Annotated in this window: 43 protein-coding genes; 23 read left to right on the plus strand and 20 right to left on the minus strand. The window is 51.9% G+C overall.

Annotated elements, in window-relative coordinates; all coding sequences use genetic code 11:
- The 3 genes from ABD028_RS15155 to ABD028_RS15165 form a co-directional block, all read left to right on the plus strand.
- Positions 1-974: ABC transporter permease (locus ABD028_RS15155; protein ID WP_343846024.1), on the plus strand; the 974-nt coding region annotated here is incomplete at its 5' end.
- A gap of 10 nt (positions 975-984) precedes the next feature.
- Positions 985-1482 (plus strand): hypothetical protein, encoded by a 498-nt coding sequence (locus ABD028_RS15160; protein WP_343846025.1) that lies wholly within the window; start codon positions 985-987, stop codon positions 1480-1482.
- A gap of 37 nt (positions 1483-1519) precedes the next feature.
- The gene (locus tag ABD028_RS15165) at positions 1520-1906 is read left to right on the plus strand and encodes a glutaredoxin family protein (RefSeq protein ID WP_343846026.1); all 387 of its coding nucleotides are present in this window, start codon (positions 1520-1522) and stop codon (positions 1904-1906) included.
- 69 nt (positions 1907-1975) lie between these two features.
- Here the strand turns inward: ABD028_RS15165 and hemL are convergent, their stop codons facing one another.
- Together hemL and ABD028_RS15175 are read right to left on the minus strand one after the other, a co-directional pair.
- Entirely contained in the window at positions 1976-3256 is a 1281-nt protein-coding gene (gene hemL, locus ABD028_RS15170) for a glutamate-1-semialdehyde 2,1-aminomutase (protein ID WP_343846027.1), read from the minus strand.
- A gap of 24 nt (positions 3257-3280) precedes the next feature.
- Positions 3281-4297, minus strand: coding sequence for an aspartate carbamoyltransferase (locus ABD028_RS15175; protein ID WP_343846029.1), 1017 nt, complete (start codon positions 4295-4297; stop codon positions 3281-3283).
- Between the two features lie 305 nt (positions 4298-4602).
- On the opposite strand from ABD028_RS15175, the gene ABD028_RS15180 reads away from it, so the two are divergent.
- Both ABD028_RS15180 and ABD028_RS15185 read left to right on the plus strand, forming a co-directional pair.
- Positions 4603-5307 (plus strand): AAA family ATPase, encoded by a 705-nt coding sequence (locus tag ABD028_RS15180; protein WP_102794827.1) that lies wholly within the window; start codon positions 4603-4605, stop codon positions 5305-5307.
- Positions 5261-5578: a ribbon-helix-helix protein, CopG family gene (locus ABD028_RS15185; RefSeq protein ID WP_102794210.1), complete on the plus strand. Its 318-nt coding sequence runs from the start codon at positions 5261-5263 to the stop codon at positions 5576-5578. Before ABD028_RS15180 ends, ABD028_RS15185 begins: the two co-directional genes overlap by 47 nt.
- Before the next feature lie 171 nt (positions 5579-5749).
- Here the strand turns inward: ABD028_RS15185 and hemJ are convergent, their stop codons facing one another.
- Positions 5750-6181 (minus strand): protoporphyrinogen oxidase HemJ, encoded by a 432-nt coding sequence (hemJ, locus tag ABD028_RS15190; RefSeq protein WP_343846090.1) that lies wholly within the window; start codon positions 6179-6181, stop codon positions 5750-5752.
- On the minus strand, positions 6178-7860 hold the full coding sequence (locus ABD028_RS15195) for a chloride channel protein (RefSeq protein ID WP_343846031.1): 1683 nt from the start codon (positions 7858-7860) through the stop codon (positions 6178-6180). The genes hemJ and ABD028_RS15195 overlap by 4 nt, the downstream gene beginning before the upstream one ends.
- Positions 7861-7956: 96 nt before the next feature.
- On the opposite strand from ABD028_RS15195, the gene ABD028_RS15200 reads away from it, so the two are divergent.
- The 4 genes from ABD028_RS15200 to ABD028_RS15215 all read left to right on the plus strand — a co-directional run bounded on the left by ABD028_RS15200 (position 7957) and on the right by ABD028_RS15215 (position 11199).
- Entirely contained in the window at positions 7957-8676 is a 720-nt protein-coding gene (locus ABD028_RS15200; protein WP_343846032.1) for a DUF6776 family protein, read from the plus strand.
- A gap of 62 nt (positions 8677-8738) precedes the next feature.
- Positions 8739-9083: an iron-sulfur cluster insertion protein ErpA gene (erpA, locus tag ABD028_RS15205; protein WP_343846033.1), complete on the plus strand. Its 345-nt coding sequence runs from the start codon at positions 8739-8741 to the stop codon at positions 9081-9083.
- A 120-nt stretch (positions 9084-9203) separates the two neighbouring features.
- A complete protein-coding gene (locus ABD028_RS15210; protein WP_343846035.1) occupies positions 9204-10610 on the plus strand; it encodes a hypothetical protein in 1407 nt (468 codons plus the stop codon).
- Positions 10611-10623: 13 nt separating this feature from the next.
- Positions 10624-11199, plus strand: a complete 576-nt coding sequence (locus tag ABD028_RS15215) for a glutathione S-transferase family protein (protein WP_343846037.1) — start codon at positions 10624-10626, stop codon at positions 11197-11199.
- A gap of 14 nt (positions 11200-11213) precedes the next feature.
- Here the strand turns inward: ABD028_RS15215 and ABD028_RS15220 are convergent, their stop codons facing one another.
- Positions 11214-12572 carry a S41 family peptidase gene (locus ABD028_RS15220; RefSeq protein WP_343846039.1) on the minus strand — a complete coding sequence of 453 codons (1359 nt, stop codon included), beginning with the start codon at positions 12570-12572 and terminating at the stop codon, positions 11214-11216.
- 169 nt (positions 12573-12741) lie between these two features.
- On the opposite strand from ABD028_RS15220, the gene ABD028_RS15225 reads away from it, so the two are divergent.
- Positions 12742-14526 (plus strand): PLP-dependent transferase, encoded by a 1785-nt coding sequence (locus tag ABD028_RS15225; RefSeq protein WP_343846041.1) that lies wholly within the window; start codon positions 12742-12744, stop codon positions 14524-14526.
- Positions 14527-14752: 226 nt separating this feature from the next.
- On the plus strand, positions 14753-15172 hold the full coding sequence (locus ABD028_RS15230; RefSeq protein ID WP_343846043.1) for an SRPBCC family protein: 420 nt from the start codon (positions 14753-14755) through the stop codon (positions 15170-15172).
- A 59-nt stretch (positions 15173-15231) separates the two neighbouring features.
- Here the strand turns inward: ABD028_RS15230 and ABD028_RS15235 are convergent, their stop codons facing one another.
- Together ABD028_RS15235 and ABD028_RS15240 are read right to left on the minus strand one after the other, a co-directional pair.
- Positions 15232-15693 (minus strand): Lrp/AsnC family transcriptional regulator, encoded by a 462-nt coding sequence (locus tag ABD028_RS15235; protein WP_343846045.1) that lies wholly within the window; start codon positions 15691-15693, stop codon positions 15232-15234.
- Positions 15694-15706: 13 nt separating this feature from the next.
- Positions 15707-16993 carry a peptidoglycan DD-metalloendopeptidase family protein gene (locus ABD028_RS15240; protein ID WP_343846047.1) on the minus strand — a complete coding sequence of 429 codons (1287 nt, stop codon included), beginning with the start codon at positions 16991-16993 and terminating at the stop codon, positions 15707-15709.
- Between the two features lie 200 nt (positions 16994-17193).
- Between ABD028_RS15240 and tyrS the strand changes: the two genes are divergently transcribed.
- From tyrS to ABD028_RS15285, 9 genes are all read left to right on the plus strand, one after another.
- On the plus strand, positions 17194-18393 hold the full coding sequence (tyrS, locus tag ABD028_RS15245) for a tyrosine--tRNA ligase (RefSeq protein ID WP_343846049.1): 1200 nt from the start codon (positions 17194-17196) through the stop codon (positions 18391-18393).
- Positions 18394-18589: 196 nt separating this feature from the next.
- Entirely contained in the window at positions 18590-19117 is a 528-nt protein-coding gene (locus ABD028_RS15250; RefSeq protein WP_343846051.1) for a hypothetical protein, read from the plus strand.
- Positions 19101-20354, plus strand: coding sequence for a hypothetical protein (locus ABD028_RS15255; protein ID WP_343846053.1), 1254 nt, complete (start codon positions 19101-19103; stop codon positions 20352-20354). Before ABD028_RS15250 ends, ABD028_RS15255 begins: the two co-directional genes overlap by 17 nt.
- A 3-nt stretch (positions 20355-20357) precedes the next feature.
- Positions 20358-21767 carry a hypothetical protein gene (locus tag ABD028_RS15260; protein WP_343846055.1) on the plus strand — a complete coding sequence of 470 codons (1410 nt, stop codon included), beginning with the start codon at positions 20358-20360 and terminating at the stop codon, positions 21765-21767.
- Positions 21754-23748, plus strand: coding sequence for an SUMF1/EgtB/PvdO family nonheme iron enzyme (locus ABD028_RS15265; RefSeq protein WP_343846057.1), 1995 nt, complete (start codon positions 21754-21756; stop codon positions 23746-23748). Before ABD028_RS15260 ends, ABD028_RS15265 begins: the two co-directional genes overlap by 14 nt.
- Positions 23745-23867, plus strand: a complete 123-nt coding sequence (locus ABD028_RS15270) for a hypothetical protein (RefSeq protein ID WP_343846059.1) — start codon at positions 23745-23747, stop codon at positions 23865-23867. Before ABD028_RS15265 ends, ABD028_RS15270 begins: the two co-directional genes overlap by 4 nt.
- 1 nt (position 23868) lies before the next feature.
- Positions 23869-24636, plus strand: a complete 768-nt coding sequence (locus tag ABD028_RS15275; RefSeq protein WP_343846061.1) for a MotA/TolQ/ExbB proton channel family protein — start codon at positions 23869-23871, stop codon at positions 24634-24636.
- 9 nt (positions 24637-24645) lie between these two features.
- Complete coding sequence (locus tag ABD028_RS15280; protein ID WP_343846063.1) at positions 24646-25716, plus strand: VWA domain-containing protein; 1071 nt, start codon at positions 24646-24648, stop codon at positions 25714-25716.
- Positions 25713-26657, plus strand: coding sequence for a hypothetical protein (locus tag ABD028_RS15285; RefSeq protein WP_343846065.1), 945 nt, complete (start codon positions 25713-25715; stop codon positions 26655-26657). Before ABD028_RS15280 ends, ABD028_RS15285 begins: the two co-directional genes overlap by 4 nt.
- Positions 26658-26726: 69 nt before the next feature.
- Here the strand turns inward: ABD028_RS15285 and ABD028_RS15290 are convergent, their stop codons facing one another.
- From ABD028_RS15290 to ABD028_RS15340, 11 genes are all read right to left on the minus strand, one after another.
- Positions 26727-27542, minus strand: a complete 816-nt coding sequence (locus ABD028_RS15290; RefSeq protein ID WP_343846067.1) for a CsgG/HfaB family protein — start codon at positions 27540-27542, stop codon at positions 26727-26729.
- Positions 27543-27807: 265 nt separating this feature from the next.
- On the minus strand, positions 27808-29118 hold the full coding sequence (locus ABD028_RS15295; RefSeq protein ID WP_343846069.1) for a CsgG/HfaB family protein: 1311 nt from the start codon (positions 29116-29118) through the stop codon (positions 27808-27810).
- 119 nt (positions 29119-29237) lie between these two features.
- Positions 29238-30590, minus strand: coding sequence for an NAD(P)/FAD-dependent oxidoreductase (locus ABD028_RS15300; RefSeq protein ID WP_343846071.1), 1353 nt, complete (start codon positions 30588-30590; stop codon positions 29238-29240).
- Positions 30591-30819: 229 nt separating this feature from the next.
- Positions 30820-31392 carry a GNAT family N-acetyltransferase gene (locus ABD028_RS15305; RefSeq protein ID WP_343846072.1) on the minus strand — a complete coding sequence of 191 codons (573 nt, stop codon included), beginning with the start codon at positions 31390-31392 and terminating at the stop codon, positions 30820-30822.
- Positions 31389-31781 carry a DUF2721 domain-containing protein gene (locus tag ABD028_RS15310; RefSeq protein ID WP_102797313.1) on the minus strand — a complete coding sequence of 131 codons (393 nt, stop codon included), beginning with the start codon at positions 31779-31781 and terminating at the stop codon, positions 31389-31391. The genes ABD028_RS15305 and ABD028_RS15310 overlap by 4 nt, the downstream gene beginning before the upstream one ends.
- A 12-nt stretch (positions 31782-31793) precedes the next feature.
- Positions 31794-32216 (minus strand): hypothetical protein, encoded by a 423-nt coding sequence (locus tag ABD028_RS15315; RefSeq protein WP_343846074.1) that lies wholly within the window; start codon positions 32214-32216, stop codon positions 31794-31796.
- Positions 32213-32584, minus strand: a complete 372-nt coding sequence (locus ABD028_RS15320; protein WP_343846075.1) for a rhodanese-like domain-containing protein — start codon at positions 32582-32584, stop codon at positions 32213-32215. Before ABD028_RS15320 ends, ABD028_RS15315 begins: the two co-directional genes overlap by 4 nt.
- Positions 32585-32771: 187 nt before the next feature.
- On the minus strand, positions 32772-34157 hold the full coding sequence (gene ahcY, locus ABD028_RS15325) for an adenosylhomocysteinase (protein WP_343846077.1): 1386 nt from the start codon (positions 34155-34157) through the stop codon (positions 32772-32774).
- 83 nt (positions 34158-34240) lie between these two features.
- Positions 34241-35050, minus strand: coding sequence for a cobalamin-binding protein (locus ABD028_RS15330; protein ID WP_343846079.1), 810 nt, complete (start codon positions 35048-35050; stop codon positions 34241-34243).
- Positions 35047-35997, minus strand: a complete 951-nt coding sequence (locus tag ABD028_RS15335) for a cobalamin biosynthesis protein CobD/CbiB (protein WP_343846081.1) — start codon at positions 35995-35997, stop codon at positions 35047-35049. Before ABD028_RS15335 ends, ABD028_RS15330 begins: the two co-directional genes overlap by 4 nt.
- A gap of 6 nt (positions 35998-36003) precedes the next feature.
- Entirely contained in the window at positions 36004-36708 is a 705-nt protein-coding gene (locus tag ABD028_RS15340) for a 5'-methylthioadenosine/adenosylhomocysteine nucleosidase (RefSeq protein WP_102797308.1), read from the minus strand.
- A gap of 196 nt (positions 36709-36904) precedes the next feature.
- On the opposite strand from ABD028_RS15340, the gene ABD028_RS15345 reads away from it, so the two are divergent.
- Both ABD028_RS15345 and ABD028_RS15350 read left to right on the plus strand, forming a co-directional pair.
- Positions 36905-37321, plus strand: coding sequence for a GNAT family N-acetyltransferase (locus ABD028_RS15345; protein WP_343846083.1), 417 nt, complete (start codon positions 36905-36907; stop codon positions 37319-37321).
- A 227-nt stretch (positions 37322-37548) separates the two neighbouring features.
- Positions 37549-38754, plus strand: a complete 1206-nt coding sequence (locus ABD028_RS15350) for a serine hydrolase domain-containing protein (RefSeq protein ID WP_343846085.1) — start codon at positions 37549-37551, stop codon at positions 38752-38754.
- Between the two features lie 104 nt (positions 38755-38858).
- Here the strand turns inward: ABD028_RS15350 and ABD028_RS15355 are convergent, their stop codons facing one another.
- On the minus strand, positions 38859-41198 hold the full coding sequence (locus tag ABD028_RS15355) for a TonB-dependent receptor (RefSeq protein ID WP_343846086.1): 2340 nt from the start codon (positions 41196-41198) through the stop codon (positions 38859-38861).
- A 277-nt stretch (positions 41199-41475) separates the two neighbouring features.
- Complete coding sequence (locus ABD028_RS15360) at positions 41476-41940, minus strand: Lrp/AsnC family transcriptional regulator (RefSeq protein WP_102797333.1); 465 nt, start codon at positions 41938-41940, stop codon at positions 41476-41478.
- Between the two features lie 115 nt (positions 41941-42055).
- Between ABD028_RS15360 and ABD028_RS15365 the strand changes: the two genes are divergently transcribed.
- Entirely contained in the window at positions 42056-43024 is a 969-nt protein-coding gene (locus tag ABD028_RS15365) for a nucleoside recognition domain-containing protein (protein WP_343846088.1), read from the plus strand.
- The last annotated feature ends 494 nt before the right edge of the window (positions 43025-43518 follow it).

Raw genomic sequence — 43518 nt, forward strand, 5'->3', positions numbered from 1 at the left:
TGTTTGCCAATGACAATGCCCGCCTGCTGGTGGCGGAACTGGAAAACCAGCCTGGTATTCAGGCCGCCGCCATTAGCCAGCTCCCACCCTTTAAGGGTATCAGCTCCCATGTTGATTGGGTCACCCCCGAACATAAACCGGTCGGGGTTGGGCATAGCGGTGAAACCCTGACATCATTTTCTACCCCGGGTTTGTTTAAGCTGCTGGAAACGCCGATAGTGAAGGGCCAGGACCTGATTTGGGAGAACCCTTTTCAGGTGGTGGTAAACCGTACGCTGTGGGAGCAGTCGCTTGCCCAATATAGCCTGGGAGAGGCTAAATTATTGGTTCAGTTCGACGATGGCCAGTACCGGCCTTTTCAGGTGGTCGGGGTGGTGGAGGACAGCTATTTTCAGGGGCCGGATACGCCGCTGCAGCCCATGGTGTTTAGAACAATTTGGGCATTGTCGAGCTTGGAAAGCCTGATTATTCAGAGCCAACTGGAGGCTGCGCAGGTCAGAGAACTGGTGGTGCAGGCCATCAGCAAGGTGGAGGTGGGGTTAAAGGTTGATAAGGTCGAGAGTCTGGCCGAACTGGCCCGCCAGGAAAACGCCCCGCGCCTGGCGATCCTGGCCATAAGTTTAAGCAGCGCCCTGATTACCCTGCTGGCGGCGCTGGTGTTTACCTTTAACAGCACCGCCCAGATGGCACAAAAAGGTGCGCGCGAACTGGCTCTGCGCAGTTGCTTAGGAGCCCGTTCTGTTGGCCTGATAGGCCGGGAGCTGGGGGGCTTTTTACTGGTATTGGTGCCGGTCTTTGTGCTTTGCCTGCTGGCGATGCAGTTCGTTAAGCAATCAATGCAGGGGCAGTTGCCACTGTTGGTGCAGCCGCCGATGCTGTTGCTGGCGGCCGGGCTGTTTATTGTGCTGTCCTGTCTGGCGGTGGCCTGGCATATCCGGCGGCAACTGCAGCAAAACTGGTTGTATTTGAGTTAAGGAGAGAACGATGAAATTAAGACATGGATTATTTAGCTTGTTGTTGGTCGGACCAATGGCCTGGGCGCAGCCACAGATCAGTGAACTGGAATACGGTATGCTTTATTCATCGGGGTTCTCTCCGATATTTCCGCAGCTAATAGTGGTAAATCGCCTTGGCCAGGTTATTCATTACCACACTGAGAGAGATCCGGCACTAAAGCTCAGCTTGGTAAAAAATCAACCGGTGGATGAACAGGAAAAAATGCAGGCAGCATTGCCTAAGCTATTGCCGTCGGTGACGGATTTTAGTCAGACAGATTACACTTTTATTCTGATTACCCTGCATGAAAAAGTTGATAATTGTCAGTTATGCGAAGCTCATAAAACCATTAACCAAAAAGTTATCGCCAGTCTTGGCGATAAGACCGCGCAGGAATACCAAATCAAAGTGTATTTTCCGGAGATTCCCTCGCATTTAAGTAAAGAGGAAATTCTGGAACGCTACCCCTATGTGCAATTTCGCTAAGGACAACACTTAATTACCCAAAAAGGACGAAATCGCTATGGATAGAAAAACGCTGCTTGGTTATATCTTGTTGTTTGTTGTGGTATTTGCCGGTCACCACCTATATGGATATTGGCAAAATCTGGATAAAGGCATTTATACAGCCAAAGTCGGTGACTACAGCAGTTTTGGCATCAGCCGCACTCAACCTTTAATGGCCTTTACCGCCGATTGGTGCAGTGCCTGTGCGGCTCTGAAAGAATATCTGGCGACGCAAAATATTGCTTATACCAATGTGGATCTGGAACAAAACCCACAAGTCTGGCAAAAATTTAAGGATATGGGGATTCACGGTATTCCGGTGATTCTAATCGAGGATAAGCTGATTCAGGGCTTTAACCTGCAATTGCTACGTGAGCATTTGCCGCACACCAATACTCCTTGATGTCCTGTCAACGCCTCTAAAAATAAACAGGCCCGGCAAATCCGGGCCTGTTTATCGTTTTCCAGTGCTTTACAGTCTGGCCAGCACAATGTCTGCGGCGGCCAGGGTTTGTTCAATAATAACCTGATCGTGGGCGGCCGACACAAAGCCTGCTTCATAAGAGGCCGGGGCCAGATACACCCCTTCAGTCAGCATGGCGTGATAGAAGTGGTTAAACTGGGCCTGGTTACAGTTTATAGCCTGCTGGTAGTTGGTAACCCGCTCCACGTCGGTAAAAAACAGGCCGAACATGCTGCCGGCATAGTTAATACTCATGGGGATACCGTGCTTATCGGCAATAGCCTTAAAGCCCTTGGCCAGCTGCTCGGTGTTGTGGCTCAGTTGCTGATACAACCCGGCTTGCTGAATGGCGGTCAGTGACGCCAGACCTGCGGCCATTGCCACCGGATTACCGGATAAGGTACCGGCCTGGTATACCGGCCCGGTGGGGGCGATATGGCGCATAATTTCGGCTTTACCACCGAACGCGCCAACCGGCATACCTCCGCCTATTACCTTACCCAGACAGGTTAGATCCGGGGTAATCCCATAATGGGCCTGTGCACCACCCAGCGCAACCCGAAAGCCGGTCATCACTTCATCCAGAATCAGTATCGAACCATACTGATCGCAAATTTCCCGCAGGCCCTGCAAGAATCCTTCGACCGGCGGAATACAGTTCATATTGCCTGCCACGGGTTCAACAATAATACAGGCAATTTGCTCGCCTACTTCGGCAAAGGCCTGGCGTACACTGTCCAGATTATTGTATTCCACCGTCAGAGTATGCTGGGCAAAATCGGCGGGAATGCCGGGCGAGCTGGGTACACCCAGAGTGAGGGCGCCGGAACCGGCTTTAACCAGCAACGCATCGGCGTGGCCATGGTAACAGCCTTCGAATTTGAGGATTTTGTCGCGTCCGGTGTAGCCACGGGCCAGACGAATGGCACTCATGGTGGCTTCGGTGCCGGAATTAACCATACGTACCATTTCCATGGAAGGAACAAGCTGGCTGACCAGTTCCGCCATCAGCACTTCGGCTTCGGTAGGGGCACCAAAACTCAAACCTTTTTCTACCGCTTCCAATACCGCCTGGCGAATAGCTGGGTGGTTATGACCCAGAACCATTGGTCCCCAGGATTGCACATAATCAATATAACGTTTGCCGTCGGCATCAAATAAATAAGGACCGTCGGCCTTTTCAATAAAAAGCGGCGTGCCACCCACGGCCTTAAACGCACGTACCGGTGAATTAACGCCACCAGGAATATGCTGTTGGGCGCGCTCAAAAAGTTGTACGGATTTTTGCATCTGAAAGCCTGCTTAAGTTAAAGACTAAATGTTTTGTTTGTTGCTGTACCACTGCACATCGCAGTCGTACTTTTCCACGATATCCTCTACCCCTAAGGTTAGGGCAAACAGTGCCATACGGATCAATACGCCATTGTCCACCTGGCGGAAAATGGCCAGGTTGGGGTTCAGGTTCAGGTCATTGTCCAGTTCATTGGCATCGGCACGGGAATCCCTTGGCAGGGGGTGCATAATCACGGTTTTTGACTGAAAGTGGCGGGTATAAATATCCTGATTAAGGCGAAATTTACCCCGGTATTTATTGGCTTCATCCTTGGACGGAAAGCGTTCTTCCTGAATACGGGTCTGGTAGCAGATATCCGCATCCACACTGCCTTCCAGTTGTTCGGTGACCTTAAACTGGTGCCCGGCCCGTTCGATATCATCCAGAATGCACTGGGGCATGGCCAGTTCCTGTGGCGAAATCAAAGTGAAACGAATGTTCTTGTAAAGGCAGAGTAACTTTGAAAGAGAATGAACAGTCCGGCCATGTTTAAGATCGCCAATCATGGCGATATGCATGCCTTCGATACTGTCACCATGGAACTGCAGCTCTTTGGAAATAGTGTACAAATCCAGCAGTGCCTGGGTGGGGTGCTCATTAGAACCGTCGCCGCCGTTAATTACCGGCACCCGGCTGCCTTCGGCAAATTCTGCCACCGAGCCGGCATCCGGATGACGCATGGCGACAATATCGGAATAACTGGACAACACCCTGGCGGTGTCAAACAGGGATTCCCCCTTAGACAGGGCTGACGTGGCCATCCCGGCGGTTTCCCGCACTTCGCCGCCCAGCAGGTTAAAGGCCGTACCAAAGCTTACTCTGGTGCGGGTGCTTGCTTCAAAAAACAGGTTGCCCAGAATGGCGCCGTCCAGTACCCGGGTGCGCTTTTGACGGTGTGCGTATGGGCGCATGCGATCCGCCACCTGAAATATCTGCTGAATATTGTCGCGATTGAATTGGTTGACCGAAAGAATGTGCTGACCTTTGAACTGACTCATGGGGCGCTGCCGGCTGGATTGCAAGTAGGCGGATTTTAGCAAGGTAGGCGCGTTAACTCTATCCCGCCACACTGATGAAGGCGGATTTTATTGCCGCTGTCAGCCTAAGCGTAAGCAGGTGCTGGAGCATAGTGTTGCTGGAAGGTCGGTGGCCTAATGGTATAAAACTGCATTCCTAATCATCAGACGCCATGCCAGCCTCTGCTGGCCCCTTTTTAGCGGTTGGATTAAATTTAATCAGCAACAGAGCTGCATCTGTAAGGCAGGTGCAGTTCGCCAGAGTGGTGGTAGTAAGAGGTGGAATCATGATTATTTTGGTTGGTGGTGAAAAGGGCGGCAGTGGCAAGAGCTGCCTGGCGCAAAACATTGCCGTGTATCTGCGGACCGAGCGTAACGCAACAGTGCTGATGGTGGATTGCGACCCGCAACGCACCACATCTGATTGGATCCATGAACGTAACAACAATAAAAAAGACTTACCTGGCATTCAATGTGTGCAGTTATACGGCAAGATACGCAATGAACTGCTAAGTCTGCGTAACCACTATGATTTTGTCATTATCGACTGTGGTGGGCAGGACAATCTGGCACTGCGGTCATCCATGGCGGTGGCTGACCATATTCTGATCCCACTGCGACCCAAACGCCGCGATCTGAAAACCGTGCCGCATATGGAAGATATTGTCTCCACTTGCAAGATGGTGAATCCCAAGATGAATGTGTCTTTTGTGATCACTCAGTGTCCATCCTTACCTTCTTTGGCCAGCCGTATTATCGAAGCCAAGGAAGTGTGCCGTTCGTTTGAGATTCCGGTGCTGAATTCGGTAACCTTTAGTCGCAATATGTACGACGACAGCGAAGAACTGGGGATGTCAGTGATGGAAAATGAACCTCAAGGCAAGGCCGCCTGGGAAATTCGCAGCATAGTTGAAGAATTGTTTGCCCGCGGCAGAGGAGAATCCTATGACATTCGCCAGTTTGAAGAAAAAATCGCCGTCGGCCAGTCCTGAACAAGTCAGTGTTGATGATTTTATTGATGAGGCTAACCTCTATGCGATGGGGCTGTCGAAGGTGGTGCCGCTGCATCCTGCTGATCATCAGCAGGACGTGGCCGAACCCTTTAAAAGCCACTGTTTTACCCTGAGTATTCAGGCCAGGGAAAAGCTGGATCAGCTATGTGAAGCCACCGGCATCTCCCGCTCAAGGCTATTGCGGATTATGCTTAATGAGTTGCATCCAGAGCTGGATAAGGCCAGATATCTGGCCAGTCAGATTCGCTAGGGAGGGGGGAAGTGGTCAGTAATCCGTTGTCAGTTGGCAGAAATCAGTCGTTAGTTGGCAGAGCAGGGGCGACCTGAATTGCCAACTGTAAAGTAACCACGGATTTTGAAGCCATTGTTGTTGGGCTTAAGCCCAACCCACAGTGGGTCGGAATTTATTCCGACAGCCAGCTCAAAAGAAAGGCTTAACTACCGCCAGACAGACAATCGCCAGTAACACCAGCACCGGCGCTTCATTCAGAAAACGATAAAAGCGGCTGGAATGCCGGTTTTCGTCTCTGGCAAATTGTTTAAGCAGGCGGTACAGGTAGAAATGATAAGCGTAGATAAGGATAACCCCGACCAGCTTATAGTGCAGCCACATGGACGCGCGAAACCAGTCCCGGCCGTAGCTGAATATCAGACTCAGACCCAATACCAGGGTCAGCACCGCAAAAGGGGTAACAAACCACCATAGCTTGCGCTCCATAATTTTAAACTGATCTTTAACCGCCTGGTTGTCGGTTTGGGCGTGATAAACAAACAAGCGCGGCAGATAAAAAATACCTGCCATCCAGGCCACCATAAAGAAAATATGCAAGGCCTTTAGCCATAAGATCATCAGTACTGCTCCTTCATCAATTGTGCCCGCAGGCTGTTCCAGGTAATCACGCCGACAATATCCGCTGGGGTATCTTCATAGATATACACAGCACCATCGCGCCCGGCCTGTAATATCTCATACACCTCCGCCAGGGTGGCCTGAGACGGTACGCCCTCCATCACAAAGTATTTGAGTGGGTGGCTTTGTTCCGGGCTCAAACTGATATCAAACTGAACCAGGGAATACTGCATGCCAATTTCAAAATCCTGCGCCAGCACCAGCAAATCGGTTGGCTGCTTTTGCAGGTGGTCGAGCATCTGATGTTCCGGGCCATCCTGAAACAGTTTAAAGTCGCGCCGGGCTTCGGCCATCACGCCGGTTTTCTGCAGGTGTTCGCGAATAGACGAGGTGGTATAGCTAAGCTTCTGATAGTCCAACTGGCGGATAAAAATGGAGCGATTACCCAACAACTGAGTGGAGGTGACATAAGCAGGGACTATGACCAACATGGCTGGCAATATCACCTGTGGGGAGAATGACAGCTCCATTACCGCAGACAAGGCTGCCAGTGGCGCATGCAATACCGCACTGAGCAGCCCGGCCATGCCAAGCAAGGCAAAGGTGCCGGTGTATTGTGAAATATCTTCTATAAACAAGCCCAGTGGCAGCAGCATAATGGCACCGGTCAGTACGCCGATGCCGATTACCGGGCCGATAACACCACCAGGTATGCCCAAACCCAATGCTATCAGGGTCAGCAGAAACTTGGCGGCCAGAATGGCGAACAGCAGCATCAGGTTGTCCGGTGAACTGACCACAAATTGTATGGAACTCATACCTGAGCCCATGGCCTGCGGCATCAGGTAACCGACCAGGCCGGTCAGCAATCCTGCCAGTAACAGCCTGCTGGCCATATTTAATGGCCTGAACCAGCGGATCATATTCATCAGTTGATTGTTGAATAAGGTGGCCAGCGCGCCAAGCAGCACCCCTACCGGTATCAGGTACAAGTAAAACCAGTTGCTGAACTTGGTAAAATGCAGAAGCGCCAGTTCGCTGCTTTCACCAAATACCAGCCGGGTCAGCACCGAGCCGCAGGCCGCCGCCAGCATAACCGGAATAAAAATATGGATTTTGTATTCCCTGAGTACCACTTCCATCACAAAAATAACCGCTGCAAAGGGCGTGTTAAAGGACGCTGAAATACCGGCCGCAATGCCACAGCCTGCCAGAATGCGAATGCTGTTATAGGGCAATTTCAGCCATTGGCCCAGAAAGCTGCTACCTGCCGCACCCAAATGTACCGAAGGGCCTTCCCGGCCGACCGAAAAACCGGCAGCCAGTGCCACTACGCCACCGAAAAACTGATTAATGCTGGTACGCAGCGGGATGTGCCCGTAACGGTGTTTGACCCGGTGGATCACATAAGGAATGCCCATGCGGTAATGTTTAAAACCGGTCAGAAATGCAAATAACAGAATCAGTAATGCCCCGATTATTGGCAGAATAAATCGGTCAACGGCATCCATGGTGGTAAAATTGTCGCCCTGTTGCAGGTACAATCCCTGCAAAATTTCAATGGCCAGGCGAAAAACAATAATCAAAATGGCAGCGCAGCTTCCGCCAACAATGCCGAGCAGGCAGAGTTGCACTGAAGTGCGTGGATGTGCGAGTTCCTGGCGCAGTCCCTGTAAAGTCATGTGGTGGCTGGCTATGCGATTTATCGCAAGTTTAACACAAGTCGAAGGAAGAAAACCCTGATATGACAGACACTTTAGTCAATTTGGAGGTGGCCGTTGCTGTCTCCTAAACAACTTAAAAGCAAAATTGGCGCAATGCGCTTTTATCTGCTGATCATGGCTTTATTGGCTCTGGTGGCTTATCTGGGCATACGTTGGGGTAATCACCAGTATGATTATCAGGCCCGCCAGATTGCTGGCCTGGAACAAAGCTTGGCCAGGGTGACAAAAGAAAATAATCAGCTTACCAAAAGCCTGAATATCCTCGGTGTTGAGCTTGAAGTGGAACGGCTGGCTAATCAGCAAATGCAGGGTAACCTGACGCAGAATCTGCAAAAGCAGGCGGAGATCCGCCGCGAATTGTCGTTCTATCAGAAAATTATGGCGCCGGAAACCCAGGAGCAGGGCGTTGTGGTGGACTCTCTGGACATTGAGGCCACTAACAGCCCAGGCTACTTCCGCTTCGCCCTGGTGCTGATGCAAAAGGACAAGCGTAAAGATTTAGTACAGGGCCAGGCGCAGGTATTGATATATGGCAGTCAGGATGGTCACCCTGCCACGCTTAAACTTACCAGCCTGATGGAAGACGATATTGAAGCCCTGGGCTTTCGCTTCCGCTATTTTGAAGTGCTGGAAGGCTTGTTTAAGTTGCCTGAGGGGTTTATTCCCCAGCGTATGGAAGTGGATTGCAATCTTAGTAAGCCCAAGAAGGGCGAGCTGAAGCGCAGCTTTGAGTGGTTATTGTCTGTTTCCGAAGCTGTTGAAGCGAATAGTTGATTGATTTACTCGGGTATAAGATAATGTGTCCTCGCCAGTCCGGCGTCTAGTTGAGGTAAATAATGTCTGTTGAGTCAGCCTATCCGGTGGAGTTTTCAGATGCGGCGGCCCGCAAGGTCAAGGCACTGATTGAAGAAGAAGAAAATCCGAACCTGAAATTGCGGGTGTTTGTGACCGGCGGTGGCTGCTCGGGTTTCCAGTACGGCTTCACCTTCGACGAGAAAGTCAACGACGGCGATATGACCATCGACAAAGACAGTGTCACCCTGGTGGTAGACCCGATGAGTCTGCAATATCTGGTGGGCGGTACGGTTGACTACAGTGAAGGGCTGGATGGCAGCCGTTTTCTGGTCAACAACCCCAATGCCACCACAACCTGTGGTTGCGGCTCCAGTTTCAGTATCTGATTGCTTGTGCGCCCGTCCTGGCAGACGGGCTGTTGTGTCTAAGCTGATTGTCTATTTGAATAACCTTTTCAAATCGGGCTAGTATGTAAATTAATCATACTCTGCTGGCTTTGTGTCTGTTTGAAAAAGCGCACCGGACTCCCTCTGCTGTTTTACGCCTGGGTGGCATTGTGCAAGCCTTTGTTCGCAGAGGACGCGCTGATACCACTGCGCATGGACAGTCCGATTCAGCCTGACAGTCCCTACAGTCTGTTTGTCGGCGAATTGCTGGGTAATGCCTATGCATCCCTGGGTTATCGCCTCGATCTGCAAAATATGCCACTGGGGCGAAGCTTTCTTGAGGCCGAGGAAGGGCGTTTAGACGGTTTACGTGACCGCGGTCAGACTATCGCCAAAGCCTATCCCAATTTGCTGCAGGTGCCTTTCCCGCTCTACGATTTTAATCTGGTGCTACTGGCTGACCGGCGTCGATGTGGTCTGTGCGCCTTATCCGACGTAGACACTCTGGTGACCTTGCGTGGCTTTCAATTTCAGCAGGACTACTTCAGCCGCCAGCCATCCACCCATCAGATTATTAAACTGGGGGATACCGAATCGGTTTTGGACATGCTCACCCTCAAGCGGGTGGAAGCGGCGGTGCTGACCGAGCTTATCGTGCCTCCGGGATTCTACCGTAGCTCACCGCATTGGATTCAGTATCCGCTGGACAGTGCCACTATTTATCATTACCTGCACCACAAACATGCTGATCTGGCTGTGAAGCTAGCCAACAAACTACAGGAAATGGAGTTGACCGGCGAAGTCTGGCAACTGCGGCAGAAATATCATATCCCTCCGCTGCAAACGGATTTACGCGCAGAGCTTGGCAGTCGCATATCTGCGGTGTCGGCCAACTGGAGGGGTTTTACCGACACCCCTGAAGGCACCTATTGGCGTATCCTGTTATCGGCGCTGGAGCAAAGCGGATTGCAGGTACAAACCCGCCAATCCAACTGGAAGCGAGCGAAACAGGAGTTTGCCGAGGGGCGCGCTGACATTTTAGTCGGCGCTTATGATTTTGAAGTGCCCGACAATGGGTTACGTTCCAATGTGCATATTGATTATGAATTCCCGGTTATGGCCATAGCCCACAGTGATGACGCCCTTGATCGCTATATTAGTGGTGGTCAGGCAGGCAAAGCTTGTTACGTGCTTGGCTACGAGTTTGCCAATTGGTTGCCCGGCAATATTGAAGTGTACGAAGCCAGCAGCATGCCTGATTGCCTGAAGCTGTTACAGAACAAGCGGGTCGATTTACTGGTGGATTACAGCTACAACCTCAAAGACGAAGAGAAGCAGCATCTGGCCATGCGCGAAATTAAAGAGGCGCTGCCACTGTTTGTGGTGTTTCAAAATACCAGCCGTGGCCATTTGTTACGCAAAACCTTTGAAAAAGGTTTCCGGCAGTTGGTTGCATCAGGTGAGGTCGCGGGGTATTTTGCTGACCAGGCTGGCTATCGGCAGGCCAGACTCGTTAAACCTCGCTAGATGGAGTTCCACTATGCTTAAGCTTTATGGCTCAACCACTTCTCCTTTTGTTCGTCGTATACGTATTTTGCTGGCTGATAAAGCCCATGAATATATCAATATGCAGATCTTTGAAGGACCGGATCGGCAGGTGTTACGCGAGTTAAACCCCACCCTGAAAATCCCGATGCTGGACGATGGGGGGCAGATTATTTTTGATTCCAGAGTGATATTTCGTTATCTCACGGAAAAGTTTGCACTGGGCTCGTTAAGCTGGGCGCAGGAAAACCAGTTAACTCTGATTGATTCGGTCAATGATGCACTGGTGCATAAGCTGCTGACGCAGCGCTCCCAAGTAGAAGCGGACCCGCAAAAGCTGATATTCCGTTTGCAGCAGGAGCGCATTGAAACCGTCCTGCAGGCGTTGGAAGCGCAGCTAACCTCCGGGCAATTCGGGGATTGGGGTTACCCGGAGATTTGTCTTTACAGCATGCTGGATTGGGCGCTGTTTCGCGAGCTGCACAGCCTGCAGGCTTACCCGGCCCTGCGTGCCTTTCATGCCAAGCATAACAACAAGGCCGAAGTGCAGGCCACCGATCCGCGAGAGTAATCAGCACCAATAGGCTAGCCGTGTTGAAACAGGGCAATCGCCTGTTCAAGCCCTGGGTCCACACCGGCACGTAAATGTGCCGGTTGGGCATAATCAATCCGCTGCTCAACATCAATACCTGTTGCCTCAAACCACTCATCCTGCATGCTCAGGTAGCGTTCGTTGGAGATCCCATATTCCAGCCCACAAGGCAGGCGTTTTTCCAGCACGTCAGATAGCACCCCCTGACTGGTTTCACCTGCCAGAATCACATTGCCCCGCGCCTTCAGCATCAGTATCAGCAGCTCGGCGGCACTCATGGTAGAAGCGCTTTGCAGTACCAGCAGTGGCATACGCGGTAAAGTCAGTCCACTGGCGGGGGTTAGCTGGTAGCACTCGGTTTCTGTTTGCAAGGCGCCAAGACCTGCCTGCTTTTTATAGACCGATGTTGGTGAGGCCAAAAAGCGTTTGGCAATTAGCTGACTGTGCTGATCGTAACCGCCTGGATTACTGCGCAGATCAAGCACAATGCCCCGGCAGTGCTGCAGGTCGCTGACAATCTGCTGCAAAGCCGTGTCCAATGCCTGCATATCTGCGCGGATTTGCGCAGATTCATCATCGAGCTCCTCGCCGCTGAAGTCTTCCATGGCGTCGATAATGACAACTCCAATGTTTTCTTTGCTGATAAACCAATGCAAGTTGCCATTGCCCGCCTGGCAGATTTGCCCTTCGGGGGCATAACTGAGCTTGATCTTTAGCAGTGTGTCGGTTTGTGCAAACACATGATCCCACTGCGCTTCATGCGCTTTAATTCCGGCTTGCTGAGCCTGCTGTAAGAAGCTGTCCCAAATGGTTGGGCGTGCTACAAAATCACGGTCTGGGTAATCATCCAGACAGAGTTGGATGTGGGCATCGCGCACTGGGGCGATAAGCTGAGCACATTGTTCCAGCAATTGCGCCGGATGTTGTATATCCGCCAGGTGTTGAGGCAATTCAGGCCAGGTTACCCCGCGCCGCTCAAAGGCAATGTAATAGCGGGCAAAGCTTTGCCAAAATAATCTCAGTTCCAACCCGCCCTGGAAAAGATAGCCAGCTTGCTCCCGGCCAGGCAATATCCTGAGTTTCTGCCAGGCCTGTTGATTCGTGGCGCGGTTGTAGATTTCATAGCGGTAATTAACGCCCAGAAAATCATCGATACGCCGCAGCCTGCCCAAACCATCCTGTTGCCAGTGCTGTTGTTCCCAGTCCAGCCTGCTTAGTTGCAGGTCTGGCCGGGTCAGCAGATGGTTGCCAACGACATCATAAAAACACACTTGTTGCGGTTGTATATGCATTAACCGGCCATAGGCCGGTGCTTCCCAGATTCCTTCAATACTTGCAGTCCGCCAGTTCACCGCTTGTTCCTTATGGTCAATTGCCTTTCTGCATTGTGGGGGCCCGCCTCTGTAATTCAAGCTGTTCAGGTTAGTGTTAGTGTGTTGACTAATATTCGAAAAATATACGTTGAAAGCGAATATAGTTTTGCTTAATCTGGATTTGTTTAAATTATGTTAAGGCTTTGCTATGGAATCTAATCTATCCCAGGCTAAGGTGCTGTCGCCACAGCGCAATACCAGCCAGGCACAGAGTGTCGAAGCACTGGCTCAGGAACAACTTCAGCACTTTGGTATTGATGCTGCGTCGGACTATGGTCAAGCCCTCTACCAGGCCGCGCTGCATCTCTACCAAACCCAGGGCGATATTGCCCGGCTGTGGCAGGTGACCCGAGACACCCTGGACGGATTGAGTCGCGAAGACAAAATTGCCCGCTTTAATGCCAAAAAATTTCTGTCGTTTCAGATGGCCAAGGTGCTGGATACCTTGCAAAACCCATTCAGAGCGGTGCATCAGAGTTTACATCGTCAGCAGGGCTCGCAACTGGCCAGAAACCATTATCCGCTGTTCGATAATGTTACCGCGTTATTCTCTGCCACTCCCGTGGTGGTGCGCACCGCGACCTATGTTTATGCCTGCACCGAATGGGTGGATGACGCCTTTCAGGGTAAAGAGGCCACCCACCAGATTTATTCGCGTTTATTGAACCCCACTGCTATCTCTCTGGCCAATGCCATAGTGGATCTGGAAGCCGGACCTTATGCCGCGGAATACCTGGCCTGGAACTTCAACTCCGGCATGGCCGCCATTGACGGCATGCTGTCCAATGTATTGCGACATGGCGATGTACTGGTGGTGTCACGCAACATCTATGGCGGTGTATTCCAGTTGTTACATGACTATTTTGCCCGTTCTGATCGGCTCGACATTCAACTGGAGTGGTTTGATGGCTACAGCGCCGAACAATTTGGTGATTTTTTAACCCAGGTGAAAGAACGGCACGCCAGCCGACTGGCCGACGGACGCCAGTTACATGTGTATCTGGAATCACCCTGTAATCCGCATGGTTACGTGCTTGATGTACCGGCCATTTGTCGTCAGGCTCATGTTGGTGGGCATCTGGTGATGCTGGATGCCACCCTGGCTACGCCGGTGCTAAGCCAGCCATTGCAACGGGAAGACAAGCGGGAACGCCCGGACTATCTGGTGCATAGCTATACCAAGGATATCTGCGGTAGTGGTGCCACCACGGCTGGTGTGGTGATAGGTGAAAACCACCGCATGTTCCAGGCTAAGGGCGATAAGGTCAACGGCGTAGACTGGTCACAAACTCTGTTCTGGGATGTGTTTTATATTAAAGGGGCGTTTCTTGATTCAGAGAAAGCCTTCGATGTGCTAAACGGCATGAAAACCCTTGAACAGCGGATGCTGAACAAAGTGATCAATACCCAGGTATTCTGTCGTTTTCTGGCCTCGCATGCCGATTTTCGGGTTAACAGCCACGTACTGGAAGATCATCCTAATGCACCATTGCGTCGAAGCCTGATGCGCCATGGCTGGCCATGTGCGTTGTTTACCGTGGATATGCAAAGTGCCGGTCTGGAACGCCAGACCTTTGTGCGTTTCTTTGATTCACTGGAGCCGGCTTTCAGCCATCAGGTTTCCATTGGCCAGAACAATACCATTATTCTGTGTCCGGCCCTGACCTCGCATTCTGAGCTGGCCGAGGCCGATCAGCATGCGGCCGGTATTTTCCTGACCACGATGCGGGTTGCCATGGGGACAGACAACGTGAAGGAGTTAATCGCACAGTTTATTCAAAGTGCCAGACTGCATATTGACCCGGTACGGCCGGGATTCAGCGATAAATTTATGTCAGCCCAGGACATTGATGCGCTTTACAAAGACGTGGCGATGACTTGTGCCAAGCAGCACTATACCTCAGGCCCAAGTATGTCAGATATGTTGGCATAACGAACAAAACCGATGTCCAGACTCTCCCGTGGTCTGTTGTCCTTTGGGTGGTTAAATGCCCTGTGCGTTAACCACCTGTTTTAAATCTTGCTCCCGACGCCGTGCAGATTTCACTTTGCGCTTTTTGCGTGATTGCCTCTTTGAGAAAGGTTTCCCTGTAAAAAATATTGCAGATAACGCCCCTCCTGCCGATGATAGGACATCGCAGTTTGTATTTGGAACGTCCATGTATCAGTTCACCCTTAGTGTTAAGTTTGACGCCCCTTTGCCCCGTTTGTTTGATGCCTGGCATAAAACCGAGCTGATGCAGCAATGGTGGGCGCCTGGCGATATGCTGGTGGCGCAGATCATGTCCAGCTTTCAGAAAGGCGGAAAGTTTCGTTTGGTGATGCAGGATAGCGACTTCAATCAGCATGTGGTGATGGGAGAATATCTGGACATCGTGGAAAATCAGACGTTGGTATTTAGCTGGCAATGGCAGGACAGCGACCTGGTGACAACTGTCAGCCTGGACTTCGCCGAAATCAATCAGCACACCTCTGAGCTGACGCTCACACATAGTGGGTTTGCCGACCAGGAAATGGCTGACGACCACCAGGTTGGCTGGATTGGTTGTCTGGAAAAACTGTCGTTATTGACCTTATGAAGGTCGGCAGGATTAAGTCGTCAGTTGCCTGGGTTCAGTCGCGAATCTAGCCGCCAAGGTTAAAATCGGGGTAACGTCTGACTTTGGCGAAAATCGTACACCAGGGCGGTTTCCACATGGTTGACCTCGGCTCTGGCGGTGACGGCGTTAAAGACAAAATCCCGCAGATGCAGGGTATCGGCAACCGTGACATGCACCAGAAAGTCATTTTCTCCGCCCATATGGTACAGACTTAACACCTCTGGCATAGGGAGTAAGTCGGCCATAAAAGCATCTACTGTTTCACGATTATGATTCGACAAGCGCACCGCAATCATGGCCTGAATATGGCCACCCAGGGCGTTCATATCCAGACTCATGCTGCAGCCCTGAATCACCTTGTCGGTTTGCAGGCGTTTGACCCGCTCCAGGCAGGAAGACGGGGCCAGGCCTACCCGGCTGGCCAGTTCTTTGTTGGTCAGCCGTGCATCCTTGAACAGCATGGCCAGTATCTGTAAATCCGTATTGTCCAGGGGGCGCATGGGTACTGACCGTTCAGCGCATCGCCAGCATAATGCGGCGGTTGTTATCCAGATGGGTCATATACTGCTCAGCCAGGGCCAGAAATTCTGCCTTGTCTTTGGCCGCTATGGGCTCGGCTTTGGGCAGTGTCACTGTACGGGGGTTACGGTGCACACCGTCAACCAAAAATTCGTAATGTAAGTGTGGCGCTTGTGACATTCCGGTAGAGCCAACATAGCCAATCACTTGGCCTTGCTTGACGCTTTGGCCTTTTTTCACCGCACGCTTGGAAAAGTGCAGGTACTTGGTGACGTACTTTTCACCATGCTGAATAAACACATAGTTGCCGTTATATTTGTTATAGGTGGAAGCAATAACTTTGCCGTCACCGGCGGCAACCACCGGGGTACCGGTGTTGGCGCGATAGTCTATACCGTTGTGCGGTTTCACCCGTTTCTGAATAGGGTGGAAGCGCTTGGGATTAAAATTGGAGCTGATGTACTTAAAGTTTACCGGTGCGCGCAAGAAGCTCTTACGCATGCTGCGGCCTTCAGGGGTGTAATAGTTGCCATCGCTATAACGGATAGCCTGATACACATCGCCCTGATTGACGAATTCTGCGGCCAGAATTTTGCCGTGGCCGATAAACTCGCCGTCAATATATTCCTCTTCAAACACCAGGTTGAAGTTGTCGCCTTCGCGCAGCTCCAGGGCAAAATCGATGTCCCAGCCGAAAATATTGGCCAGACTCATTATCTGGGCTTCAGACATGCCGGCTGCCATGCCGGCATTCCAGAAACTGGACTTGATAGTACCGCTGGCATAGCCCAGGCGCACATCTACTTGCTTGTTTTCCACGTCACTTTGTAACTGGCCTTGCTCGTCTTGCTGAATATGCAGGGTTTCAGTGGCAGATATATTGTAGCTAAGGGCCTGAAACTGGCCCTGTTCGTCCATCGCCAGGCGTAACGTATCACCAGGCATCATTTTCAGTAGATGCTTGGCTGGCTCGCCAGCTCGGCTGACCTTGTAAGTATCCTGAGGACTGAGACCGGCGCGGGAAAATATTTTGGCAAGATTGTCGCCACGTTCCACCTGAAACTTGCGCCACTGCAAACCGGGTTCACTGACTTGCGTAATAGTTTGTTCAAGTACATCCAACTGCAGCGGATAACGCTTGCCTAACTCCAGTTCTTCTGTCTGACGTGAGGCCGTGGCCGGTTCGGACGGAAGCAGAAATGCCAGAACGGCCAGCAGGCCTAATCCGGTAATCATCAGCTTATGGGGTTTTGGCAGTTGTTTTATGGTTTGTTTTACCACCTACTACAACCTCTTACTTACTAAAACTTGCTACAACGACATTCAGACCCTAAAGCAGTAAAAGGGTTCCAAACGGCCGACGCTTCAGCGCAGAATATCTGCTTCTGGCGAGAATTTCTACTCCTGTGCCTTTTATTGCTTGGGAGCCGGGGCTAAAATGGCCAGCTATTTTGTGTCCCGGACTGAAGAGAAGCAAGTTAATGACAGATTGGCAAACCGCCTTCGCAGAGATTAAGCGCGGCAGCGAGGAAATCCTGCTGGAAGATGAATTGGTCGAGAAACTCAAGGAAGGCAAACCGCTTAAGATCAAGGCTGGTTTTGATCCAACGGCCCCCGACCTGCACCTGGGCCATACAGTTTTAATCAATAAGTTGCGTACCTTGCAGCAGTTGGGCCATGAAATCACCTTTTTGATTGGGGATTTTACCGGCATGATTGGTGACCCCACCGGCAAAAACGTCACGCGTAAGCCCCTGTCCCGCGAAGATGTGCTGGCCAATGCCGAGACCTATAAAGAGCAGGTGTTTAAGATCCTCGACCCGGCCAAAACCAAAATTCGCTTTAATTCCGAGTGGATGAATGAGCTGGGCGCGGCCGGCATGATAAAACTGGCAGCGCGCCAGACCGTGGCGCGTATGCTGGAAAGGGACGACTTCAAGAAGCGTTATGCTGGTGGGCAACCCATTGCCATCCATGAATTCCTCTATCCTCTTGTACAGGGCTGGGATTCGGTAGCCCTGGAGTCAGATATGGAACTGGGCGGAACCGATCAGCGCTTCAATCTGCTGATGGGCCGTGAGTTACAGAAAGACGAGGGCATGCGTCAGCAAACCGTCTTGATGATGCCATTGCTGGAAGGTCTGGATGGCGTGCAAAAGATGTCCAAATCGCTGGGCAACTACATTGGTATCACCGACAGTCCGACAGAAATGTTTGGCAAGATTATGTCTATTTCTGACGAACTGATGTGGCGCTACTATGACTTGCTTAGTTTCCGCCCCCTGGATGAGATTGCCGGGCTTAAACAGCAAGTAGCCGATGGCGCGAATCCGCGCGATTTGAAGATACTGCTGGCCAAGGAAATTATTGAACGTTTCCATGATCAGGCCGCCGCCGAGGCCGCCCATCAGGATTTTATTCAGCGCTTTTCAAAAAATGCCCTGCCGGATGAGATGCCCGAATTGACAATTAGCCTGCCAACAGAAGGTCTGCCTATTGCTAATTTGCTCAAAGACGCGGAATTGGTTGGGTCTACGTCAGAAGCTCTGCGTATGATCAAACAAGGGGCGGTTAAGCTGGATGGTGAAAAACTGGAAGACGGCCGATTGGTGCTGAGCGAACCGGGCACCACCGTATATCAGGTGGGTAAACGAAAGTTCGCCAGGATTACCCTGCAATAACCATCGAAGGCGCCATAGGCGCCTTTTCTGCCTGGTATCGCGGTGTACCAAGAGACATACCTGTATTCGCTATCCACCACGTCATATCCGCTAATGGCAAGGATGCAACAGCCTACCTGCCGCTCTGACCTATACTAAATTTTACAAATATCCCCTTGTTTTCAATTCGCAGATATAGCGCAATGGGAAGGTGTAAATGTGGAGTAAAGCCATGGCCAGAGTGCTGATGATCTTGCTGTTACCGGCCATGCTAGCCTGGGCGGCGGATCCACCGCAGGCTGATATTATTTATGATTGTACGCAAACCCGTATTGATGAGGTTGGCGACGCACTGTTGACCAAAGACGAACGACTCAAACAAATGGACCATGCGTTATATGAGTCAATCGACCGCTACGAAAGCTGTATGCGTAAGCAAATGCAGACCCTGGCTGAGGCACAAGGGCAAAGTGGCGGTAGCAATGCAGGGGAGGCCGCCTCGCAGGGGCAACATAGTAGTGACGGGGCGCAGCAACAAGTACAGCAGGCGCAAACCGAACCTAAGCCGTTGCCTCAGGTCAAACCTGGCAAAAAGCCGGACAAGGCGAAAGAACAGGCCATCGCTCCCAAGGACAATGACTCCATTCTGTGTAAACAGGTTTGGGAGGCTATGAGTCAGGAGCAGGATCAAGAGAAAAAGCAGAAATTGCTGGAGATTTACAAGAATTATGGTTGCGGTAAATAGTAAAAATTACGGCATTGCGCCAGGTCGCTGGCTGGGTATGGCCGGGCTGTTTGTTTGCCTGTTGCTGTCAGGGTGCCAGTCTACCGGACGCTCTTCTGTGGCTGTGGGGCCTGGGGTTGGACCACAAGCTAATCAGCCCTTAGGTGATAAGAAGCGTGCCTATCGATATGACTCCAATATCTTCCTTGATGTAGCTGTGCCGGTTTTCGATCCCGGTATCCCACAGGATGATGCCAAACTTGAGGAAGAGGGGATCTGGCCCCAGTTGCGCCGTTCTGAAGCTAATCGCTTTGCCGTGCAGACCAAACGCGCACTGGAAAATACCGGTGCGTTTGGGGCGGTGACTGTGGTCCCCAATCCACAAATGACAGCCGATCTTTATGTTATAGGGCGAATCCAGGAGTCCAACAGCGAAGATGTGAAAATCAAGATTGAGCTGGTGGATATTTCCGGCCAGAAATGGGACGAGGAAGTATTTAAACACCGGGTAAGTAAAGGTTTTTACCGGGATAAGCTGAATGAAGGCAAAGACTCTTACGAGCCGGTTTTTCGTGAAATAGCAGACTATGTGTACTTACAACTTTTGAAGCGCTCGGAGCAACGCAAACAGGAGTTGAAGAAAATTGCGGCAATCCGTTTTGCGCAAAGTTATGCGCCGGAAGCATTCGCAGGTTATCTGGATACCAACCGGCGCGGTGTGGTGGAGCTGAAACGTCTGCCGGATGAGTCCGACCCTATGCTGGCCAGAATGGCACCGCTGCGGGTTCAGGACCAACTGTTTTTTGACCGCTTGCAAAGTCAGTATGAGGGCTTTAACGCCAAAACCGACGAAAGTTATCACAGCTGGCAAAAAGAAACCTTACCTGAAGTAGCAGCGGCCAGAGAAGCCAGAAACGCTGCCGTGGTGCAGGGGATTCTGGGCGCAGTCCTGGTGGGCGCGGCGATCGCCAATTCCGATGCAGATTCCACTTCGTCACAAATCCTCACCGCCGGGGTGGGTATCGGCGGTGCGCTGCTGATTAAAAACAGTTTGGATAAAAGCGCTGAAGCCAGAGTGCACAAGGCGGCCATTGATGAAATGGGGGCTTCTTTGGATATCGAAATGAGTCCACAGGTCATCAAGTTAAATGACGAGAATGTTGAGTTACAGGGGACTGCCCAGGAGCAATACCAGCAATGGCAGGCACATCTGCACAAAATTTATCAGATGGAGCAAACCCCTGACCGGCAGCTGTGATTTATGCTAGACGAACAAATTCGGCAAAGCCGACAGGCGTCCAGCCTTGGCCGCAAAAAAGCCCTGCTGATAGCCGGACTGATTGTGGTGCTGTTGCTGTTGGCGCTGTTTTTAATCCGCGGGCTGCAAAGCCATCCCGTAACCGAGACCGTTGCGCAACAAGACGTTGATCCACAGGTTCAGGAGCAAGCCCGGCGGGCCTTTAAGCAAGCCTTGCTGGTATTTGAACAGGACATTGACCCTGTGCTGCAGCAGCCGCAGCTGATCAACTGGCAAAAAGCACAAGTGGCATCACTGCAGGCTGACAAACAACAGGCGCTGGCTGATTTTGCGGCTGGCGACTCGGTGTCTGCGCTGTCGCGTTTGGCTAAGATCAGCGATGCAGCCCTGGCATTACAACAACAATGGCATGCCGCTTATCAACAGAAACTGACAGAAGCGCAGCTAGCCTTTGCTGAGGGCCGTATTCGTCAAAGTCAGTTATTGCTTAATCAGGGCGGACACATACAGTCGCATGGGGCGCAGGCCGAGGCTTTGCAACAACGTTTGGATGTGTTTGCACAGGTGGAACAGTTGCTCAAGGATGCGCAGATAGCCGAGGCAGAAAATGATCTGGGCAAACAGGTTGCTTTGTTGGAACAGGCCAAGTCTTTGGACCCGGCCCGGCATGAACTGGATAAGCTGCTGTCAGATGTAAAAACCAGATGGCGGGATCTGCAGTTCAGCAATCTGATTGAACAGGGCTTTGATTTACTCAGGCAAAATGACCTGCAAGGGGCGACAACCAAGCTGGAGCAAGCACGTAAGCTGGATTCGCAGCGCCCCGAAACCAAGGTGTTGGCCACCCAGATACAGGCAACGTCGCAAAGTCAGGGCCTAACTCAATTGCTTGAACAGATACAGGCCGCCACTGTGGCGGATAACTGGCAGCAGGTGGCAGTTTTAACCAGCGCAGGGCTTAAGCGTTTTCCCAACCACCAACAGCTTTTGCAAAATCATCAACTGGCCGGGCTGATAAACAAGGCCAGTGACCGACTCAAACAATTTATGGCCGACCCGCAACGGCTGCAGGACAGCGGCATTGCAGATGCAGCCAGGCAGGCGCTTGTGGAATACCAGACACTTGGTCAATACAGTTTTAACCTGACCATGCAGATGCAAAGCCTTGAGCAGGCCTTAACAGATAACAGTCAGGCGGTAAGTCTGAATCTGCAATCCGATGGCAAGACTCAGATTCAGGTGGTCGGCGTGGGTCAAGTCGGCCAAGTTAGCGAACGCACCCTGCAATTACCGCCGGGGGACTATGTGCTACTGGGGAGTCGCGAGGGATACAGAGACAAAAGATTACCGGTGCATTTGCAACCCGGTGGGCAGGCTGTCACCTTGATATTGGTGTGTGATGAACGAATTTGATTTAAAGGTAAAACAACAAAAGCGCAGTTATGCCCTGTGGATGTTGCTAAGTGGCGCGTTGGTTGTGGTGATTATCGGTTTGGTGCTGATCTGGTCACTGCTGGTCAGGGGCCATGCTGTGGTGGTGTCACCCGAGCAGGCGCAGGCCAGCCAGCAGTTTGAGGTGCAAAACGGCTGGGGCTTTTTTGTGGCAGACAAACTCTATGTATTATCCACACAGCTGTCTTTTCAGGCTAAAGCCAGGGATTTTGAGCCCAGAATCATTCAAGTGGACACTACCAGCCCCAAGCTGTTATCTGTGGTGCTGGAGCCCAGTCCCGGCACCTTAAGTGCTGCGGTCAGTAATGGTGACAGCGAGACAGCCTGGTATCTGGATGAAGAACTGGTGCACCTTGGCCCGGATTGGCAACAGCAGCTTAAGCCCGGGCACTATACTCTGCGTGTGGACAGCCCTTATCATCAGCCTTTTCAGCAATCCCTTGAGATTGTCAGCAATAAACGCGCTGAACTGAACTGGACCCTCAGCGAAATCAGCGGTGAGCTGCTGATCCAATCCGTGCCGGAGCACGCCGGGTTAACCCTGAATGGCGAAGTATTGGGGCCTACTCCACAAACATTGCGCCGCCAGGGAGGCAAGTATCAGGTCAAGCTGACATTGCCAGGTTATCAAAGCCTGGAAGACGAAGTTGCATTGACCACCGCAAGGCCTAAGGAGGTGCGCAAGTACCTGCTAAAACCGCTGGAAGCCACGCTTAATCTGGATCTGCAACCAGAGGGAGGGCAACTTCTGATTGGTGGCAAGCAGGTGGCTACCCAGGGCACGCTGTCTTTAGCCGCTAATCAATCGCACCAGTTGCTGTACCAAAAGCCGGGGTATTTTAGTCATAGTCAACAAATCCGCCTTAAACCTGGTGAACAGCAGGATCTTGCTATTCAACTGAAGCCCGAAAAAGGTAAGGTCGTGGTGAAGGCCAGCCCCGAGGCCAGGGTGTATCTGGATGGCAAAGACATGGGGTTGACGCCCTGGCAGCAGCAATTACCTGCCCTAAGTTATCAGCTCGAGCTGACCCGGCCCGGATACCGCACCCAGCGCCACAGTATTAAGCCCTCCAGTCAGTCGGTGACTCAGGTGGATGTGCAGATGCTCACCGAGTACCAGGCCAGGCGCAAGGAAGGTAAACCTACAGTGGCCAGCCAACTTGGGATAGAGCTGGCCTTGATGCAGCCTGGCCAGGTATTGATGGGCTCAGCGGATAATGAAAAAGGGCGGCGTCGCAATGAATTTCAGCGTCAGGTCAGTTTGAGTAAAGCCTTTTATGTCAGCCGCCATGAAATCACCGAAGCGCAGTTTGCCGCTGCCACGGGCAAATCCCTGCAAAGCCACTTACCGGTGTCCGATGTCAGTTGGTTAGAAGCGGCGGCGTTCTGCAATTGGCTGAGTGAGCAGGAAGGGCTGCTGCCCTTCTATCAATTGGACAGAGGGCGTTATCTGGGGTTTGACCCAACCAGCCATGGTTACCGGCTGCCTACTGAAGCAGAATGGGAATGGCTGGCGAAAAAAGCGCAGCGCGCTACCGAAACCCAGTTTGTATGGGGCGATAATGAGCGGATTCCCAAGGATGCTGGCAATTTTGCTGATGAGAGCCTTAAAGGCAGTCAGACCTTCTATCTGAAGGACTACCAGGACAAGATGGCGGGCAAGGCCCCGGTAGGGCAATATGCCAGAGACAGAGCGGGGTTATTCGACCTGGCGGGCAACGTCAGCGAATGGGTGCATGACTGGTATAGCAACCAGCCACCAGATGGAACATTGCAAGTGGACCCTTTTGGTGCATCAAGCGGCTCAGCCCATATTTATAAGGGGGCGAACTACCAAAGCGGCCGGTTAACCGAACTGCGTAGCGCCTGGCGTGAGCCGTTAAATAGTAGCGCCCCTTTTGTCGGCTTTCGGATTGTGCGCTATGTGGGGAATGAACCATGAAACGAATAAAGCAACTACTGATACTGGTTACCGCCCTGCTCGGTCTGGGCGTCACCCTGTATGCCGCAGGTCAGGCCATTGGTCTGGACTCTCCCACCACTTTTCCGGTAGATATCTGATATGCAATCCACTACTAAATTGCTGAGTCGTCCTTTTCTTTGGTCTTTGTTGGTATTAGCTCTGAGTATTATTGTGGTGCAGATGTTCTACGCCACTGTTGTTTCCCCTATTGCCGAGAATGCCCTGACAGCAGGGGGTTCGGCAGCCTCGCGCGGCTTTTTTGTGATTATCAAAGATGCCGAACAGCAGGTTTGTATCATTGCCATGTTGTGGTGCAGTTACCTGATTCTGGCTAAGGCCTGGGCACTGACTCAGGCCCAGCCGCTGTTCCGCCTGGACTTTCTTGCCGGTCAGGCAGAACAGGGGGAACTGGACCTGCCCAAAGCCTTGAATGAGTTGGAGCAGAGTCAATACAGTGAGCAGCCGCTGCTGCAAACCTGGATCATCTGTATCCGCCGTTATTTGCATACCCAGGATGTACAGAATGCCTCTGATGCTATTCAGGCCAGTGTTGAATCACTGGCGGTCAGGCTGGAGTCGGGGAATTCCATGATTCGTTACCTGATATGGGCCATTCCCTCCATCGGCTTTATTGGCACGGTGCGCGGCATTGGTCAGGCACTGGCGCAGGCCGATGAAGCATTGGCCGGTAACATTGCCGGCATGGTGGATAGCCTTGGGGTGGCTTTCAACTCCACTCTGGTGGCGCTGTTTATCAGTATTTTCTTAATGTTGCTGCTGCATTGGCTGCAGCATCTGCAGGATGCCATGGTGGTTGAAACCCAGGCGCACTGTGAAAAGTACCTGCTTAAACACTTGCATGCCTGAGGCTAAGCCGTGCTGAAACGCCGAGACGCAGCAGGTTTTAACCTGGCTTTTTTGGATGTGATGGCCTGTGGACTGGGTGCGGTGATCCTGATTTTTATGCTGGTTAAATTCAATGCTGCCACCTCCACACCCAGTGACGAAGAAACGCGTTTACAGGCAGAGATTGCCCAGCAGCAAGCCCTGGCAGAGCAACTGACGAGGTTGTTGGACAATAACAATCAGCAATTAACTGACACACAACGTGCAGCCGATAGCAAGCAGATGCAGATAGATGCGCTGAGTGAGCAGGCTCGTCAAACTCAGCAGGCCGCCGCAGATAAAAGCGCCGTGCTGGCCAATCTGGAAAAGGCCGTGGCCGCGGCAGCGCCTAAACAGGCTGATGATCCGCTAGCGCTCAAGGGTAAAGGTGAAGAACGCTACCTGCTTGGCCTTAAAGTAGAAGGGCGACAGATTGGTATTTTGCTGGATAACAGTGCCTCCATGGCCGATGAGAAGCTGATCGATATTCTACGTTACAAAGTGAGCAGCAACGCCGAGCGGCAAACTGCGCCAAAATGGCAACGCAGCAAACGCGCCGCCAAGTGGTTGCTGGCCCGGCTTCCAGCCGAGGCCAAGGTGACCCTGTTTGCTTTTAATCAGCAGCCAACCCAACTTGGACCCAGTGCGCAGTTGGCGGCAAACGACGCTAAGGCGCTGGGACAACTGGCTCAGCAAATCGATCAATTGGTGCCAGAGCAGGGCACTAACCTGCAGGCGGCGCTCATGGCCATCAAGCAGGCGAATCCGGCCATGGACCACTTGTATATTATTACCGATGGCTTACCCACCCTGGGAGTGCAGGACGCGCAGCTTAAAAAACTCCGTCAATGCCCCTCGCTGTATAGTGGTGGCAGCACCATAGACGGTAATTGCCGGTTAATTCTGTTCGGCCACTCAGTGCGCCAGGCGGCCTTTCAGAATGTCAGTGTGAATGTGGTGCTGATGCCGCTGGAAGGTGACCCTGATGCCGCCCAGGCCTACTGGAACTGGACATCCAACAATGGCGGTATGCTGTTAAGTCCGGCCGAGGGCTGGCCATGAGACCAAGACGGCCATTACTGGAAATCTTTACCCTGTCTTTTCTGGACATTATTTCCTGCGCGTTTGGCGCCATTATCATGTTGGTATTGCTGGCAAAAAATGGTCAGGAAGGGGAGTATTTTGATCTGTCGGTGCTCAGCCAACTGGTCAGTCAGCTAGGTCAGGCAGAGGGCACCGTTAGCCGCTTAAACCAGCAGGTAAGTGATTCCCAGCTCGCCCTGCAACAAGCCAGCCAACAGCAAGCGAGCCTTGAAGATCGCCGCAAGCAACTGGAAACCGAACTCAGTGCCGCCAAGGACAAGGTGCAGCAACTGGCCTCTACCGCACAGGGGCTGCAATCGGTACTTGAATCCAGGCAACGGGCGGCGACAAGCAGTGGTGACGCCAAAGAGCGTGATGAAGAGGTGGGGGGGATCCCGGTAGACAGTGAGTATGTGATTTTTATTGTCGACACCTCTGGCAGTATGAAGTCCATCTGGGGGCGGGTGATGCAGGAAATGGATAATATACTCAGCAGCCACCCTAAGGTCAGGGGCTTTCAGATTATGAATGATATGGGTGATTATCTGCTTAGTGCCAGTGCTGGTGGCTGGCGTCCTGATACCCCATCCAGCCGCAAAGCCATGCTGTCTGCTCTGTCTGGCTGGAACAGCAATTCCAACAGCAGCCCGGTGGAAGGCCTGGAAGTGGCCCTAAGTACTTACGCCAGGAAAACCGACAAACTGGCCATTTATATTTTTGGTGACGATTATACCGGCGGCTCTTATGACGCCGTGATAGAAACCCTGAACCGCTTAAATACCGATAAGAATAGTGGTAAACGTCTGGCCCGTGTGCACGCGGTAGGCTTTCTGACCAACAGCCGCAACGCCAAATTCAGCACTTTGATGCGGGCCGTGACCCGCCAGAATCGCGGCAGTTTTCTGGCCATGCCTCTGTAACAGCACTGGGACAGCTACAGGTATAAAAAAGGCCCTGCATCAGGGCCTTAAAACCAGCTAGATGGAACATCAGTTAACGGTCAGTTTACCGCCTTTGCCCAAGCCGCCTTCCACATTCTGCGCTTTATAATGACGCAACGATTTAACCATATGGTTATACGAATCGGCGAATGCTGCGGTGATGACCTTGCCTTCCGGGGTGTCTGAGAAGCCACCCGCACCGGCGAACATACCAAACCAGGCACCGCCAAACAGGCTAAAGTCCCAGTTTTTGGCATTACCTACGGAAGAGGATACCTGCACCCCCGAGCGATTATCGATTAATAACAGGGTAGTGGCGGCCTCGTTACTTCTGGCACCACCGGCAACCGCACCTACCCATCCGCCGATGAGGCCACCCATACCACCGGTTTTTTCCGAAAACTGGATTGAGGGTTGCATAGTGTAGTCGGCTGCCACTAACTGACCTTTGCCAAAATTGCTGCCGTCGCGTAATTCGCCCGAGTTCATCAGTTCGCGCTCTGCCGTCATGGCTGACATGGTTCTGCCGCGTTCTACAATCACAAAGCAGTTGGATTGTTGAATCATAGTGCGCAATACCGGCAAGGTACTGCCCAGGTTAGGGTAATGATTGCGGTAGGTGTACCACCAGGCTTCGTTCTGGTCTTCGAACACTGACATAGTGCCCAGAGGGGCATCACATCTCTCCAATGCGCTGTTATTGCCTTCGGCATTGGCACCGCCGGCGCCACCGGTTACCGTGTTACCACTGGAACCGCCCAGGGTGGGATTGGTACTCATACAGCCGCCGAGCAGACCGGCCAGAATCAGCGCCAGGCTGGCCTTTATCAGTTTCCTGCCACCAATTAATTTAATGGACATCATTCTATCTCCTTGAAACCATGTGAAAATTTCGGTCAGCATCATAGACCGGTGGTGTTTGTTTGTCCATCTTGGCTGGGGTCGGGCCGTGGAAAAGCATGGGAAAGCATCACCAGGCCCGAAGTTGAGCCTGATGATTTTGCTGGTGAGTAAGGCGTTTAGTCTTCTTTTTACGCCGCATTGCGCGACGGCCAGTCAGGGTCTCAGTCGATCATGACTAGTTTGGGCATGCTGTAACGGCGCAGCATTGCATTTTGGGTATAGCGACTTAAATGCCCAGTAGCGATTCTTTGGTAATTAACTGGATTGAACCCAGCATGGATCTGACCGCATCACCCAATGCATCATTTTTCAACGCCAGATCCCGGTGTTGTTCAAATAGCTTGTTGTATTGCTCAATTTTACTGCCCAATGAGTTCCAGGCTTGCTGCTTGGCGGAGGCGGGCCAGGATTCCAGTTCAATTTTGCTCGACTGCAACTGGCTGGAGAAAATATTCATGGCGGCTACCACGCTGTTGCGGGTCTGGTCGTTGATATTGGCTGTGGTGTAGGCTGATAATCCAGACGCCCAGGTGGCGGCATTTTTCAGATGACGGTAGTAATCTTTCAATGCATCTTCATCAAACTCATCCACATCGAATTCGTAGTTGCGGTCCTTACGCACTGTGGTCACAGAGCGGCTTTCCACATATACCGCTGGCGTCACCTGAGTCTTGGATGGCAGGCTGGCACTGTTGGTGGCTTGTGGCGTGGCATCATCGTCACCCCCTACCTGCAGACGCCCACCTTTACCCAAGCCGCCTTTGACTTGCTGGGCACGGTAGTTACGCAAGGATTTGACCATTTGGTTATAAGAATCGGCAAAGGCTGCGGTGATAATTTTACCTTCCGGGGTATTGGTAAAGCCGGATGCGCCACCGCCCAGGCCGCCGCCAATAAAGCCGCCCAGCAGATTAAAATCGTAATTCCCGGCATTGCCTATGGAGGCAGAGACCTGCACACCGGAGCGGTTGTCAATCATCAGCAGCGTGGTGGATGCTTCATTTTTACTTAAGCCACCGCCCAGAATGGCGCCAAATGAGCCGAGCAAGGCCCCGCCAATGGCTTTGATCCCTTCGGTGCCCTGGGCAGAAAAGTGAATTTCCGGGCTCAGGGTATAATCGGCGGCTACCATTTGTCCGCCGCCGATATTGCTGGCGCCGCGCAACTGCCCAGCCTGCATCAGTTCCCGCTCACGGGTCATGGCATCCATGGCACGACCACGTTCCACTATCACAAAGCAGTTGGACTGCTGGATCATCAGGCGAATCACCGGAATGGTACTGCCCAAGTCAGGATAACGACGGCGGTAATCCTGCCACCAGGTCAGGTTTGTGTCTTCAAAAACCGATAAGGTACCCAGCGTTTCGTCACAGCTTTCCAGTTGACTGTTGTTACCTGCGGCATTGGCACCACCGGCAGCCCCGGTGACCGTATTGCCGCTGGAGCCGCCCATGGTCGGGTTGGTGCTCATACAGGCGCTAAGCAGTGTACCGGCAGCCAGCGCCATCAGTGTCCTACTACTAAGTTTAAATTGCATGTCTCTTTTTCCTTAAAACCGAAGGTGAACGAAAAAGAGTCTAGGGGGTAAAAAAAACCGCTGTCTACGCCCTGCACAGGCAACTGATGCAAAGGGCGGCTTAACTGAAGCTAAGTTGGCTAAATGGAATCCCGCAGGCGACCCAGATGGTAAAAGGCCCATAATCCCAGTCGTCGGCAGGCGGCCAATGGAAAATGCGGCAGCGGTGACTGCATAAAGGGTAAGTCTGGCAAGCTTGTGTCGCCTGCCACCCGCTGGGCCAGACGCTTACCAGCCTGACTGGCAAAAGACAGCCCGGAGCCGCAATAACCCATAGCATAAAATACCTGCCCTTGATCATCAGCCTGACAAATACGCGGGTAATCGTCCAGCGATACACTGACCCAGCCACTCCAGAAATACGCCACTTTGATGCCACTTAGTGCAGGTAGGGTGTCGGTGAGTGCGTTTAGCAATCGAGCCTGGTACACCGGGTGATTGGCATGCTTGCCCTGAATCGCGCCCCGCCCGCCAAACAATATGCGGTTATCCGGCAGCAAACGATAGTAGTATTTCAGGGTGCGGGTATCCATGGCCATCAGGCCGCTTTTCAGACCACTGGCAGCCAACTGTGCATCACTCAGTGGTTCGGTCACGATGATACTGGACAATACCGGAAAATGTCGCCCATCAACGGCTGTAAAGAAGCGGTTTGCGGTATACCCATTGGTGGCAATCACCAGTTTATTGGCGCGTAATGTGCCATTGGGGGTAGTCAGCAACAGTTTACCGTTGTCCCGTGCAATCCCCTGCACTGGTGACCCCGTTAATACCTGCGCACCGGCTTGCTCAGCAAGCCTGGCATAACCCAGCGCCAGCTTCAGTGGTTGCACGGCAAAGCTATAAGGAAAGTGCAACGCGCCATGGGCCTGTGGGCTGTGTAAAAATTCCGCCTGTAATTGCTGGGCCGGAATAAAGCGCACCGGGTCCTGATACCTGGCGGACAATAATTCCGCCTGCTGTTGCAACTGCTCTACGGCATGGGTTTTATGGGCAATTTTCAGGTAACCGCCATGGCTCTGATCACAGGCAATGTTGCCTTGTTCAATCAGACTCTGAACGGTATCAATACCCTGGCGGTACTCGGCATAAATGGCTTTCGCTGTGTGTTCGCCCCACTTTTGTTCCATCTGGCTGAACGACAGCCTGCCCGTGCCATTGAGCACAAAGCCACCATTACGACCGCTGCAGCCCCAGCCAATCTGATTGGCATCCAATACGGTGGCTTTTATGTCATGCTGTTTGGCCAGATGCCAGGCGCAGGAAAGCCCGGTATATCCGGCGCCGATAACTGCCACGTCTGTATTTTGATCGCCTTCCAGGGGATGCAAAGGAACTGGCTCAACCTGACTGGCCCAGTAAGAATTTGGGTAAGCTTGGCCCTGGCCGGGGCTTTTATCCCGTAACGGATCGTAGAAGTGTTGTGTGTGCATAAATCAGGAGTTACCCAGGCTAATTAAACTCAGTTTTGTTTAAAAAATCAGCAATGAAAGGGCTGTTATGATGTAAAGGGTGGCAGTTATCGCGCTGGCGTTTGTCAGGACTAAAGTCCGACCCACTGTGGGTTGGGCTTCAGCCCAACAATGCTGAAGTGTGACGGACCTTTTATTATCAAAAGATAAAAAACATCGATATATCAAAGCACTAGGTCAACACTTTGCCTCACGCCTGCCCAAACTTAAGTAGCATTTCCGCCGCCACACAGTCACACTGGGTGCCACAAATAGGGCAAACATAGCCTTCGTTGTCGCAGTTTTCCTGCCACTTGCCAGGATGCTCCTTAATCAGTTCACCACCGCACTTAGTAAAGTATTTAAACGCACTGTTGCCCGGGCTTTGCATCCAAATATGAGCAAGACCAGCCCTGGCACCCTGTTTAGCCGCTTCTCGAACAGATAGCTTAAGCATTTGTGAGCCTATTCCTGCGGCGCGGTATTGGCTGTCTACGGTGTTGCACTTGAAGTAACACACCTGGTTTTCAGGCAAACCCCATAAGGTCGGACTGCACCATTTGTCGGTCTGCCAGTTGCCTGCTGCCCAGGTAATACGAAAGCCAACCAGCCTTTCACCATCCAATGCCACCCAACTTGCATTGATATTGTTTACCAGACCGGCCTGGTGATAAGCCTGCAGAGCGGGCAGATCCATGTAATTATCACCATGCACGCTGTTGGCCAGGGTCAGCAAACGGGCAAAATGATCCTGATGTAGGGGGAGATATTCGATTGTGCTCATTTTTTCTTATTGGTCTGAATGTTCAAACTCTGTAAATGCACATCCAGTGCTTCCACAGAAATACGGATCTCGGCCACGGACAGCCATAAGGACCACAGCAACAGAATCAGACTGACGCCAAAGATCCAGCTTCCAGCCAGTTGATAATTAAGGTAAATAGCCAGCATGGACAATACACAGAGGAAAAAACTGGCCACACCCGACTCCTGCATACGCTTAATCAGTTGAATGCGCTTACGCAGGTTGGCAATCTGCTTATGGGTGCTGTCGCTGCTGTCTTCAAAGTTGCGGATGATGCTGGCCAGGGTCACAAATCTGTTGGTGTAAGCCAGTAGCAACAGAGAAATAGCCGGAAACAGCATAGCTGGGGTGGTAAGGGTAATATTCATGTGATGTCAGGCTCAGAAGACGGCGTCCTGCAGGAATTTCAACATGGCCGCCTTGGCCTTGTCCATATCGGCGAAAATCCTGTCCTGAATATCGGACTGAATGTTGCTTTGTCTGCGGACCTGCGCCAGTTGATTAATACCAACCGGCGATTGAATGCAATACGCATCGCCTACACAGCCAAGTTTCAGGCATTCTTCGTAGGCTTTTTGCAAATTACTGGCGGCATCAGGAATGGCGGCCTGGTAATCCGTACAATCGGCAATATAGATCCAGGGACTGCCTTGCAGTTGCTTGGCCAGCACCAGTAGCTGGCTCAGATAATTTTTGCTTAAGCCTGTGCCAATCACGCCTGACACTTTAGCCAGCAACAAAGGCCCTTCAGTCTGTAACTGATAGCTGCCGTATTTGTCGCTCTTACTGAAAACCTGGCTCATTTTTGTACCTGAAAGCCTTGTTCCTGCCAGCCAGGCATATCCCCTTCAAGCATCGAAATCTGCTGAAAACCCTGTTGCTGCAACTGTGCGGCGGCCAAACCTGCTCTGCGTCCGGAGCGGCAATAAAGTACCAAATGACGTTGTTGTTGCCCCTGCAATAAGTGCAGATAGTCTGTCACGGCATCATGGGGCAGATTAACGGCACCCGGTACATGTCCCTCGGCAAACTCCTCAGGGCTGCGCACATCCACTAACACCAATTGTGGCAGGGATGCATGCACTTGCTGAGCTGTCAGCTTGTCAAAGCGGGCTTCGTCAGCGCCGGCCAGGGTGCAAAACAATAAAAGTAACAGGGGGATAAGGCGCATAGCTGAACCTCCAATTTGCCTGCAGTTTAAACCCAATGCCGGGGTTGAGTACAGAGGCTTCAGTTTTTATGCAGGCTCTAGGGGCTGTTTATCTTGCAAGTATAGATTTTGTTCAAATTCAGCCCCTTCGGGTCACGACGCCGGACGGCAGGCCTAGTGGGCCTAAGTTAAAGCCCGGCAATACGCTCTAATATCTGTAGCTTTCTTCCTTAAACGGGCCCTGCGGATCCACCTGAATATAGTCGGCCTGCCTGGCAGTGAGCTTCGTCATCACACCGCCAAAGCCTTCCACCATATATCTGGCGACTTCCTCGTCCAATTGTCGGGGCAGCACTTCAACCCGTAATAACCTGGCTTTATCTGTATTGTTTAAATTGGCATAGCCCTGCCTGAATAAATGGATCTGAGCCAGCACCTGATTGGCAAATGAACCGTCCATCACCCTGGACGGATGGCCGGTGGCATTGCCCAGATTCACCAGCCTGCCTTCGGAAAGCAGCAGCAGATGGTCACGGCTGTTATTGCTGCGGTAAATTTTATGCACCTGAGGTTTGATTTCTTCCCAGCGCCAGTTGCTGCGCATAAAAGCGGTGTCAATTTCGTGGTCAAAGTGGCCGATATTGCATACCACGGCGCCGGCCTTGAGACTTTTGAGCATATTGGCGTCACACACATCCAGGTTGCCGGTGCAGGTAACCACCAGGTCAATACTTTGCATCAGAACCTGGTCGACATCCTCCAGTTGCCCGGTGTTTTGCCCCATGCGATAGGGCGAAACCACTTCATAGCCATCCATGCAGGCCTGCATGGCGCAGATTGGGTCAATTTCGCAGATCCTGACGATCATGCCTTCCTGGCGCAGTGACTGAGCAGAGCCCTTACCCACATCACCATAACCAATCACCAGCGCTTTTTTTCCTGCCAGCAGGTGATCGGTGGCCCGTTTGATGGCGTCATTCAGACTATGACGACAGCCATATTTGTTGTCATTTTTAGACTTGGTTACCGCATCATTGACATTAATGGCCGGTACCCTGAGTTTGCCCTGTTTCAGCATCTGTTGCAGACGGTGTACACCAGTGGTGGTTTCTTCGGTAATCCCATGTACGCCATCCAGCACTTGTGGGTATTTGTCGTGCAACATGGCGGTTAGATCGCCGCCGTCATCCAGCACCATATTGGCCGCCCAAGGCGTGCCGTCCCTAATAATGGTTTGTTCCAGACACCAGTCATATTCCACCTCGGTTTCCCCTTTCCAGGCGAACACCGGCACGCCAGCCGCAGCCATTGCCGCTGCCGCATGATCCTGAGTGGAAAAAATATTGCAGGATGACCAGCGCACTTCTGCGCCTAGTGCCATCAGGGTTTCTATCAGCACCCCGGTTTGAATCGTCATATGAATGCAGCCCAGAATTCTGGCACCTGCCAGCGGCTGCTCGGCTTGATACTTGTCGCGAATGGCCATCAGGGCCGGCATTTCCGATTCGGCAATGGCCAGTTCCTTACGGCCCCATTCGGCCAGAGCCAGATTGGCTACCTTGAAATCTCCCTGTGCTGACAGACTGCTTCCCATCTTTGGTTCCCCTTTGATTGATAAGGTAAAAGTGGCGTGTCTGTTAGCATGGTATGGAATCTGGCAGCTTTCAAATAACGGGCTTATTTTCTCTGAATCGTCTTGCAAAGCTGTGCAATGCCGTCGACCAGGCGCAATGAAAAGCGATGCAGTTTATCCGGGTCGACGCTGACAAGATCGGCTTCCTGCAAGCTTAAGGTGTTTAGCCAGGGTTGCCAGTGGCTGACAAACTGCTCCCGGGGCTGGTCGAAAGCGGCGACAATCAACTGGGGTTTGCGTGCCAGTACCCCTTCCATGGTCACTTCTGGGTAATCGGAAGGGGCATCGGCAAAGATGGATTGGCCATTGCATATTTCCAGCATACGGCTGGCCCAGGCATTGGGGCCAACACTCATCATGGGCTTGGCCCACATATAATAAAACACCCTCACCGGCTCGGCATCAGCGTAGCGGGCTCTGGTGGCCGCCAGCTGGTTTAGATAGTTCTGCGCCAGTGACTGTGCCAATTCCTGTTTATCTAACAGCTTGCCCAGTGCCTGTAATTCACTGGCGATATCCTCTGGTTGTTGCGGGCCGGAAAAAAACAGATTCAAACCAAGGGTTTGTAAACGCTGAATATCCTGTGGTTTATTGCCCCCCTGCCAGACCAGAACCAGATCAGGCTTGAGGCGCATCAGGGCCTCAAAATCCACGCCCTGATAATTGGCCACCCGCGGCAAGGCCTTGGCGGCTTGTGGGTAGTCACTGAAATCACTGGCGGCCAGCAGCTTATGCTCAGACTGCAGCGCGTATACCAGCTCGGTCGTATGTGGGGCCAGACTGACAATGCGTTCTGCCGCTGCTACCGATTGTGCCAGCAATAACAGGCAAAGGGCTCGGTAAAACAAGGTCATAGGCTTTTCCTTAGCAACCACTGGCCGGTTAGAATGAACAGACACATCAGCACCAGCATAGCCTGGGTTTTTACAATGGCCGCTTTGGTGCGTTTAATATCCTGCGGGGCGGCTTCGCGTTCACCGCCACATTTAGGCAGGCGGATTTTCTGCCCCTGATAAAAGGCCGGCCCCCCCAACTGTATGCCCAGCGCTGCCCCTGAATACACCAGCAATGTGGTGCGGCTGGTGCGTATGCTGTCGCGCTGAATACTGGCTTTCCCTGGTTTTTGCAGCATCAACAGTATTAACATGGCAAATCTGACCGGCAACCACTGCAACCAATGGCATAACCTGGCAATGGGCGCACCAAAATAGCGAAAGTCCGCCACACGTACATTCCAGACCTGGCTGAATTCGTACAGTAACCTGTAACTGAAAGCGCCTAAGCCCCCTAACAGCAAATACCAGAACAGCACCGCGGCGTACTGGTGATAAAATCTGAGCAGGGCCGCTTCAATGACCGCTTTGCTCAGACCCATCAGGGTCAATTGTTCGGTCTCCCGCAATAACAGCGGCTGGGCCAGGTTGCGCGCCAGGGATTTTTTATTGGCCATCAGCGCTAGCTGAATCTTATCCAGCTTGTTCAGTACTGGCTGATAACTCAGGGCGATAAGCAACAAAAACGCATCAAAGAAAGCCGGAAACTCGGCCAAATAAACAAACAAGCCGATACAGACCAGGATGGGGGCCAGCAACACTAAAGGTGCGAGCGTGCCGGAGAGCATTTGCTGGCCTTTGCTATGACCTCGGGGATTCACCTTTTTGGCCATGCGGCTGGCCAGCAGACGGAAAAAACTCAGCGGATGATATCGCACTGGCCATATCCACAGCTTTTCCAGTATCACGACCAGTAGCAGCAGCCAGATGGGTTGCACTAAGGGATGCAGGAAAAGCTCTATGCGCATGGTGAGTTACTTTGATTCCGCCAGGGTTTTGATCATATCCATCACCAGATTGGCCGAGTTTTTGGCGGCTTTTTCCAGATACTGATCAAAGGATACTTTGGAAGTGGTGCCGGCTATATCGGACAAGGAGCGAATCACCAGAAAAGGCGTATCCAGCATATGGGCGGTCTGGGCAATGGCCGCCCCTTCCATTTCCACGGCTTTCATATCCGGGAATTTAGCACGAAGCTGGGCGGCGGCATCATCGCAACCGATAAAGGCATCGCCGGTACAAATCAGACCGGTGCGAAAATTGACATGCAGCACATCGCCAGTGGCATGCTCGGCGGCGGCGATCAGCCGTGGATCACAGGCAAAACGGGCAGGCATACCGGCCACCTGACCTGGCTGGTAGCCAAAGTGCGTCAGGTCGGCATCATGGTGCAGCACTTCACTGCCAATTACCACATCGCCCACTACCAGATCGCTGTCAAAACCGCCGGCAGAGCCGGTGTTAATCACAAAGTTCGGTGCAAACTGGTCGATCATCAGGGTGGTGGCCACCGACGCCGCCACTTTACCAATACCGCATTTAACCAGGATCACTTCCACGTCATGCATGGTACCGTCATAAAAGTCCAGATGGGCATGGCGGGTGTGGTTAATGTTTTTCAGGGAATCTTTTAAAAGCGCAACTTCCTGATCCATTGCGCCCAGAATGGCTATTTTCATGGCTGTACATCTAAATAATCAATGGCCGCTAGTGTAATAACTTGGGCCGGTGTGTCCAAGGATTAAAAGTGTTTAGTATGTAGATGTCAGTTGGCAGATGCCGGACGGACAACTCCGACTCACTGTCTGTCACAGCTGACCAGAAGCCACAGATCTGTCACTGTGGCAAAAACTATGCTTAATGAAGGAAACAAATTTGCAACCATTAGACATCTCAGCAACCCCACCCACCGTTGCCGAGTTTTTACATTTACGCCAACTGATTGGTTGGGACAGCCTACCTGAACAGGTCGTGACAGCCAGCCTGGCCGCGTCACTGTTTCATTGTACGGTAAGACAGGATGGCCAATTATTGGGTATGGCCCGGGTAGTGGGAGATGGCTATATGTATTTCTATATTCAGGATGTGGTGGTCGGCCCAAGCTATCAGGGACAGGGAATAGGGGCCTTGTTAATGGATAAGGTGGAAGCCTATTTACGCGATGCAGCCGGGCCTGGGGCTACGGTGGGCTTGCTGGCAGCCAGGGGAAAAGAGGGATTTTACCAGCGTTATGGTTATCTTGAGCGAAATGGTGAGGCGCTGGGATTGGGAATGTGCCGATTTGTTCGGTAATGAGCGTGGGGTAATGATTTCGCTGAAGTGCAGCACCAATCAAGGATTTAGTCTGGAATCTCTGCGCACTCTGCGCCTCGGCGGTGCATAGGATTTGGCAGTCAGAACAACGTCACCGAAAAGTCATTAAGACGTCAGCTATTTTAATTTCACTTACCTTAAATTGTGGTCAGTTTGTTTGGCTAAACAGCTTGTACTCAAATGCTGTTATCAGTTTAAGGATTGCTATGGCTTTTACTCTTAAGTGTTTACTAACTATCGCTTTGTCATGCGCAGTGGGCAGTATCGCTGTCGCAGACATCGGGCAACATACGCAACTGGCGCCAGAGGCAAGTGCAACCGAAGCCAAGCTGTCATTCCGGGAGATGCCGCTGCTGGAAACCGCTTTTATTGATACCACCCCCGCGAATCGAAATGATGGCTTAATGGTCGGCGAGTTGGGTGTTGATGGCGGCAACCAAGAGATGATTGTCAAACTTGCAGAGGAAATTGCCGCAGGGAAGCATGGCAAGTATGACAGCCTGTTGATTGCTCACCAAGGCAAGTTGTTATTTGAGTCCTATTATCTGCGTGGCCGGGTAAACTTGCCTCATTTTCAGGCGTCAGCCACCAAAACTTATACCAGTCTGGCATTGGGACGGGCTATCCAGCTTGGCTATCTGAGTATGGCCGACCTGGACAAACCGGTGATGAGTTTTTTACCTGATCTGGACCCGACAAAATTTGTTGAAGGCGTCGAGCGAATCACCCTGAATAACGCGCTGACCATGACAACAGGCATTCGCATCTCCAGAGAGCAGTGGCTAGAACTTGAGAAAAATCCCAGTCAATTAAAAGGTCAGGGGTACATTCAGACCATGTTTGAGCACAGTGCGCCGATTACCGAAGCCTCACAGCAGTTTTTATATGGTACAGGTCCGGATCTGGTGATGCAGGTGATTGAAGCCGTGGTACCGGGCAGTGCCGAAGCCTTTATTAAAGCGGAGCTGCTCGACAAGCTGGGCATTACTAATTATCACTGGCAAACGCACCCAAGCGGCTTGCCGGAAGCCGGCTGGCGCGTACGCATGACATCAAGGGATATGGCCAAGTGGGGGACGTTAGCCTTAAATAAAGGCAAGTGGCAGGGGGAACAGTTGATTCCGCCAGCTTATCTGGCCAAAGCCACCAGTCGTATCCTGTTAACCGGGGATGAGGACTTTCACTATGGTGGTAAAGATACGTCCAACCAGGGCTATGGCTATTTCTGGTGGGGTGCTGACTTAAAAGTGGGGAACAACAGCTATCATGCGGTGAGTGCCCAGGGCGGGCATGGCCAGTTTATTACACTGATTGAGGCGCTAGACCTGATGATAGTGCACACCGCCCATGACAATGATGCCAGCTATCTGCAGATCACCGCTGAGCGAATACTACCGGCTTTTATTAATTAAAAAGGTCGGCTTGTTTAAGCCCTGGGACTTGGTAGAAATGCAAAAGGCGGTACGCAATGCGCACCGCTTTTGTGCTTATCTTAAGGTACTAAGTCTCTCAGACCTTAGAAGTTCATCATAAAGTTAACCCCAAAAGTGCGCGGCGCGCCTTTTAAGAAGGTGTCAGGGGTTAAGCCTGTGGTAGGGAAAAAGCCGACGTTGTAGTCTTTGTCAGCCAGGTTTCTCACCCACAATGCCACTTCCCAGTCTTCGGCTTCCAGTGCAATACGCGCATTGGTCACTGTGTAGCCATCAACCAAGTCATTGTTATCTATGGTCTGGTAGTGCTCACCGGTATTGCTGGCATCCAGCTGTGTACGCAGGGTGAACTGTTCGCTGACAGGCGTGGCATAAACCACTGCCAGGTTCCATGACAGATCCGGCGAGAAGGGCAGATCATTGCCTTCGATGGTGGCGTCTTCACCCTGGAAGTTATCAATTTCAGATGAGATTAATGCACCACCACCGCGGATTTCCAAACCTTCAAGCGGGCTTAATGTAAAGGCCAGTTCAGCACCTTTAATGGTCGCATCGGCAACGTTAGCGCGTACGTTAGTGCTGGCACCGGCGACCATCAGCTTGGCGGTGGACTGATAGTCCTCAAAGTCGTAATTGAACAGGTTGACTTCAGCGCTTAGCAAACCATCGTCAGAGCGGTATTTGGCACCTAACTCATAGGCCACCAGGGTTTCCGAGTCGATAGGCAGCGCTTCCTGGGGAGTCAGGATCGTCGAACCGTCGAAGCCGCCAGCCTTATAGCCGGTACTAACTGTGGCGTACAGGCGCCACTGCCTGGCAGGAGTAAAGATACTGCTGACTTTCCAGGTGAATTCGCTGTCATCCAAAGATTCATCAAACCGCAGCGGCGCGTCAGGGGCGATAGGCACACCAATATAAACTTCGCCAGCCGGGAAGAACTTGGGGGGCTTTCCGTATACACCATAAGGGTCGAGGTTTTTAGTCTGACCTTTAAAGGTCACTTCATCGCTGGAATAGCGGATACCGGTTTCCAGGGTAAACCAGTCTACCGGTGTCCAGTCAGAAGAGGCGAACAAACCGAAAGAGTCACGCTCCTGCCGATAGTGGGTACATACATCGGTTTGCCATAAACCGGAGTTTAAGAAACGCAGGTTAGTGGCAAAGTCGATATCGTCTTTAAGCATAAAGGCACCCAGTAACCAGCCGATATTGTCGGCCAGATCACCAGCCAGGCGGGCTTCAAGGGTAAATTGAGAGAAGTCATTCTCAAAACCATAGTCGGCTACTGAGAATGGCAGGTTGTCTGAGGTTTCGTACTGGCGATCAAGGGCTTCATAACCCACCAACAGCGTACCTGTCATACCGGACTCGAAGTCATGTTCCACCTGCAGGTTCAGCGCTTGTTGGTCTGAATCCAGCTTAGGCAGCATATTGGAATACACAGTAAAAGGATCGTTATCCAAGGCCTTGGCAAATTCGATCAGAGCCGGGTCCTGCGGGTTGAGGAAAAAGGCTTTAGACTTGGCATATTCTGCCCAGTTGTCAGCACTGACATCGGGAATGGCCAGCTCGCTGTCGTCTTTACCCAGGGTCAAACGTGCGCTTACCAGCGTGTCGGCCGAGGCTTCCCACTCAGCGGTGATACGTGCCGATTGCCTGTCTGCCCCGCCCCAGTCACCTTGTGCTGTCACTTCTTGTTGTGGAGCAATCACGCCGGGAGCGTAACTAAAGCCGGTGGTAGGGCCAGTACCTAGATGCTGGTAAAAACCGTCTGAGCTTTCATACATACCGGCGACGCGGACCAGAAACGTTTCAGATACCGGCAGATCCACTGCGCCTTCGCCACGATAAGTACCGTAGTTACCCATATCCAGGTCGAGATAACCGCCAAACTCAATACCGGGGCGCTTGCTGAGGATGTTGACTGCTCCGGCAGTGGCATTACGGCCGTATAGGGTGCCCTGCGGGCCTTTTAACACTTCTACGCGTTCGATATCAAAATACTGGCCGTTTAGCAGGCCGTTGGTACCCTGGTATACGCCGTTAACGTGAATGGCGGCGGAGGCAGAACCGTTAGGGTTAAAGTCGTCATCACCGACGCCACGAATGGTTATACGGGGAGAGGACGCGCCAGCGTAGGTTTCGCTGTACACCACCCCTGGGGTATTCAGGGCCAGAGACTCGGCATCGCCGGTACCATTGGCTCTGAGCTGCTTTCTGCTCAGTACATTTACCACACCAGGAATGTCCTGAATGGTCTCGACCTTTTTACGGGCCGTCACGGTAACTGTCTCAATATCAGCAGCGGCTTGCTCTTGAGCCTGCGCGGCAACACTGGTTAAACCTGAGGCTGCAACAAAGGCACTGGCCACGGCTAAAGCTAAGGCTTTTTTACCAAAGTGGCTGGTGGGAGCTTCGTTCTTCATGATGGTTCCTGCTTTTGTGTATTAAAGGTTTCAATATGCCGCGGCATTGTAGGAATTAATTATTACAGTTGTGGGCTTGGTCGGAACGACCAATGAACTGGCGGATTCGACTGCTGGTTTTATGAGCGACAAGGGTAAGAATTTGGACTTGATCTGGCCACGCCTATAAAGATTGGCCCGGTTAGCAAAGTAATGAATCGGCTAAAGTGTTAGGTTTGTATAATGTTGCGCGAAAGGGGCGGCTTTTATTATCGCTATCAGACTGCAACAGGGGCGCTTAGTCGGGAATAGTCAGACTGGTGTCGTATTTAATCCGGTTCATGGAAATCAGGGTGGTAAAGGCTTTCATATTAGGGTTGCTGTACAGCAGTTCCTCACAGAATATTTGGTAAGAGGGCATATCCGGCACCTGTACCAGCAGAATAAAGTCCACTTCGCCGGTGACTTCGTAGCATTGCTTTACCTGCGGCATCAGTCTGAGCTTTTGAATAAACGCGGCATTCAGTTCCCGTCTGTCACTTTGCATCGTCACTTCTACCAGAATATGCAGGCAGGGGCCAAAGCTGTCCGGGTCGAGCAGCGCTACCTGGCGGCTGATCACCCCCTCTTTTTGCAGGCGTTTTACTCGCTTCAGGCAGGCCGGCGCCGACAGACCGACCCTCTCGGCCAGGTGCAGATTGGTAATAGCGGCATCCTGCTGCAATTGGCGTAATATGGCTTTGTCCATCCGGTCGAGAAACATATTTAATTTTTTGTTCAGTAAAAAGAAATAAAGATTAAATCTATATTGGTATTTTGGAAATATCTGTTCGATAGACGCTTTAGAATAAGCGCTCCCCTGCAGTAAAGGAGTGCACATGTTTTCCCGTTTTCCCCATCTACAACCCACCCTGGCTGGTATTGCCCAGGATATTGGCCGGGCCTACTGGACCCTGATTAAGATTATGTTGCCCGCCACTATTGCGGTGAAGCTGCTGGACAGTCTGGGTTTTACCCAATGGCTGGGTGTGGCGCTTGGACCTGTGATGGAGCTGTTGGGATTGCCCAGCGAGCTCGGGCTGGTCTGGGCGGTAACTATGCTGACCAATATCTACACGGGGATGGCGGCGTTTTATACCTTGTCAGTTGGGCAGGAATATACGGTGGCGCAGATCAGTATTCTGGGCTTACTGATGCTGGTGGCCCACTCCCTGGTCATCGAAGGAGCTGTGGCCAAAGCGACCGGGGTAAGATGGCGACTAACCTTGGCGGTGCGTATTGGCAGTGGTTTAATACTGGCGGTGCTGTTTAGCCAGATCTTCAGTCATTTTGGCCTGCTGCAACAACCGGCCCAATTAATGTGGCAACCGCAGGTTAGTGAGCCTGGCTGGCTGGGCTGGGGCTTGGCACAGCTTAAACTGTTGGCGTGGATTTTTGTGATTTTATCCAGCCTGGTGGTGATGATGCGTATTTTGCGCTGGCTGGGGGTTGAACGGGTGCTGCAGCAATTGTTGTCACCGCTGATGCGCTGCTTAACCATAGGTAAGGAAGCATCCAATATTACCATCATTGGTATGTTGTTAGGGCTGTCTTACGGGGCGGGATTACTGATAAACGAAGTGCGCAGTGGGCATATTTCCAAACGCGATACCTTGCTGGTGGTGTGCTTTTTAGGCTTATGCCACAGCCTGATTGAAGATACCTTGTTAATTCTGCTGCTGGGTGCAGACTTAAGCACCATTCTGTGGGGGCGGGTGATTTTCGCCATTGCCCTGATTACCGCCATGGGCCGTATTTGGCTTAAATCCCGCCACTGCCCTGACCCCCTGCCTAATCCTGATAGTTAGCTTGTTACCTACATTTTTTAGACGGTATAAAAGTAAAACCACAGAGGCACAGAGAACACAGAGTGATTGAAAGTGTGGTCACTCTGCTGGCTTTCATTGCTTACTTAGCGCCTTGGCGAGATGCCTTCTATTATTCACCGCCGAGGCGCAGAGAACGCTGAGATTTCAAGGGCATAGATTGAAAGACTTCTGCATTTCTTCGTGCCCTCTGTGTCTCTGTGGTGAAAACGTATCTCATTAAATTAAAGATAACCACAGAGGCACAGAGAAAACAGAATGGTTCAAGGGAATGGTGGTTCTGCTGGCTTTCTTTGCGTGCTTAGTGTCTTGGCGAGATGCCTTCTATTATTCACCGCCGAGACGCAGAGAACGCTGAGATTTCAAGGGCATAGATTGAAAGACTTCTGCATTTCTTCGTGCCCTCTGTGTCTTATATGGACTCCCTCGGTGTTGTCAACGAGATCGCATTGAAAACCAGATCAGATGCGGACTTA

Origin of the sequence: Bowmanella denitrificans (genome assembly GCF_039522935.1) — a bacterium.
Lineage (GTDB): Bacteria > Pseudomonadota > Gammaproteobacteria > Enterobacterales > Alteromonadaceae > Bowmanella > Bowmanella denitrificans.

Bases quoted from the DNA above. Each gene is read 5' to 3' on its own strand.
- ABD028_RS15160 (WP_343846025.1), top strand. From the start codon at position 985: ATGAAATTAAGACATGGATTATTTAGCTTGTTGTTGGTCGGACCAATG.
- ABD028_RS15165 (WP_343846026.1), top strand. From the start codon at position 1,520: ATGGATAGAAAAACGCTGCTTGGTTATATCTTGTTGTTTGTTGTGGTA.
- hemL (WP_343846027.1), bottom strand. From the start codon at position 3,256: ATGCAAAAATCCGTACAACTTTTTGAGCGCGCCCAACAGCATATTCCT.
- ABD028_RS15175 (WP_343846029.1), bottom strand. From the start codon at position 4,297: ATGAGTCAGTTCAAAGGTCAGCACATTCTTTCGGTCAACCAATTCAAT.
- ABD028_RS15180 (WP_102794827.1), top strand. From the start codon at position 4,603: ATGATTATTTTGGTTGGTGGTGAAAAGGGCGGCAGTGGCAAGAGCTGC.
- ABD028_RS15185 (WP_102794210.1), top strand. From the start codon at position 5,261: ATGACATTCGCCAGTTTGAAGAAAAAATCGCCGTCGGCCAGTCCTGAA.
- ABD028_RS15195 (WP_343846031.1), bottom strand. From the start codon at position 7,860: ATGACTTTACAGGGACTGCGCCAGGAACTCGCACATCCACGCACTTCA.
- erpA (WP_343846033.1), top strand. From the start codon at position 8,739: ATGTCTGTTGAGTCAGCCTATCCGGTGGAGTTTTCAGATGCGGCGGCC.
- ABD028_RS15215 (WP_343846037.1), top strand. From the start codon at position 10,624: ATGCTTAAGCTTTATGGCTCAACCACTTCTCCTTTTGTTCGTCGTATA.
- ABD028_RS15225 (WP_343846041.1), top strand. From the start codon at position 12,742: ATGGAATCTAATCTATCCCAGGCTAAGGTGCTGTCGCCACAGCGCAAT.
- ABD028_RS15230 (WP_343846043.1), top strand. From the start codon at position 14,753: ATGTATCAGTTCACCCTTAGTGTTAAGTTTGACGCCCCTTTGCCCCGT.
- ABD028_RS15235 (WP_343846045.1), bottom strand. From the start codon at position 15,693: ATGCGCCCCCTGGACAATACGGATTTACAGATACTGGCCATGCTGTTC.
- tyrS (WP_343846049.1), top strand. From the start codon at position 17,194: ATGACAGATTGGCAAACCGCCTTCGCAGAGATTAAGCGCGGCAGCGAG.
- ABD028_RS15250 (WP_343846051.1), top strand. From the start codon at position 18,590: ATGTGGAGTAAAGCCATGGCCAGAGTGCTGATGATCTTGCTGTTACCG.
- ABD028_RS15255 (WP_343846053.1), top strand. From the start codon at position 19,101: ATGGTTGCGGTAAATAGTAAAAATTACGGCATTGCGCCAGGTCGCTGG.
- ABD028_RS15260 (WP_343846055.1), top strand. From the start codon at position 20,358: ATGCTAGACGAACAAATTCGGCAAAGCCGACAGGCGTCCAGCCTTGGC.
- ABD028_RS15265 (WP_343846057.1), top strand. From the start codon at position 21,754: ATGAACGAATTTGATTTAAAGGTAAAACAACAAAAGCGCAGTTATGCC.
- ABD028_RS15270 (WP_343846059.1), top strand. From the start codon at position 23,745: ATGAAACGAATAAAGCAACTACTGATACTGGTTACCGCCCTGCTCGGT.
- ABD028_RS15275 (WP_343846061.1), top strand. From the start codon at position 23,869: ATGCAATCCACTACTAAATTGCTGAGTCGTCCTTTTCTTTGGTCTTTG.
- ABD028_RS15285 (WP_343846065.1), top strand. From the start codon at position 25,713: ATGAGACCAAGACGGCCATTACTGGAAATCTTTACCCTGTCTTTTCTG.
- ABD028_RS15290 (WP_343846067.1), bottom strand. From the start codon at position 27,542: ATGATGTCCATTAAATTAATTGGTGGCAGGAAACTGATAAAGGCCAGC.
- ABD028_RS15295 (WP_343846069.1), bottom strand. From the start codon at position 29,118: ATGCAATTTAAACTTAGTAGTAGGACACTGATGGCGCTGGCTGCCGGT.
- ABD028_RS15300 (WP_343846071.1), bottom strand. From the start codon at position 30,590: ATGCACACACAACACTTCTACGATCCGTTACGGGATAAAAGCCCCGGC.
- ABD028_RS15305 (WP_343846072.1), bottom strand. From the start codon at position 31,392: ATGAGCACAATCGAATATCTCCCCCTACATCAGGATCATTTTGCCCGT.
- ABD028_RS15310 (WP_102797313.1), bottom strand. From the start codon at position 31,781: ATGAATATTACCCTTACCACCCCAGCTATGCTGTTTCCGGCTATTTCT.
- ABD028_RS15315 (WP_343846074.1), bottom strand. From the start codon at position 32,216: ATGAGCCAGGTTTTCAGTAAGAGCGACAAATACGGCAGCTATCAGTTA.
- ABD028_RS15320 (WP_343846075.1), bottom strand. From the start codon at position 32,584: ATGCGCCTTATCCCCCTGTTACTTTTATTGTTTTGCACCCTGGCCGGC.
- ahcY (WP_343846077.1), bottom strand. From the start codon at position 34,157: ATGGGAAGCAGTCTGTCAGCACAGGGAGATTTCAAGGTAGCCAATCTG.
- ABD028_RS15330 (WP_343846079.1), bottom strand. From the start codon at position 35,050: ATGACCTTGTTTTACCGAGCCCTTTGCCTGTTATTGCTGGCACAATCG.
- ABD028_RS15335 (WP_343846081.1), bottom strand. From the start codon at position 35,997: ATGCGCATAGAGCTTTTCCTGCATCCCTTAGTGCAACCCATCTGGCTG.
- ABD028_RS15340 (WP_102797308.1), bottom strand. From the start codon at position 36,708: ATGAAAATAGCCATTCTGGGCGCAATGGATCAGGAAGTTGCGCTTTTA.
- ABD028_RS15350 (WP_343846085.1), top strand. From the start codon at position 37,549: ATGGCTTTTACTCTTAAGTGTTTACTAACTATCGCTTTGTCATGCGCA.
- ABD028_RS15355 (WP_343846086.1), bottom strand. From the start codon at position 41,198: ATGAAGAACGAAGCTCCCACCAGCCACTTTGGTAAAAAAGCCTTAGCT.
- ABD028_RS15360 (WP_102797333.1), bottom strand. From the start codon at position 41,940: ATGTTTCTCGACCGGATGGACAAAGCCATATTACGCCAATTGCAGCAG.
- ABD028_RS15365 (WP_343846088.1), top strand. From the start codon at position 42,056: ATGTTTTCCCGTTTTCCCCATCTACAACCCACCCTGGCTGGTATTGCC.